This window comes from Catenulispora sp. EB89 (assembly GCF_041261445.1).
GTDB lineage: Bacteria > Actinomycetota > Actinomycetes > Streptomycetales > Catenulisporaceae > Catenulispora.
In genome coordinates, this window is record NZ_JBGCCU010000002.1 from 401,579 (window position 1) to 459,249 (window position 57,671).

General features: G+C 71.3%; 46 protein-coding genes (2 of these 46 running past the window's edge). 13 read left to right on the forward strand and 33 right to left on the reverse strand.

Going from position 1 to position 57,671, the window contains the following annotated elements; genetic code table 11:
• The 4 genes from dapC to ABH920_RS05340 form a co-directional block, all read right to left on the reverse strand.
• A protein-coding gene (gene dapC, locus ABH920_RS05325) for a succinyldiaminopimelate transaminase (protein ID WP_370347385.1) crosses the window boundary here: on the reverse strand, window positions 1-35 show its start. Its footprint begins 1,063 nt before the window's first position; 35 of the gene's 1,098 nt are visible here — the first part of the coding sequence; it begins with the start codon at window positions 33-35; its stop codon lies off the left edge, out of view.
• A gap of 52 nt (window positions 36-87) precedes the next feature.
• Complete coding sequence (gene fdxA / locus ABH920_RS05330; protein WP_194913919.1) at window positions 88-417, reverse strand: ferredoxin; 330 nt, start codon at window positions 415-417, stop codon at window positions 88-90.
• 111 nt (window positions 418-528) lie between these two features.
• Window positions 529-1,233: a phosphatase PAP2 family protein gene (locus ABH920_RS05335; protein ID WP_370347388.1), complete on the reverse strand. Its 705-nt coding sequence runs from the start codon at window positions 1,231-1,233 to the stop codon at window positions 529-531.
• Window positions 1,234-1,346: 113 nt separating this feature from the next.
• On the reverse strand, window positions 1,347-1,925 hold the full coding sequence (locus tag ABH920_RS05340) for a TetR/AcrR family transcriptional regulator (protein ID WP_370347390.1): 579 nt from the start codon (window positions 1,923-1,925) through the stop codon (window positions 1,347-1,349).
• Between the two features lie 228 nt (window positions 1,926-2,153).
• Between ABH920_RS05340 and ABH920_RS05345 the strand changes: the two genes are divergently transcribed.
• Window positions 2,154-3,527 (forward strand): MFS transporter, encoded by a 1,374-nt coding sequence (locus tag ABH920_RS05345; protein ID WP_370347392.1) that lies wholly within the window; start codon window positions 2,154-2,156, stop codon window positions 3,525-3,527.
• 89 nt (window positions 3,528-3,616) lie between these two features.
• Here the strand turns inward: ABH920_RS05345 and ABH920_RS05350 are convergent, their stop codons facing one another.
• The 3 genes from ABH920_RS05350 to ABH920_RS05360 are packed head-to-tail and all read right to left on the reverse strand — an operon-like array spanning window position 3,617 to window position 6,877.
• Window positions 3,617-4,207 carry a 2'-5' RNA ligase family protein gene (locus tag ABH920_RS05350; RefSeq protein WP_370347394.1) on the reverse strand — a complete coding sequence of 197 codons (591 nt, stop codon included), beginning with the start codon at window positions 4,205-4,207 and terminating at the stop codon, window positions 3,617-3,619.
• Between the two features lie 2 nt (window positions 4,208-4,209).
• Complete coding sequence (gene trpS / locus ABH920_RS05355; protein ID WP_370347396.1) at window positions 4,210-5,250, reverse strand: tryptophan--tRNA ligase; 1,041 nt, start codon at window positions 5,248-5,250, stop codon at window positions 4,210-4,212.
• A 4-nt stretch (window positions 5,251-5,254) separates the two neighbouring features.
• Entirely contained in the window at window positions 5,255-6,877 is a 1,623-nt protein-coding gene (locus ABH920_RS05360) for a hemolysin family protein (protein WP_370347398.1), read from the reverse strand.
• 153 nt (window positions 6,878-7,030) lie between these two features.
• Between ABH920_RS05360 and ddaH the strand changes: the two genes are divergently transcribed.
• The 4 genes from ddaH to ABH920_RS05380 all read left to right on the forward strand — a co-directional run bounded on the left by ddaH (window position 7,031) and on the right by ABH920_RS05380 (window position 11,108).
• Complete coding sequence (gene ddaH, locus ABH920_RS05365; protein WP_370347400.1) at window positions 7,031-7,873, forward strand: dimethylargininase; 843 nt, start codon at window positions 7,031-7,033, stop codon at window positions 7,871-7,873.
• Window positions 7,874-7,995: 122 nt separating this feature from the next.
• On the forward strand, window positions 7,996-9,177 hold the full coding sequence (gene rocD, locus ABH920_RS05370) for an ornithine--oxo-acid transaminase (RefSeq protein WP_370348000.1): 1,182 nt from the start codon (window positions 7,996-7,998) through the stop codon (window positions 9,175-9,177).
• 206 nt (window positions 9,178-9,383) lie between these two features.
• On the forward strand, window positions 9,384-10,658 hold the full coding sequence (locus tag ABH920_RS05375) for an MFS transporter (protein WP_370347402.1): 1,275 nt from the start codon (window positions 9,384-9,386) through the stop codon (window positions 10,656-10,658).
• Window positions 10,659-10,667: 9 nt separating this feature from the next.
• A complete protein-coding gene (locus ABH920_RS05380) occupies window positions 10,668-11,108 on the forward strand; it encodes an Lrp/AsnC family transcriptional regulator (protein WP_370347404.1) in 441 nt (146 codons plus the stop codon).
• 119 nt (window positions 11,109-11,227) lie between these two features.
• Here ABH920_RS05380 and ABH920_RS05385 read toward each other — a convergent pair whose 3' ends face one another.
• Window positions 11,228-12,217 carry a malate dehydrogenase gene (locus tag ABH920_RS05385; RefSeq protein ID WP_370347406.1) on the reverse strand — a complete coding sequence of 330 codons (990 nt, stop codon included), beginning with the start codon at window positions 12,215-12,217 and terminating at the stop codon, window positions 11,228-11,230.
• Between the two features lie 278 nt (window positions 12,218-12,495).
• On the opposite strand from ABH920_RS05385, the gene ABH920_RS05390 reads away from it, so the two are divergent.
• Together ABH920_RS05390 and ABH920_RS05395 are read left to right on the forward strand one after the other, a co-directional pair.
• On the forward strand, window positions 12,496-13,293 hold the full coding sequence (locus tag ABH920_RS05390; RefSeq protein WP_370347409.1) for a VOC family protein: 798 nt from the start codon (window positions 12,496-12,498) through the stop codon (window positions 13,291-13,293).
• An 83-nt stretch (window positions 13,294-13,376) separates the two neighbouring features.
• Window positions 13,377-14,600: a M20 family metallopeptidase gene (locus tag ABH920_RS05395; RefSeq protein WP_370347411.1), complete on the forward strand. Its 1,224-nt coding sequence runs from the start codon at window positions 13,377-13,379 to the stop codon at window positions 14,598-14,600.
• A gap of 85 nt (window positions 14,601-14,685) precedes the next feature.
• Here the strand turns inward: ABH920_RS05395 and ABH920_RS05400 are convergent, their stop codons facing one another.
• Window positions 14,686-16,689 (reverse strand): hypothetical protein, encoded by a 2,004-nt coding sequence (locus tag ABH920_RS05400; protein ID WP_370347413.1) that lies wholly within the window; start codon window positions 16,687-16,689, stop codon window positions 14,686-14,688.
• 136 nt (window positions 16,690-16,825) lie between these two features.
• Here ABH920_RS05400 and ABH920_RS05405 point away from each other — a divergent pair, with 136 nt between their 5' ends.
• Complete coding sequence (locus tag ABH920_RS05405; protein ID WP_370347415.1) at window positions 16,826-17,872, forward strand: hypothetical protein; 1,047 nt, start codon at window positions 16,826-16,828, stop codon at window positions 17,870-17,872.
• Between the two features lie 117 nt (window positions 17,873-17,989).
• Here ABH920_RS05405 and ABH920_RS05410 read toward each other — a convergent pair whose 3' ends face one another.
• From ABH920_RS05410 to purN, 6 genes are all read right to left on the reverse strand, one after another.
• On the reverse strand, window positions 17,990-19,222 hold the full coding sequence (locus tag ABH920_RS05410) for an NADP-dependent isocitrate dehydrogenase (protein WP_370347417.1): 1,233 nt from the start codon (window positions 19,220-19,222) through the stop codon (window positions 17,990-17,992).
• Window positions 19,223-19,344: 122 nt separating this feature from the next.
• Window positions 19,345-19,653 (reverse strand): DUF3017 domain-containing protein, encoded by a 309-nt coding sequence (locus tag ABH920_RS05415; RefSeq protein WP_370347419.1) that lies wholly within the window; start codon window positions 19,651-19,653, stop codon window positions 19,345-19,347.
• Between the two features lie 56 nt (window positions 19,654-19,709).
• Entirely contained in the window at window positions 19,710-20,840 is a 1,131-nt protein-coding gene (locus ABH920_RS05420) for a hypothetical protein (RefSeq protein WP_370347421.1), read from the reverse strand.
• A gap of 68 nt (window positions 20,841-20,908) precedes the next feature.
• The gene (locus tag ABH920_RS05425) at window positions 20,909-21,775 is read right to left on the reverse strand and encodes a bifunctional methylenetetrahydrofolate dehydrogenase/methenyltetrahydrofolate cyclohydrolase (protein WP_370347423.1); all 867 of its coding nucleotides are present in this window, start codon (window positions 21,773-21,775) and stop codon (window positions 20,909-20,911) included.
• Window positions 21,776-21,792: 17 nt separating this feature from the next.
• Window positions 21,793-23,364, reverse strand: a complete 1,572-nt coding sequence (purH, locus tag ABH920_RS05430; RefSeq protein ID WP_370347425.1) for a bifunctional phosphoribosylaminoimidazolecarboxamide formyltransferase/IMP cyclohydrolase — start codon at window positions 23,362-23,364, stop codon at window positions 21,793-21,795.
• Window positions 23,361-24,089 (reverse strand): phosphoribosylglycinamide formyltransferase, encoded by a 729-nt coding sequence (gene purN, locus ABH920_RS05435; RefSeq protein WP_370347427.1) that lies wholly within the window; start codon window positions 24,087-24,089, stop codon window positions 23,361-23,363. The genes purH and purN overlap by 4 nt, the downstream gene beginning before the upstream one ends.
• Before the next feature lie 135 nt (window positions 24,090-24,224).
• Between purN and ABH920_RS05440 the strand changes: the two genes are divergently transcribed.
• A complete protein-coding gene (locus ABH920_RS05440; RefSeq protein ID WP_370347429.1) occupies window positions 24,225-25,031 on the forward strand; it encodes a hypothetical protein in 807 nt (268 codons plus the stop codon).
• Between the two features lie 305 nt (window positions 25,032-25,336).
• Here the strand turns inward: ABH920_RS05440 and ABH920_RS05445 are convergent, their stop codons facing one another.
• The 11 genes from ABH920_RS05445 to ABH920_RS05495 form a co-directional block, all read right to left on the reverse strand.
• The gene (locus tag ABH920_RS05445) at window positions 25,337-27,130 is read right to left on the reverse strand and encodes a DUF6350 family protein (RefSeq protein ID WP_370347431.1); all 1,794 of its coding nucleotides are present in this window, start codon (window positions 27,128-27,130) and stop codon (window positions 25,337-25,339) included.
• Window positions 27,131-27,370: 240 nt separating this feature from the next.
• Window positions 27,371-28,258, reverse strand: coding sequence for a succinate--CoA ligase subunit alpha (gene sucD, locus ABH920_RS05450; RefSeq protein WP_370347433.1), 888 nt, complete (start codon window positions 28,256-28,258; stop codon window positions 27,371-27,373).
• A gap of 16 nt (window positions 28,259-28,274) precedes the next feature.
• Complete coding sequence (gene sucC / locus ABH920_RS05455) at window positions 28,275-29,453, reverse strand: ADP-forming succinate--CoA ligase subunit beta (RefSeq protein WP_370347435.1); 1,179 nt, start codon at window positions 29,451-29,453, stop codon at window positions 28,275-28,277.
• Between the two features lie 216 nt (window positions 29,454-29,669).
• Window positions 29,670-32,246, reverse strand: coding sequence for an aminopeptidase N (gene pepN / locus ABH920_RS05460; protein WP_370347437.1), 2,577 nt, complete (start codon window positions 32,244-32,246; stop codon window positions 29,670-29,672).
• Window positions 32,243-34,393 carry a protein kinase gene (locus ABH920_RS05465; RefSeq protein ID WP_370347439.1) on the reverse strand — a complete coding sequence of 717 codons (2,151 nt, stop codon included), beginning with the start codon at window positions 34,391-34,393 and terminating at the stop codon, window positions 32,243-32,245. The genes pepN and ABH920_RS05465 overlap by 4 nt, the downstream gene beginning before the upstream one ends.
• A gap of 154 nt (window positions 34,394-34,547) precedes the next feature.
• A complete protein-coding gene (locus tag ABH920_RS05470) occupies window positions 34,548-35,813 on the reverse strand; it encodes a VWA domain-containing protein (RefSeq protein ID WP_370347441.1) in 1,266 nt (421 codons plus the stop codon).
• Complete coding sequence (locus tag ABH920_RS05475) at window positions 35,806-38,157, reverse strand: DUF5682 family protein (protein WP_370347443.1); 2,352 nt, start codon at window positions 38,155-38,157, stop codon at window positions 35,806-35,808. Before ABH920_RS05475 ends, ABH920_RS05470 begins: the two co-directional genes overlap by 8 nt.
• Window positions 38,157-39,281, reverse strand: a complete 1,125-nt coding sequence (locus ABH920_RS05480) for an AAA family ATPase (protein ID WP_370347445.1) — start codon at window positions 39,279-39,281, stop codon at window positions 38,157-38,159. The genes ABH920_RS05475 and ABH920_RS05480 overlap by 1 nt, the downstream gene beginning before the upstream one ends.
• Window positions 39,282-39,384: 103 nt before the next feature.
• Complete coding sequence (locus ABH920_RS05485; protein ID WP_370347447.1) at window positions 39,385-41,001, reverse strand: DUF5691 domain-containing protein; 1,617 nt, start codon at window positions 40,999-41,001, stop codon at window positions 39,385-39,387.
• A gap of 169 nt (window positions 41,002-41,170) precedes the next feature.
• On the reverse strand, window positions 41,171-42,502 hold the full coding sequence (locus ABH920_RS05490) for an SWIM zinc finger family protein (protein WP_370347449.1): 1,332 nt from the start codon (window positions 42,500-42,502) through the stop codon (window positions 41,171-41,173).
• A 106-nt stretch (window positions 42,503-42,608) separates the two neighbouring features.
• Window positions 42,609-43,016 carry a cobalamin B12-binding domain-containing protein gene (locus ABH920_RS05495; protein WP_370347451.1) on the reverse strand — a complete coding sequence of 136 codons (408 nt, stop codon included), beginning with the start codon at window positions 43,014-43,016 and terminating at the stop codon, window positions 42,609-42,611.
• 304 nt (window positions 43,017-43,320) lie between these two features.
• On the opposite strand from ABH920_RS05495, the gene ABH920_RS05500 reads away from it, so the two are divergent.
• Window positions 43,321-44,946: a peptidoglycan DD-metalloendopeptidase family protein gene (locus tag ABH920_RS05500; protein WP_370347453.1), complete on the forward strand. Its 1,626-nt coding sequence runs from the start codon at window positions 43,321-43,323 to the stop codon at window positions 44,944-44,946.
• Window positions 44,947-45,017: 71 nt separating this feature from the next.
• Here ABH920_RS05500 and pcrA read toward each other — a convergent pair whose 3' ends face one another.
• Window positions 45,018-47,456, reverse strand: a complete 2,439-nt coding sequence (gene pcrA / locus ABH920_RS05505) for a DNA helicase PcrA (RefSeq protein ID WP_370348001.1) — start codon at window positions 47,454-47,456, stop codon at window positions 45,018-45,020.
• A 303-nt stretch (window positions 47,457-47,759) separates the two neighbouring features.
• Between pcrA and ABH920_RS05510 the strand changes: the two genes are divergently transcribed.
• Entirely contained in the window at window positions 47,760-48,482 is a 723-nt protein-coding gene (locus tag ABH920_RS05510; protein WP_370347455.1) for a PIG-L deacetylase family protein, read from the forward strand.
• Window positions 48,483-48,564: 82 nt separating this feature from the next.
• Here ABH920_RS05510 and ABH920_RS05515 read toward each other — a convergent pair whose 3' ends face one another.
• From ABH920_RS05515 to ABH920_RS05530, 4 genes are all read right to left on the reverse strand, one after another.
• Complete coding sequence (locus tag ABH920_RS05515; protein ID WP_370347457.1) at window positions 48,565-51,036, reverse strand: ACT domain-containing protein; 2,472 nt, start codon at window positions 51,034-51,036, stop codon at window positions 48,565-48,567.
• 11 nt (window positions 51,037-51,047) lie between these two features.
• Window positions 51,048-51,386 (reverse strand): P-II family nitrogen regulator, encoded by a 339-nt coding sequence (locus ABH920_RS05520; protein WP_194913131.1) that lies wholly within the window; start codon window positions 51,384-51,386, stop codon window positions 51,048-51,050.
• A complete protein-coding gene (locus ABH920_RS05525) occupies window positions 51,383-52,816 on the reverse strand; it encodes an ammonium transporter (RefSeq protein WP_370347460.1) in 1,434 nt (477 codons plus the stop codon). Before ABH920_RS05525 ends, ABH920_RS05520 begins: the two co-directional genes overlap by 4 nt.
• A gap of 201 nt (window positions 52,817-53,017) precedes the next feature.
• On the reverse strand, window positions 53,018-54,514 hold the full coding sequence (locus ABH920_RS05530; RefSeq protein ID WP_370347462.1) for a hypothetical protein: 1,497 nt from the start codon (window positions 54,512-54,514) through the stop codon (window positions 53,018-53,020).
• Between the two features lie 256 nt (window positions 54,515-54,770).
• Between ABH920_RS05530 and ABH920_RS05535 the strand changes: the two genes are divergently transcribed.
• Window positions 54,771-55,241, forward strand: coding sequence for a hypothetical protein (locus ABH920_RS05535; protein WP_370347463.1), 471 nt, complete (start codon window positions 54,771-54,773; stop codon window positions 55,239-55,241).
• A 51-nt stretch (window positions 55,242-55,292) separates the two neighbouring features.
• The gene (gene ftsY, locus ABH920_RS05540; RefSeq protein ID WP_370347465.1) at window positions 55,293-56,477 is read left to right on the forward strand and encodes a signal recognition particle-docking protein FtsY; all 1,185 of its coding nucleotides are present in this window, start codon (window positions 55,293-55,295) and stop codon (window positions 56,475-56,477) included.
• 88 nt (window positions 56,478-56,565) lie between these two features.
• Here ftsY and ABH920_RS05545 read toward each other — a convergent pair whose 3' ends face one another.
• The gene (locus tag ABH920_RS05545) at window positions 56,566-57,504 is read right to left on the reverse strand and encodes a WXG100 family type VII secretion target (protein WP_370348002.1); all 939 of its coding nucleotides are present in this window, start codon (window positions 57,502-57,504) and stop codon (window positions 56,566-56,568) included.
• Between the two features lie 5 nt (window positions 57,505-57,509).
• Window positions 57,510-57,671, reverse strand: partial view of a hypothetical protein gene (locus ABH920_RS05550; protein ID WP_370347467.1) — the final stretch only. Its footprint extends 207 nt past the window's final position; only the last 162 of its 369 coding nucleotides appear in the window; its start codon lies off the right edge, out of view; its stop codon occupies window positions 57,510-57,512.

Here is a 57,671-nt window from a genome sequence, read left to right on the forward strand (position 1 = left end):
AGCCGGTCCCACGGGAAGTCAGGGAGCTTCCGCATCGTGAAGGATTTCCTCTGGTGGAGCGGGATGTCGCCGGCGGGAGAGCTGGTCTCAGCTCTCGCCCTCGGCCTGCGGCGGCAGGGCGGACACCAGAGGGTGGTCCTTCTCGATCAGACCCATCTTGGAGGCGCCACCGGGGGAGCCGAGGTCGTCGAAGAACTCCACGTTGGCCTTGTAGTAGTCCTTCCACTGCTCCGGGGTGTCGTCCTCGTAGAAGATCGCCTCGACGGGGCACACCGGCTCGCAGGCGCCGCAGTCGACGCACTCGTCCGGGTGGATGTAGAGCATGCGCTCGCCCTCGTAGATGCAATCGACAGGGCACTCCTCGATGCAGGCCTTGTCCTTCACGTCCACGCAGGGCAGGGCGATGACGTAAGTCACTTTCTCCGGTCCTCCTGTTGATGCGGTGGGCGACGCAGCGGTGCGGGCTGCAAAACCCTATGCTCGTCCGCCCTTAGTATCACGCGTGAACGGCTTGTTCTCCTAAGCGGGTCAGCCAGCGGACGGCCGGTCCCTCCAAGGCCGCAGCACGGAGGCGCACAAGAGCGTCCAGCCGGCGCCCAGCGCGGCCCCCGCCAGGACGTCGGTCGGGAAGTGGACGCCGAGGACCGGACGCGACACGGCGATGACCATCACGTACAGCACCAGCACGGCCGCGACGGCCCGGCGGGCAGCCAGGCCGGCCAGCAGCGGAACCGCCGCCAGGATCAGCACCGCGGCCAGGGCCGAGGTGCCGGTGGCGTGCCCGGAGGGGAACGAGGCGCCGGATTCTGTGGAGATCGTGTGCGCGGCGTCCCAGACCGGGCGGTGGCGGTCGACGCCCTTCTTGGCGACGTAGGCGATCGCGTAGGCGCCGACCACCGAGGCGGCGGCGAAATATGCCGAGGTCCGCATCCGCATCGCATAGAACGCGACCGCGACGAGGATCCCGAGGCCCAGCGTCACGGTCGGCGAGCCGGCGTTGGTGACCGCCTTGAAGAAGTCGGCAACCCCGGAGTCGCGCAGCGCGAACCGGTTCAGCGAGTCGTCGATCGACTGGTCCGTGCCCCGGGACGCCTTGGTCGCGACGATGATAGCCAGCAGGACGAAGACGCCCAGGGACACCACTCCCGACCAGCGCAGGACGGACACTCGGGGGCGGTCGTCGGCGGCCTGCGCACGGTGCTGGACGACGGCGTGCCGGGGTTCGGTGAGCATGCCTCACCGTAACTTAGTCACCTGAAGTTCGTCTGGCGTTCACCGCTCATTCACTTGCTTCGGGCACGGCAGGCCTTCCGGGACGTTCCGAGGGCGACTGTCGGGATTAACCCCTAAGCGTCCTGCTTGCGCAGCCCCCGCAGCACCACATCGAGCAGCAGGTACGGGTTCACCGGCGGCACGCCGGAGTCGACCGGCTTCTCGGCGCGCCGCTCCACGGCCGTGACGATGCCGGAGCACAGCGACATCACGTCCCAGAAGGTGACGTCCGAGCGGAACGCGTCGGCCTGCTGCCCGCGCTCCAGCAGCCGGGTCCCGGCGTCCATCATTTCTTTACATGTCTGCCCGAGCGCGGTGCTCTGGTCGTGGATGGCCTCTTTCACCGCCAGCGACAGGCCGCGGTAGATCGCCATGTGCTCGATCAGCAGCGTCAGCCACTCGGTGACCGCCGCGTCGGCGTCCTCGCGGCGCTCGGCGAGGGTCTGGGCGCATTCGGCGAGCTTCAGGTAGCGCTCGGCCAGAACGGCGGCGATGAGATCCTCGCGCCGGGGGAACCGGCGGTAGAGTGTCCCGATTCCCACACCCGCCTGGCGCGCGATCTCCTCCAGGGACGTCTCGATCCCGTGGGTCGCGAACGCCGACTGGGCGACCTCGACGAGGCGCTCGCGGTTGCGGAGCGCGTCAGCCCTCACCGTGTCATCAACCTTTCACCTAGTTGAGCAGGGCGTCCCCGAGCCCCGCGGAATTCCAGTTGCCGCCACGCGTACCGGCACTCTACGCTAAACGGAGTTAGCCTCCGCTTAAATGCTCGCCGTCAGGTGAAGGACACCATGTCTACTGCGTCCATATCCACAACACCTTCCACCGGGAAAGTTGTTCCAAAGCGCGAGCCCAAGCCGGGACTCATCCTCGCGACCATCGTGACCTGCCAGCTGATGCTGGTCCTCGACGCCACCATCGTCAACATAGCCCTGCCGAAGATCCAGACCTCGCTCAAGTTCTCCGACGCGAACCTGTCGTGGGTGCTGAACGCCTACACGCTCGCCTTCGGCGGCCTGCTGCTGCTCGGCGGCCGCGCCGGCGACATCTTCGGGCGGCGGCGGATGTTCGTGTCCGGAGTCATCCTGTTCACCGCGGCCTCCTTCATCGGCGGGCTCGCGGTCGACTCCACCATGCTGCTGGCCTCCCGGGCGTTGCAGGGCGTGGGTGCGGCGATGGCCGGACCGAGCATGCTGGCCCTGATCATCACCACCTTCCCCGAGGGCGCGCCGCGCGTGAAGGCGATGAGCCTGTTCACCGCGGTCTCCAGCGCCGGCGGCTCGGTCGGCCTGCTGCTCGGCGGCATGCTGACCACCTGGGGCTCGTGGCGGCTGGTCATGTACATCAACGTGCCGATCGGCGCGGTCGCCGCGATCGCTGCGGCCCGGTTGCTGAACGAGTCCCAACGGGTGCAGGGCAAGATCGACTACCTCGGCGCGATCACCTCGGTCACCGGCATGGGCAGCCTGGTCTACGGGTTCATCAACGCCTCCGAGCACGGCTGGAGCAACGCAACCACCATCGGGGTGTTCGCCGCCGCGGTGGTGCTGCTGACCGCGTTCGTGTTCATCGAGTCCCGCGTCGAGTTCCCGGTGTTCCCGCTGCGCCTGCTGCGGAACTCCACCAGGGCCCGGAGCTACGGCTCCTATGTGCTGCTGGTCGGCGCGATGTTCTCGATGTTCTTCTTCATGCCGCAGTTCATGCAGGAGGTGCTGGCGTACTCGCCGATGCGCGCGGGCCTGGCATTCCTGCCGCTGACCGCGACCCTGTTCGCGGTCTCCCGCTTCATCCCCAGGCTGCTCCCCCGCTTCGGCCCGCGTCCGCTGATCGTCCTCGGTACCGCGCTGATCTCCGGCGCGCTGCTCTGGCTGTCGCAGGTCTCGATCCACACCGGCTTCGTCAGCGGCCTGCTGGTGCCGTTCCTGATGTTCGGCCTCGGCGGCGGCATCGCGTTCAGCCCGATCGCGCTGAACATCATGAACGGGCTGTCGCCGCGCGACTCCGGCGCCGGCTCCGGGCTGATGCAGGCCTGCCAGCAGATCGGCGGCGCGCTGGGCATCGCGGTGCTGGTCACCATCTTCACCTCGTCGATGAAGGGCAGCCACGACCCGAACCCGAAGGTCAACTTCACGCACGGTCTGGGCACCGGCCTGACGGTCGGCGCGGGGATCGCGCTGGCGGTGTGCCTGATCTCGATGACGCTGCGGCCGAAGCCGGCGGCGGCGCCTTCGGGGCCGGCGCCTGTTCTGGAGTAGGTCGCCACTCGGCGAGGCTTTATCGCGGCGGCTTCCGGTGCCTGGTGCTCCTGGGGGCCGCCTTCGCGTCGCGGGCGGCAGCCGAGGACTCAGCCCCCGTAGGGGAACAACCGCCGGACCCGCCACACGCCGTCGTCGCCGTGCAGGTAGAGCGCGAACCCGGTGATCGGGAAGCGGGCCTCGTAGCCCGCGAGCGTGTCCTGGGCGCGGCTGAGCGCGTCCTCGGGGAGTTCGTGGGCCACCGTCACGTGCGGGTGGTACGGGAAGCGCGCCTCGCCCGCGAGTATGCCGGAGCGGACCAGGGCCTCGGTGGCGGCGCACTCCTCGGCGCCCTGGGCCACCCGGACGAAGGTCACCGGGGAGATCGGGCGGAAGGTGCCGGTGCCCTGCAGCAGCATCGAGAACGGCCGGCCGGAGGACGCCGCCTTGGCCAGGTGGTCCTCGATGCCCGGCAGGTCCTCGCGGTCGACCTCGCTCGGCGGCAGGAGGGTCACGTGCGTCGGGATCGCCAGGGCCATCGGGTCGTGGAACGACGCGCGCCACTTCTGCAGTTCGGTGCCGTACGGCTCGGGGATCGGGACCGCGACGCCGATGGTCACGGTGTCCGCCCCCCGGGCCCCGGACGCGAAGGGATTGGCCCCGGCGAAGGTCGCCGCGAGCGGATCCGACACGCCGCCCACCGTCAGTTCCCCGCCGCGGGCAGGAACCCGACTCGGTCGTAGACCTCGGACAGGGTCCGGGTCGCGATGGTGCGGGCCTTGGCGGCGCCCTCGGCCAGGACCGCGTCGAGCTTGTCCGGCTCGGCCAGGATGGCCTGCGTACGCTCCCGGAACGGGGTCACGAAGTCGACGAAGACCTCGGCCAGGTCCTTCTTCAGGTCGCCGTAGCCCTTGCCCTCGTAGGCGGTCTCCAGTTCGGGGATGCTCCGGCCGTCCAGCGCCGCGTAGATCGACAGCAGGTTGGAGACGCCCGCCTTGTTCTCCTCGTCGTAGCGGATCTCGCGCTCGGTGTCGGTGACCGCGGAGCGGATCTTCTTGGCCGAGACCTTCGGATCGTCCAGCAGCTCGATGATGCCGGCCGGCGAGGAGGCCGACTTCGACATCTTCGCGCCCGGGTCCTGCAGGTCGGTGATCTTGCCGGTGGCCTTGATGATGTACGGGTCCGGGACCGTGAAGTAGTCGCCGTAGCGGCCGTTGAAGCGCTGCGCCAGGTCCCGGGTGAGCTCCAGGTGCTGGCGCTGGTCCTCGCCGACCGGGACCTCGTCGGCGTTGTACAGCAGCACGTCGGCGGCCATCAGCATCGGGTAGGTGAACAGGCCCACGTTGGTGTTGGTGGTGCCCTGCTTGCCCGATTTGTCCTTGAACTGGGTCATCCGGCTGGCCTCGCCGAAGCCGGTCATGCAGGTCAGGACCCAGGCCAGCTGCGCGTGCTCGGGCACGTGGCTCTGCACGAACAAGGTGCTGCGCCCGGGGTCGATCCCGGCCGCCATCAGCTGCGCCGCGGCCACCCGGGTGCGCTGGCGCAGCAGCTTCGGGTCCTGCTCGACCGTGATCGCGTGCAGGTCCACGACGCAGTAGATGGTCTCGTGGGTCTCCTGCAGGGGCACCCACTGCCGGATCGCGCCGAGGTAGTTCCCGACGTGGAACGAGTCGGCGGTCGGCTGGATGCCGGAGAAGACGCGCTTGCGACCGGAGGACTGGGGAGCGGCTGCCATGGGCCCCATTCTCTCAGATCCGCGGCTCGCTTTGATCGGGTTCTCCCGGGATCTCCTCACCCGCACCGGCCTGGCCGACCTGGCCGCCACCATCAGTGTTCGAATGATCACCGGAGGTGATATCTGTGGCGGATTCCGGGCTGCCCGCGGGTGCCTCGGCGGCGGGGGCTTCGGCGGCGGGCGTCTGCGCGACCGGCGCTTCGGCGACCGACACTTCGGCGGCCGGGGCGTCGGCACCCTCGGCATCGGCGGGAGCATCGGCGCCGGCCGCCTCCGCCGCGCCGCCCTCGGGCATCCGCGTGATCCGGATCCGCGCGATGCGCCGGCCGTCCATCTCGGCCACCCGCAGCTGGGAGCGGTGGATCTCGCGCTCGACGTCCTCGTCGGCGTCCTCCGAACCCGCGCCGTGCGCGCCGGGGACGGCGTCAAAGGCGACCACCACCTCGTCGCCGAGCGCCGGGAGCCGCCCGAGCTGGGCCACGATGAACCCGGCCGCGGTCTCGTACGGGCCGTCGGGCAGCTCGATCCCGGTCTCGTCCATGAAGTCGTCCAGGTTCAGCAGGCCGTCGACCTCCATCACCCCGCCGACCAGCCGGGTGGTGCCGGCCTGGCCGACGTCGTACTCGTCCTGGATGTCGCCGATCAGCTCCTCGATCAGGTCCTCCAGGGTGACGATGCCGGCGGTGCCGCCGTACTCGTCGACGACGATCGCCAGGTGTGTGGACTCCGCGCGCATCTCCGAAAGCGCCGAGAGCACCTGCTTGGAGGTCGGCAGCATCTTCACCGGCCGGGCGATCTCCTCCAGCCGGATCGAGCGCCCGGCCAGCTCCGGGTTCAGGAAGTCGCGCACGTGCACGAACCCGATGACGTTGTCCGCCGAGCCCTCGATCACCGGGTAGCGCGAGTGCGGCTCGGAGGCGGCGATCCGGGCCGCCTGCCGGATCGGCAGCTGGCCGTCCAGGAACGTGACCTCGGTTCGCGGCACCAGCACCTCGCGCAGCTGCCGGTCGCCGGCGTCGAAGATCTCGTCGATCAGCTCGCGCTCGTCGCTGTTCAGCGTCTCGTTCCCGGCCACCATCAGGCGCAGCTCCTCGGAGGACACCGCCTCCCGGCCCACGTCGGGGTCACCGCCGAACAGCCGCACCACGCCGTTGGTGCACACCGAGAGCAGGAAGATGAACGGCCGCACCACCGCGGCCATCCGGTTCAGGAACGGCGCGACCGCGCGCGCCGTGGGCTCGGGCCGCTGCAGCGCCAGCCGCTTGGGCGCGAGCTCGCCGATCACCAGGGTCACGAAGGTGATGACCAGGGTGACGCCGACGACGCCGACGAACCCGGCCAGGCCCTTGCCGAGGCCGGCGCTGATCAGGCCGCGCTTGGCGCTCTCGGACAGGGTGATCGCGCCGTAGGCGGAGGACAGCAGCGCGGTCAGCGTGACGCCGATCTGCACCGTGGCCAGCCAGCGGTTCTGGTCGCGCACCAGTTTGGCCACCGCCTGGCCGCGGCGGCCCTGCTGGACCATGGCCTCCAGCTGGCTCTCACGCAACGAAACGAGCGCGATCTCGGACGCGACGAACAGCGCCTCGATGAGGATCAGCGCCAGGACGACCAGGATGGACACGAGAATCGGGCTCACCCCGTTGATTGTAGGGAGCGCGGGACTCCGGCAGTCGGGACGCCAGTGGCGCAATGAAACGCCTGTGACCGCCGGATCTTCGCAACGATCGTGCGACGACACGCAATGAAGGCTGCTTGAGCAGGGAAAACACCGTACTTATGCTCAGGTTGCATGATCCCCGAGACACTCCTCGCGCCTTCGGCGGCACAGCGCGTGGCGATCCCGCGCCGGTATCTCATGTGCCCGCCGGACCACTTCGCGGTCACCTACTCGATCAACCCCTGGATGCACCCGGACGAACCGGTCGACGCCTCGCTGGCCGCGCGCCAGTGGGAGGCCCTGCGTGACGCCTACATGGACCTCGGCCACCAGGTGGAGACCATCAAGCCGATCGAGGGCCTGCCGGACATGGTGTTCGCGGCCAACGGCGCGACCGTCGTGGGCGGCAAGGTGCTCGGCGCCTCCTTCCGCAACGAGGAACGCCAGGCCGAGGGCCCGGCCTACATGGAGTGGTTCCGCAAGAACGGCTTCGCCGAGATCCACGACCCGCAGTTCATCAACGAGGGCGAGGGCGACTTCCTCTACGCCGGCGACTGGATCCTGGCCGGCCACGGCTTCCGGTCCGACCCGAACGCGCACCTGGAGGCGCAGGAGTTCTTCGGGATGCCGGTGATCGGGCTGCGCCTGGTCGACCCGCGCTACTACCACCTGGACACGGCGATCGCGGTGCTCGACAAGGAGACCATCGCCTACTACCCCGAGGCCTTCTCGCCGGGTTCGCAGGCCGTCCTGCGCACGCTGTACCCGGACGCGGTCGTGGCCACCGCCGAGGACGCCGCCGTCTTCGGGCTGAACGCGGTCTCCGACGGCCTGCACGTCCTGCTGCCGCAGGCCGCCACGGGCCTGGCGGCCCGGCTCGCCGAGCGCGGCTACCAGCCGATCGGCGTGGACCTGTCCGAACTGCTCAAGGCGGGCGGCTCGGTCAAGTGCTGCACGCTGGAGCTCAGAAGCTGAAAGGGGTCCGTACCGTGACCACGATCTCTGACACCGGCCGCGACACCGAGCCGGGCTCGGGCACCTTCAAGGCGCAGGCCGGCGCGAGGCCGCGGAATCCGCCCTCGGCCCGGGCCCAGGAGCTGATCGCGCAGTCCGACGCGCACACCGCGCACAACTACCACCCGCTGCCGGTGGTGATCGCCGAGGCCGACGGAGCCTGGGTGACCGACGTCGACGGCAACCGCTACCTGGACATGCTCGCCGGGTACTCGGCGCTGAACTTCGGGCACCGCAACCCGGTGCTGCTGGCCGCGACCCGCGAGCAGCTGGGCCGGGTGACGCTGACCTCGCGGGCGTTCCACCACGACCAGTTCGGGCCGTTCGTCGCCGAGCTGTCCGCGTTGTGCGGCAAGGAGGCGGCGCTGCCGATGAACTCCGGGGCCGAGGCCGTGGAGACCGCGCTGAAGACCGCCCGCAAGTGGGGGTACCAGGTCAAGGGCGTCCCGGAGGACCGCGCGCAGATCATCACCTGCGAGGGCAACTTCCACGGCCGGACGCTGTCCATCGTGTCGTTCTCCACCGACCCCGACGCGCGCAACGAGTTCGGGCCGTTCACCCCGGGCTTCGTCTCCGTGCCGTACGGCGACGCCTCGGCGATCGAGGCGGCCATCACCGATGACACCGTCGCGATCCTCCTGGAGCCGATCCAGGGCGAGGCCGGCGTCCTGGTGCCGCCGGACGGCTACCTGGCGGCGGTCCGCGAGATCTGCACGCGCCGCGGCATCCTGATGATGGCCGACGAGATCCAGTCCGGGCTGGGGCGGACCGGATACACCTTCGCCTGCGACCACGAGGACGTCGTCCCGGACGTCTACATCCTGGGCAAGGCGCTCGGCGGCGGCATCCTGCCGGTGTCGGCGGTGGTCGCCGACCGCGACGTGCTCGGCGTGTTCCACCCCGGCGAGCACGGCTCCACCTTCGGCGGCAACCCGCTGGCCTGCGCGGTCGGCCGCGCGGTGGTCGGGCTGCTGGCCACCGGCGAGTACCAGGAGCGGGCCCGCACGCTGGGCGCGCACCTGCACCAGGCGCTGGCGAAGCTGCCGACGGAGATGGTGCGCGAGGTCCGCGGGCGCGGGCTGTGGGCGGGCGTCGACATCGACCCCTCGTTCGGCACCGGCCGCGAGATCTCCGAACGCCTGATGGCGCGCGGGGTCCTGGCCAAGGACACCCACGGCTCGACCATCCGCATGGCGCCGCCGCTCGTGGTGACCGCCGAGGACCTGGACTGGGCGGTGCTTCAACTACAGAGCGCTCTGGGTTGATACTGTCTGTCGGTCGCGACGGACCCGGCCTCGGCGGCCGGGTCCGCGCGGCGTGATCGGCCGCGCTCGCGGCGGGGGTACGGCCCGCTGCGGGCGCGGCTTCGTTTCCTTAGACGCTCGCTGCGACGTTTTAGTCGCACTGGAAGCCGGATTTCTCAGGAAGCGCGGTCCGCGCACAGTCGGCCCGGGTCGTCTTCAATGAACTGATGACGTCACCCCTTCGCCGCAATCGCTCGTTCCTCGTGCTGTGCGCGGACCAGGTGGCCGGGTCGGTGGGGCGGCAGATAACCGCGGTCGCGCTGCCGCTGACCGCGGTGGTGCGGCTGCACGCCGGGCCGTTCGGAGCCTCGGCACTCATGGCTTTGACATTCCTGCCGGGCGCGGTGCTCAGTCCGTTCGTCGGCTTGCTGGTGGACCGGTCGCGGTTGCGGCGGCTGCTGATCGCGCTGACGGTCGCGCAGGGGCTGTTGCTGGCGGTGGTGCCGGTCGCGGACGCATCCGGGTGGCTCTCGTGGGCTGTGCTGTACGCGGTGGCCCTGGGATCGGGGACGTTCGCGACGACGCTGACCGTCGCCTTGCAGGCCGCGTTGCCGCGCGCGGTCGCAGCGGATCAGTTGCTCGACGCGAATGTCGGCTTGTCGGGGGCGCGGACCGCGGGGCAGATCGGCGGGCCGGCGATCGGCGGGCTGTTCGTGGCCTGGTTCGGGACGTCCGACGCGCTGTTGGGCGACAGCGTGGCCTTCGCGGTGGAGGCGGTCCTGCTGTGCCTGCTGCCGGCGGCGTTGAACGTCGCGGGGGCGCGGAAAACGGAGCGGGAGCCGTGGTTGCAGGGTGTGCGCGAGGGATTCCGCGTCATCGCCGACGACCACGTGTTGCGGCGCCAAGTCACCGCGGCCGGGGCGCTGAACTTCGGCGGTGCGGTGACCGGAGGCTTCTTCGTGTTCTACGCCACCGACAAGCTGCATCTGCGGAGCTGGCAGCTGGGTGTCACGTTCGCGGTGTTCGCGACCGCGTCAGCGTTGGGGGTGCTGGTGACCAAACGGGTGGCGAAGGGCTTCGGGCTGGCTGAGTCGGTGAAGTACTGCGCGGTCGGTGCGGCCGCGGCGCTGTTCCTGATGCCGGCCGCGGCGTTGGGGCTGCCGTTCGAGACGTTGATCGCGTACCAGTTCGCGTTCGGGCTGCTCGCCACGGTGTGGGCCATCGCGATGACCACGGCGCGGCAGCTCGCGGCGCCGCCGGAGATGCAGGGCCGGGTCGCGGCCTTCCAGCAGGCCGCGGTGTTCGGGGCGATCCCGGCCGGCGCGTTGCTCGGCGGGTTCGCCGCGGGGCGGGTCGGGGTCGCGCCGGTCCAGGTGGCCGGAGCCGTTGTAGCGCTGGCCGGTGCCGGGACCTTGTGGCTGCCGAGCGGCAGTCTGAGTGCGCGTGCCGGGTGGCGGCATCCGGAATCAGGGATCCGGGGCTACGAAGCCGCGGACCGCTAATCTCAGGGCATGGACAGCCTCGACCGCTCGATCATCGACGTTCTGCGGCGCGATGCGCGCGCGTCGTTCGCCGAGGTCGGAGCGGAGGTGGGGTTGTCGGCGTCGGCGGTGAAGCGGCGCGTCGACCGGCTGCGCGCGGACGGCGCGATCCGCGGGTTCTCGGTGATCGTCGACCGGACCGCCCTGGGCTGGACCACTGAGGCCTTCGTCGAGGTCTACTGCGGGGACCGGACCTCGCCGGACGTGATCAGGGAGTGCGTGGCCCGGCATCCCGAGGTGGTCGCCGCGTACACGATCACCGGGGACGCCGACGCGCTGTTGCACCTCGTGGCCGAGAACATGCGGCACCTGGAGGAGGCGCTGGAGCGGATCCGGCGGGAGCCGGAGATCCAGCGGACGCGGTCGGCGCTGGTGCTGACGCGGTTGCTGGCGCGCGATCCGACGGTCTGAGCTACAGAGAACGGCCCAGTGTCCACAACAGGACACCGGGCCGTCGAGTGCTCAAATCAGACCACGCAGGTCAGAACGCAGATCAAGCCGCGCAGATCAGACCGCGCTGATCAGAACGCTCAGATCAGGCCGAGCTGCTTCACCGCGTCGCGCTCCTCGGCGAGCTCGTTGACCGAGGCGTCGATGCGGGACCGCGAGAAGGCGTCGATGTCCAGGCCCTGGACGATGCTCCACTCGCCGTTCTTCGTGGTCACCGGGAAGGAGGAGACCAGGCCCTCCGGCACGCCGTAGCTGCCGTCGGAGACGACGCCCATGGAGGTCCAGTCGCCCTCGGCGGTGCCGTTGACCCAGGTGTGGACGTGGTCCAGGGCCGCGTTGGCGGCGGAGGCGGCGCTGGAGAAGCCGCGCGCCTCGATGATCGCCGCGCCGCGCTTGGCGACGGTCGGGATGAAGTCCTTCTCGATCCAGTCCTGGTCGTTGATGACCTCGGCGGCGTTCTTGCCGGCGATCCTGGCGTGGAACACGTCCGGGTACTGGGTCGCGGAGTGGTTGCCCCAGATGGTCATGTTCGTGATCTCGCTGACCGGGGCGCCGGTCTTCAGCGCGAGCTGGCCCAGGGCGCGGTTGTGGTCCAGGCGGGTCATCGCGGTGAAGCGGGACTTCGGGACGTCCGGCGCGTGCGCGGCGGCGATCAGGGCGTTGGTGTTGGCCGGGTTGCCGACCACCAGGACCTTGATGTCGTCGGCGGCGTGCGCGTTGATCGCCTCGCCCTGCGGCTTGAAGATGCCGCCGTTGGCCTCCAGCAGGTCGCCGCGCTCCATGCCGGCGGTGCGGGGGCGGGCGCCGACCAGCAGCGCCACGTTGGCGCCGGTGAAGCCGTCCTTGGGGTTGTCGTGGATGTCGATGCCGGCCAGCAGCGGGAACGCGGAGTCGACCAGCTCCATCGCCGTGCCCTCGGCGGCCTTGACCGCCTGCGGGATCTCCAGCAGGTTCAGCTTCACCGGCACGTCCGGGCCCAGCAGGTGGCCGGAGGCGATGCGGAACAGCAGGGCGTAGCCGATCTGGCCGGCCGCGCCGGTCACGGTGACGTTGACGGGGGTGCGGGACATCGCTTGTGGCTCCTGCGTTTATGTGAAGGTTCCGTATGGATGTGTTGCCAGCCCACAGGCTACTCCTGGAGTACCTGCGTGGTTTCTCTCCGGTAGCTCCGACGCCTGTGAGAAAGCAGACATACGCCGGAAGCGGATGATTCCGCTCCGTGCACGGTTCGTGGCTGTCGGTGGCGAGTGGAAGACTCGGGCATAACGACGTGATGCACCTCACAACGGTTCGCGCGGTGCGTGCGTCGCCGCCCCGCCGCACGCCCGAGAACGAGGAAGGCCCGCTCATGATCACCTCTGACGACACCCCGAACCTGCCCGGCTGGATCGATCTCGGCTCCCCCGATCCCGGCGCCTCGGCCGAGTTCTACGGCCGGGTCTTCGGCTGGACCTCCGAGCAGCTGATGCCGGACTCCCCGGACGGCCCCGGCTACTGGTCGCTGCGCAAGGACGGCAAGTCCGTCGCCGGGCTCGGCGGCCTGAGCGATCCGGCCGCGAAGCCGGACTGGACGACGTACGTCCGGGTCGCCGACGCCGCCGCGTCCGTGGCCGCCGCCGAGGCCGGAGGCGCCAAGGTGCGCGTCCCGGTCATGGAAGTCCCCGGCGAGGGCTCCTTCGCCCAGCTCACCGATCCCAGCGGCGCCGAGTTCGCGCTCTGGCAGCCCGGCGGGACCACCGGCTTCGAGACCTGCTGCGTCGACGACACGATGCTGTGGGCCGAGCTGTGGACCCGCGACCCGGCCGCGGCGAAGGCGTTCTATCCGGCGCTGTTCGGGTGGAACGTCGAGCCGTACATGGAGGGCGCGCCGGAGGGCGGCGGCTACGACATGTGGACGACCCGGCCCGGCGATCCGCTGGCCGCGTTCGGCGGGATCATGACGATCACCGACCAGGTGCCGATCCAGGACGAGAAGTGGATCCCCTACTTCATGGTGGCCGACGCCGACCGGACCGTCGAGCGCGTGACGGGCTCCGGCGGCACGGTCCTGATCCCGGCCGCCGACGCCCCGCCCGGACGGCTGGCGGCGCTCACCGACCAGTTCGGCGCCCGGTTCAACATCCTGCAGCCGGTGCCGATGGGGTAGCGGTCAGCAGGAGCCAGTAGGGGTCGCCTACCAGCCCCGGCCCTCACCCGCCCAGGTCTGGACAGGCGGTGCAGGATGGCAGCATGACCTACACCGATGACGCCGAGGGCCTGCAGGAGGACCTGGTCCGGCTGCGCCGCGACCTGCACCGCATACCCGAGATCGGCCTGAACCTGCCCCGCACCCAGGAGCGGGTCCTGGCCGCGCTCGAGGGCCTGCCGCTGGAGATCACCCTGGGCACCGAGCTGAACTCGGTGACGGCCGTGCTGCGCGGGACGAAGCCGGCGGCCGAGGGCGCCGCGGGTTCCGGGACGGCCGCCAGGCAGGCCGTGCTGCTGCGCGGCGACATGGACGCGCTGCCGGTGGTGGAGAAGACCGGCCGGGACTTCGCCGCCGCCGGCCCGACCATGCACGCCTGCGGCCACGACCTGCACACCGCCATGCTGGTCGGCGCGGCGAAACTGCTGAGCGCGCACCGCGACCGGCTGGCCGGCGACGTGGTGTTCATGTTCCAGCCCGGCGAGGAGGGCGACGACGGCGCCGGGCACATGATCCGCGAGGGCGTGCTGGACGCCGCCGGTCCGCGCGTGGTCGCCGCCTACGGCATGCACGTGATGTCCGACCGCCTGCCGCGCGGCCACTTCGTCTCCCGCGCCGGCACCTTCATGGCCGGGGCCGACGAGATCGCGGTGACGGTGCGCGGAGCCGGCGCCCACGGCTCGCGGCCGCACACCGGCAAGGACCCGGTCCCGGTGGCGTGCGAGATGGTGGTGGCGCTGCAGTCGCTGGTGACCCGCAAGTTCGACATCTTCGACCCGGTGGTGATCACCGTCGGCGAGTTCCACGCCGGCACCGCGGCGAACATCATCCCGGACGACGCCACCTTCCACGTGACGATGCGCTCGTTCTCCCGCGAGTCCCGGTCCCGGCTGCTGGAGACGGTGCCGGAGCTGTTCCAGGGCCTGGCCGCGGCCTACGGCTGCGCCGTGGAGATCACCTACAAGGAGCAGTACCCGCCGACCGTGAACCACGCGCCCGAGGTCGACTTCCTGGAGGAGGTCGTGCGCGAGGTGCACGGCGAGGAGCGGTTCTCCCGGATCGCCAACCCGAACCCCGGCGCCGAGGACTTCTCCCGGGTGCTGGAGGAGGTGCCGGGGACCTACGCGTTCCTCGGCGCGTGCACCAAGGACGACTACACGAGCGCGGCGTCGAACCACAGCCCGCTGGCCGACTTCGACGACTCGGTGCTCGGCGACGGGGCCGCGCTGCTGGCCGAGCTGGCCGATCGGCGGCTCGCGCGCGGCTGAAGCCGAACGCGACAGTGCTGAGCTGAATACGACGTGAAGCGGCCCCGGACAGACCGTCCGGGGCCGCTTCACGAGGACCGCGGAATCAGTTCCCTGCCAGCTCCCACGCCCCGTACGGGCTTCCCGCGCCGGGCGCCGTCTGCCGCGCCGTGTGCAGCGCGCCGTCCCGCTCGAAGGCCAGCACCGCCTGCCGGCCCCGGCCGTCCAGCACCACCACCGGCGCGCCGATCACCACGTTGCCCAGGTCCGGAAAGGTGCTGAAGCCGACGTTGGGCGCGCCCTGGACCATCAGGCTCACCCCGCCGCCGCCGTTGCGGGTGGCCGCCGTCATGCGGCCGTCGCCGCCGGCGTTCGCCGAGACGGCTTCCAGCCCGACCGGGCCGATGACGCCGGGCGTGGTCGTCCAGAACCCGGTGGGCCGCTGCCACTGCGTGGCGACCTTGCCGGTGCCGCCGCCCTCGACGTAGAAGATCTCCATGCGGCCGTCGGCGTTGCGGCTGATGCCGACCGGTCCCGCGGTCGGCGGGCCGACCGGCACCCGGTCGATCGGATAGGCGCCGTTCGGGGTCTCGCTCCAGTGCAGCAGGCCGCCGATGGCCGGTGCGAACAGCTCGACGTGCCCGTCCGGGGCCAGGCCCGCGGTCACGTCGTCCCGCACCTGGTAGCCCTTGATGTCGGTCCAGTCCCGCGGCCAGGTCCCGTTCGGGTTCTGCTTCAGGGCGCTGACGCCGCTGCCCCAGTTCCGCACGAACACGGTCAGCCGGCCGTCGCGCTCGGCCACCACGGCCGGGTTGCCGGTCAGCGCCTCATGCTCCGGGTCCGGGTTGGGGTTCCCCAGCACGGTCCACGGCCCCCAGCCGCCCGAGGAGGTCTGCGCGGTGCTGACGATCTGCTCGTCCGACAGCCGGACGCCGACGATGTGCAGGGTGCCGGATCCGTCCTTGACCAGCCTCAGGGCCGGGGCCAGCGGGACGCTGCCGGGCACCGCGGTCGGACCGGTCCAGGAACCGCCCGAGCTGTTCTCCCGCCAGACCTGCACCTTGTTGTCCAGCATCGCGACCGCGTTCAGCCGGCCGGCGGAGTCCAGGGCCGCCCAGTCCACGCCGTTGGTCCAGCGCGGGTACTGGCGGTGCGTGAACCCCGAGTAGAAGTCGTTGTAGGGATCGGGCTCCGGGTCGTTCTTGCCGCTGTAGCGGCCGCCGTTCGGATTGCGGTTGGGTCCGACGTAGGCGAGGAACTCCTGCTGCTTGTCGTCGGCGGTGCCGGGGTCCAGATCCGCCGGGTCGACGTTGACCGTGTAGTCCCGGTAGTCGCGCAGCAGCAGGTGGCCCCGGCCGCCGGGACCGTGCCAGCTCTGCGACGTGACGCCGACGAACCGGGTCACACCGATGTGGTCGATGTTCCGCTCGTAGTTGTAGCCGACGTTGGGGTCCAGGGACAGGACCGTGCTGGCCTGGTAGCGGGCCATCAGCGCGCCGAGCGTGTTGAGCATGTCGTCGTGGCTGTAGTACTGGTGCGCCCACTGCTGGTCGCAGTCGTTGCCGTCCTGCGGGTCGCTGCCCTCTGACATCTCCCGCAGCCCCTCCTTGGGGTAGGAGAAGAGGTCGTAGACGTTCTGGAAGCCGTTCTCGCCGGACTTGAAGTTCCCGTCGCCGGCCTCGTGCAGGCGCAGGAACACGAGCTTGGTGGAGGGCCGCTGGTCGAGGGTGTCCTCCTCGATGACGTGGCCGTCGACCGTGATGGCGTTCCTGCTCCAGGTGGGGTTCTGCACCCCGCGCGAGTGCGCGGCCCGCAGCCCGTTGAACCGGCTCTCCGAATAGGCGCAGGTGCTCGGGAACTCCTTGTTCGGGCCGGCGTGGTTGGTGGCGTCGCCGCCGGTCACGTACACGCTGGTGCTGGGGAGGTTGTAGTCCTCCTTCATGTCCGGCTCGAAGAACAACAGGTCGTCGTCGGGATGCGCGATGATCGCGAGCACCGACGGCGCCACCGCGGGGCTGTCCGCGAACGCCGGCGGCCCCCAGACCGCCGCCATCGCGGCCGCGCTGGCGAAGGTCGCCAGGCCGGCCATGGCCTTTGTTCGAACACGCATGGCAGCTCCGGTCCGTTCGGGGCATGGGGCCATTCGACCCAATTGTCACTTTCATGGCGAAATGTACATCAATCTGCGTATATTCCGCCGTATCGTGACGTCCGACATCAGAACTCAGGGATCGGGAGGCACGCCCGTGGAGCGGTTCACGCCCCGCCGTCACACCCGCCGGGGGGTCGCGGCCGTCGCCGTGGCGGCCCTGGCCGGACTCGTCCTGCTGCCCGCGGCTTCGGCCCGCGCGGCGTCCGGGCCGCAGACCAACTTTTTCACCGAGAACGGCGTGTTCACCGTCCCGGTCGGGGTCACCCAGATCGAGGTGACCGTGTCCGGCGGCGGAGGCGGAGGCGGCGGCGACAGCACCGCGCCGGGCCTGCAGGCCTGGGGCGGCGGAGGCGGAGGCGAGGGCGGGCTGGTGACCTGCCGGTTCACCGTGACGCCCGGCACCAAGTACGACATCGTGGTCGGCGGCGCCGGCGGCAGCGGGGGCAGCCAGGGCGACCCCGACACCGCCCCGACCGCGGGCGCCGGGGTGGACGGCGGCACGCCGGGCGCGGACCGGTCGCCGACCGACGCGGCCGGCGCCGCCGGCGGCTCGAAGGGCGGCGGCGGCGGAGGCGGCGGGACCGGCGCGTCCACGCCGGACCGGATCTCCAGCGGCACCGGCGGCCGGGGCGGCGGCGTGGTCCGCGGCTCCGGCGGCGTCGGCGGTCCGGGCACCACCGACCAGACCCCGGGCGGCGGCGGAGGCGGGGGCGGCGGCGCGAGCAGCTTCGGCTCCGGCGCCACCATGGCCTACGCCTTCGGCGGCGGCGGAGGCGGCGCCGGGCAGCTGGACCAGCACGAGGGCGGCTACGGCGGGGACCCCGGCATCGGGGGCGCGGGCGGCGTCTGCAAGCAGGACGGCACGCAGATCGCGGCGGTGCAGAACGTCACCGGCGACAACGGCGGCCGGGGCGCCTCCAACGACGGCGTCTTCACGGTGTTCGGCGGCGACGGCGGCGGCACGCTCGCCGCCCTCGGCGACGGTGAGGGCGGCACCGCCCCGAACGGCGGGAACGGCGGCACCGGCGGCGGCTCGCAGCCGCCGAGCGCGACGTTCGGCGCGGGACCCGGGCCGGTTCTGGCCTCGCCGGGGTTCGGCAACAACGGCGCGGTGATCGTGACGTACACGCCGGCGAGCTGAGGGGCGGCTTCCGCGAAGCCGGGAAAACGAACGCGAAGCGCGGAACGCGAAGCCCGGAAAACCAAGAGGTGCGCGACCATCAGGTCGCGCACCTCTTACGTGCGGTGCGGGCTGGACTTACGCCGAGGCCATCGCCTTCTGCAGGTTCTCGTCGATCGCGGCGAGGAACTCCTGCGTGGTCAGGTACGGCTGGTCCGGCGAGATCAGCAGCGCCAGGTCCTTGGTCATCTTGCCCTCCTCGACCGTCTCGACGCAGACGCGCTCGAGGGTCTCGGCGAACTTCACGACCTCGGGGGTGTTGTCGAACTTGCCCCGGTAGGCCAGGCCCTGGGTCCACGCGTAGATCGAGGCGATCGGGTTGGTGGAGGTGGGCTTGCCCTGCTGGTGCTGGCGGTAGTGGCGGGTCACGGTGCCGTGCGCCGCCTCGGCCTCGACGGTCTTGCCGTCGGGGGCCATCAGGACCGAGGTCATCAGGCCCAGGGAGCCGAAGCCCTGCGCGACGGTGTCGGACTGGACGTCGCCGTCGTAGTTCTTGCACGCCCAGACGTAGCCGCCCTCCCACTTCAGCGCGGAGGCCACCATGTCGTCGATCAGGCGGTGCTCGTAGGTCAGGCCCGCCTTGTCGAACTCGGCCTTGAACTCGGTGTCGAAGACCTCCTGGAAGATGTCCTTGAACCGGCCGTCGTAGCCCTTGAGGATCGTGTTCTTCGTGGAGAGGTACACCGGGTAGCCGCGGTTGAGGCCGTAGCGCATCGAGGCGCGGGCGAAGCCGCGGATCGACTCGTCCAGGTTGTACATGGCCAGCGCGACGCCGGAGCCCGGGAAGTCGAAGACGTTGAGCTCGATCGGCTCGCCGCCGTCCTTCGGGGTGAAGGTCAGGGTCAGGGTGCCCTCGCCGGGGACCTTCAGGTCGGTGGCGCGGTACTGGTCGCCGAAGGCGTGGCGGCCCACGACGATCGGCTTGGTCCAGCCCGGGACCAGGCGCGGGATGTTGCTGATGACGATCGGCTCGCGGAAGATCACGCCGTCGAGGATGTTGCGGATGGTGCCGTTCGGCGACTTCCACATCTTCTTCAGGCCGAACTCCTCGACCCGTGCCTCGTCCGGGGTGATGGTGGCGCACTTGACGCCCACGCCGTACTGCTTGATCGCGTTCGCGGCGTCCACGGTGACCTGGTCGTCCGTGGCGTCGCGGTGCTCGATGCCCAGGTCGAAGTACTTCAGGTCGACGTCCAGGTAGGGCAGGATCAGCGAGTCCTTGATGAACTGCCAGATGATCCGGGTCATCTCGTCGCCGTCGAGCTCGACGACGGGGTTCGCGACCTTGATCTTGGGACCGGAGTAGGCCATGGCGGATCGTCCTTACGGATCGGGAAGAATTATCTCGACCTCAAGATACATGGCCGCGCCCGCGGATCGCCAAGCGGTGTCGGACCGATGGTGGCCGATGGTGACCAAGGCGACACACGGGCTCAGTTCGAGAAGATCCCCTGCACCAGCAGCCCCAGCACCACCAGCGTGGTGCCGACGACCGTGTAGGTGCCGACGTCGATCGCACGGCGGCGGACGGCCAGCGTCCCGGCCACCCGGGTGGGCAGGAACAGCCGCAGCCCGGCGGCCAGCAGCAGCGACATCCCCATCACCGCGGCACCCTGGAAGACCTCGTTGTGCAGTATCACCGTCATGCCGAAGCCGAAGCCGGCCAGCACCGCCAGGATCGGCCACTCGGCGACGACTTGACGGCCGAAGGAGACCCCGGGGGGACGGTTGTTCGCGGGCATGGCGCAACTCTACTTGCGCCGGATGACCACCACGTCCGCTATCTGTAACGAGCGCGCTACGGCGCCACGGCCAGCCAGTCGGCGAACCCGCTGGGCCGGTGCGCGCCGATGAACAGCGTCTCGAACAGGCCGAACCCGGTGCGCACGCCCTCGGGCCCGTCGTACTCGAAGCGCGAGAGCCGCTCGGTGATGCCGAACATCCCGGACTTCGCCGCCGCCTCCTCGGCCGGCATCCGTACCTGCTGCACGACCAGGTCCGGGCCCTGATACATCCCGTGCCGCCAGTCGGCGTCCAGGCCGTAGCCGCTGCCGACCGCCATATGCAACGGGATCAGCTGGGTCACCCGGACCCGCTCGGCGCGGCCGGCGAAGGTCACCGCCGCCGTCCGCACGTCGCGGGTGCCGGACGTGTAGTGCAGCTCCAGCTCCGGACGGCCCAGCGCCTCGGCGGGACGGCCGTCGGCGAAGACCTTCACGGCTTCCTCCAGGACCCGGCCGCCGTCCTCGTCCTCCTGCGCGATCACCAGGATCGAGAAGTCGTCGAACTGCATCGGCGCGTAGACCCAGTGGAACGTCGGCGGCACCCCGTCCTTGCCCTGGATCCCGGCCGGCTCGGCCTCGCCGACCGGCCGGATGCCCCAGGACCTGTCACGCGAGCCCCACCAGGTGTCGGGGGTGACGGCGAGTTCGTCATCGCCGACGCGCAGCGTGCCCGCCCAGAATCCGGTCTGGGCCAGCCGCACCGAGTCCATCCACACCCGGCCGCTGCGCCGCACGAACTGCCGCGGCTCCCGCGTCGCCGGGATCGCGCCGGTCCAGAGCAGGTCGAAGGAGAGCTCGTACTCCCCCGGCTCCAGCACCACCCGCAGCCGGTTCAGCGGCTCCAGCACCTCGATGCGGAACGGGCCCACGGACAGGTCGCCGCGGTCGGTCCCGAGCTCGCGCGAGGCCCGGACGACTCGGTGGACGCCCCGGTGAACGATCGCCGCGAAGGCGTCGGTCACCCCGAGGTTCGGGTACTGCCCCACTCCCAGCGCCATGAACAGGTCGTCGGTGCGGTGGTGGAGGTTGAAGTAGTAGCGGTCGTAGAAGTTCCGGTCGGAGGTGGCCACGTGCGCCATCGACTCCGAGGTCTGATGGAACGGGAAATCATCAAGGGGGGACAGGTCCCGATGGTCACCGGACATGTCCCCCCTTGTAGGGGTGATCTGATCAACCGTCAATAGCGACGCGTCAGAACTGTGTGAGAGCTACCTCAGAGCTGCCGCTCCGCGATCTCCACCACGTTGTTCAGCAGCATCGCGCGGGTCATCGGCCCGACGCCGCCGGGGTTCGGCGACACCCAGCCCGCGACGTCGCGCACGTCGTCCGCGACGTCGCCGGCCAATCCGCCCTCGCCGCGCGACACACCGACGTCGAGTACCGCCGCGCCCGGCTTCACCAGGTCGGCGGTGATCAGGTTCGGCACCCCGGCGGCGGCCACCACGATGTCCGCCTTCAGGGTGTGGAAGGCCAGGTCGCGGGTGCCGGTGTGGCACAGCGTCACGGTCGCGTTCTCGCTGCGCCGGGTCAGCAGCAGGCCCAGCGGCCGGCCCACGGTGATGCCGCGGCCGACGATCACCACCTCGGCCCCGGCGATCGCCACGTCGTGCCGGCGCAGCAGCTCGACGATGCCCAGCGGGGTGCACGGCAGCGGCGCCGGGGCGCCGAGCACCAGCCGGCCGAGGTTGGTCGGGTGCAGGCCGTCGGCGTCCTTGTCCGGGTCGACGAGCTCCAGGATGGCGTTCTCGTCGATGCCCTTGGGCAGCGGCAGCTGCACGATGTAGCCGGTGCAGGCCGGGTCCTCGTTCAGCTCGGCCACGGCCTCGGCGACCTGCGCCTGGGACGCGGTCGCGGGCAGCTGGCGCTGGATCGAGGCGATGCCGACCTGCGCGCAGTCGCGGTGCTTGCTGCGCACGTAGGACGCCGACGCCGGGTCGTCGCCGACCAGCAGCGTGGCCAGGCCGGGCACGATGCCGCGCAGCTTGAGCGCTTCCACGCGCACCGACAGCTCGCTCTTGATGGTGGCGGCGGTGGCCTTGCCGTCCAGAATCTGTGCCGTATGAGAAGCGTGTGCGGTCATAAGGGTTCTCGCCTCCTTTAGTGGGTGAAGTGCCGGGTGCCGGTCATGTACATGGTGACGCCGGCCTTGCGCGCCGCCTCGATCACCAGCTCGTCGCGGACCGAGCCGCCGGGCTGCACCACGGCCTTGACCCCGGCCTCGGCCAGGACCTCGAAACCGTCGGGGAACGGGAAGTAGGCGTCGGAGGCCGCGACCGAGCCGCGCGCCTTGCCGCCGGCCCGCTGGACCGCGAGCTTGGCCGAGTCGACCCGGTTGACCTGGCCCATGCCGACGCCGACGGAGGCGCCGCCGGAGGCCAGCAGGATCGCGTTGGACTTCACCGAGCGGATCGCGCGCCAGGCGAAGACCAGGTCGGCGAAGGTCTGCTCGTCGGCCGGCGCGCCGCTGGCCAGCGTCCAGGTCGCCGGGTCGTCGCCCTCGGCCTGGTACAGGTCGCCGTCCTGGAGCAGCAGGCCGCCGCAGATCTGGCGGAACTCCAGCTTGCGGCGGTTGCGGCTGCCGGTCTTCAGGATCCGGATGTTCTTCTTGGTCTTCAGCGTCTCCAGCGCCTCCGGCTCGTAGTCCGGAGCGCAGATGACCTCGGTGAAGACCTCGTTGACCTGGAGCGCCATCGCGTTGGTGACGGTGCGGTTGGCGGCGATGATGCCGCCGAAGGCCGAGACCGGGTCGCACTCGTTGGCCAGCCGGTGCGCCTCCGCGATGTCCCCGGCGGAGCTGACGGCGATACCGCAGGGGTTGGCGTGCTTGATGATCGCGACGCAGGCTTCTTCGAAGTCGTGGGCCGAGCGGATGGCCGCGTCGGTGTCCACGTAGTTGTTGTACGACATCTCCTTGCCGTGCAGCTGCTCGGCGGTGGCCAGGGTGTCCTGCTCGCCCTCGCTGACGTAGAGCGCGGCGCCCTGGTGCGGGTTCTCGCCGTAGCGCAGGACGGCCTTGCGCTCGTAGGTGCTGGCCAGGAAGTCGGGGAAGCGGGACTCGCCGTCGGGCGCGTACGCCGAGGCGAACCAGCTGGCGACCGCGGTGTCGTACTCGGCGGTGTGCGCGAAGGCCTCGGCGGCCAGGCGCTTGCGCTGGGCGAAGGTGAAGCCGCCGCCGTCCACCGCGGTCAGCACCGCGCCGTAGTGGGCCGGGTTGACCACGACGGCCACGCTCGGGTGGTTCTTCGCCGCGGCGCGGACCATCGAGGGGCCGCCGATGTCGATCTGCTCGACGCACTCGTCGGGGGCGGCGCCGGAGCCGACGGTCTGGGTGAACGGGTAGAGGTTCACCACGACCAGGTCGAAGGGCTCCACGCCGAGTTCGGCAAGCTGCTTGCGGTGGTCGTCCAGCCGCAGGTCGGCCAGGATGCCGGCGTGCACCTTCGGGTGCAGGGTCTTGACCCGGCCGTCCAGGCACTCCGGGAAGCCGGTGAGCTCGGCCACCTCGGTGACCGGGATCCCCAGGTCGCGGATCAGCTTCGCCGAGCCACCGGTGGAGACCAGGGCGACCCCGGCGGCGTGCAGGCCGCGCGCCAGCTCCTCAAGCCCGGTCTTGTCATACACGCTGACCAGCGCGCGCTTGATCGGGCGGATGTCCTCAGTGCTGCTCACTGGAAAGTGACCTTTCGGTTGTCGATGGTCCAGCCTTGGCGGGCCAGCCGGCCCACGACGTCCACGAGCAGCGCCCGTTCCGCCGTCTTGATGCGCTCGTGCAGGCTCGCCACGTCGTCGTCGGACTCGACCGGCACGGCGGCCTGCGCCACCACCGGGCCGTCGTCGACGCCGCCGGCGACGAAGAAGACCGTGCAGCCGGTGACCTTCACGCCGTAGGCCAGCGCGTCGGCCGGGCCGTGCATGCCGGGGAAGCTCGGCGAGAGCGCGGGGTGGGTGTTGATGACGCGGCCGTCGAAGGCGGCCAGGAAGTCCGGGCCGAGCAGTTTCATGAAGCCGGCCGAGACCACCAGGTCCGGCTCGTACTCGGCGACCTTGTCGCGCAGCGCGCGGTCCCAGTCCTCGCGGGTGGCGAAGTCCTTGACGCGAAGCGCGAAGGTGGGGATGCCGGCCTGTTCGGCGCGTTCCAGGCCCTGGATGCCGGTGCGGTCCGCGCCGACGGCCACGATGGTGGCGCCGAACGCGGGGGCGGCGGGCTGGGCCCGCTCGGCGTTTTCCGCCTGCTGGACCGTCTCGGCCCGCTGCGCTTTCCCGGCGTTCTCCGCGTCGATCAACGCCTGCAGATTCGTGCCCGAACCGGAGACGAGGACCACGATCCTCGCCGGCGCGCCCGGGCGGTGGTGCACGAGCCCCGGTGGGCTCTTCGTTCCTTCGGGGTGGACCACGACCGCGGCCTCCTCATAGGTGTTTGCTGTTGTCTGCCGGTCGGACCCATCCCACTTGGACGGGCGGGGTCGCCATAGGCAACGATAGTGGGCGGACGGGGCGTAGCCCGCCAGCCGACCAGCGATGAACCGATCATGTCCACGATAACCCGGAGGACTTCCGTGACCGATGCCGAGCAGCGGCCCACGCCGACGGACAGCGGGCTCGGCGCAGGTGGCGTCGGGGCTGCTGAGCCGGATGAGCAGGGTGGGACGTCCGGATCGGCTCCGGTCGAGGACAACCCGTTCGCGCCGCCGCCGGAGGACGCGCACGACCGGCAGCCCGTGCCGCCGGCCCCGTGGGGCGCGCCGCCGCGGCAGCCGTACGGCCAGGTGCGTCCGGGACCGGTGCAGCCCTGGGGCACGGAGCGTCCGCGCGAACCGGAGCAGCCGCACGCCCCGTGGGGCGACCCGAACCGGTACGGCCCGGTGGACCGGCGTCCGGACCCGCGCGAGGACCCGGACCGGCGCTACCGCGACCAGCGCGAGACCCCGGCTCCGCAGCGTCCGCAGCGGGACATGAAGACCCGCTGGGCCCTGGGGCTGTCGCTGGGCTCGACGGCGTGCACGATGCTGGCGATCTACCAGGGCCTGGCGACGTTCCCGGCGTGGATGGTCGGCTCGGCGGCGGGACTGGCGTTCGCGGTGGCGGCGTTCGTGCTGTCGATCTCGGCGCAGCGGACCGCGGCGCTGAAGCACCAGCGCGCCTCGGAGGCCACCGCCAGCATGGTGTCGGCCTCGGTGTCCGGGGTGCTGGCCGGGTTGCTGCTGGTGGCCTCGATCGTGTGGTGGACGCCGTTCAAGGACTACGCCAAGTGCATGGAGGGTGCGAACACCCAGGTCGCCGAGAAGATGTGCCTGACGCAGCTGGAGAACAGCACCGGGATGTCGACGTCGCGCTGACCGCCACCTAGTCAAGCCCTGTACATAAAGACCTGCCGATCATCGCAGATCACGGGGAGGTTGCGGCGACCCTATATAGGGTTTCCGCGCTTCTGGCCGAGCCCTACTGTGTGGATGTCCGACGCACACATCCACACAGACAGCAAAGGCCTCTCGTCGTGTCCCAGGATCCCTGGCAGAACCCGAACGCCCCCCAGCAGGGCGGCTCTGCTACTCCCCCGCCGGCCTATCCGGCGTACCCGTCGTACCCCGGCGGCGCGTACGGCTACGCCGCGCCGGCGCCGGTGAAGCCTCCGATGCCGAACTCAGTCCGGATCGCCGTCAACCTGATGTTCGTCGGCCTGGGCATCGGCCTGATCAACATGGTCATCGGACTCACCCAGATCAACACCGTCAACGACCACCTGCGGTCGCTCGGGTACTCCGACACCACCATCAACAGCGACAAGGGCGTCTTCATCGGCAGCGCCGTCGTCGGCGGCCTCATCGGCGCCGGGCTCTGGCTCTGGATGGCCCTGGCCACCCGCGGCGGGCACAACTACGCCCGCATCGTCTCCACCGTCTTCTTCGGCATCGGCGTCCTGGGCAGCATCAGCAACCTGGCCAACAGCTGGATCCCGGTCATCGACAAGATCAGCTCGGTCGCCACCCTGCTGGTCGGCCTGCTGGCGATCATATTCGTCTGGAAGGGCGAGTCCGGGCCCTACTTCCGCCCGGCGCCGGGGCCGGAGTACGGCTACGGCGTGCAGCAGCCGCCCTACCCCCCGCAGCCCGGGCAGCAGCCGCCCTACGGGCAGTCCGGACAGCCCCCGTACGGCCAGCAGTAACGGCGGAGCCAGCACCACCGCGGCGGCGGTCACCCCCAGGAGGAGGAGGGTGGCCGCCGCCGTGCGCCAGCCGGAGGGGCCCAGCGTGGCCATGCGGCCGCCGGCCAGCGGGCCGCCGGAGAGCGTCGCGGCCAGCCCGGCGAGCAGCGCCACGACGACGGCCGCCGCGCTCAGCGCCCGGACCCGGTCGCCGAGCGCGTGGTGCCCGGCGCGCGTCACGACCAGCGCCAGCGCCACCCCGGCCAGCACCGGCAGCACGAGGAACGCCAGGTCGTACGGGAAGATCCGGCTGCCGTTCCGCGGCAGGGCGCCGAGCAGCGGGAACACCGGCAGCGCACCGACCTTCGCACTCAGGACGCTGACACCGGTCCCGGTGCCGACCGCGAAGCCGGGACCGAGCACGAACGAGGCCGACCAGGCGACGGCGTTCGGCAGGACCGCGAGGCTGAGCAGGAACATCCCGACGACGTCGGCGATGCCGCGCGGCCAGCCGGCTTCGGGGAGGTGCGCGATCAGCGTCCCGGCCAGCGCCAGCGCTCCGCCGCCGATGAGCACGGCGCCCGCGGTCGCGGCCGCCCGGGCCGCGGTGGACACCCAGCGCGGCGCGTCGCAGAACCCGGCGATCCGCCGCCAGCGCGCGGCCGTCGGCACCAACGCGCCGAACAGGACCGCGAAGAGCACGGCCTGCGCGGTGTCCGGATGCACGTCGCCGGTCGCGGCCCCGGAAGCGACGAGCGCGGCGACCAGGCAGTAGCCGGTCGCGGCGCCGAACGCGGTGTAGGCGAGGTGCACGGGCCGGTCCACCGGCGCGACGGCGGTCTGCCAGAGCGCGAACACCACCAGCGCGGTGAAGCCCAGCGGGGCCAGCGCGATCCGGCCGGCCGGCACGTCGAGCGCCGCGTGGTGCCCGAGCAGCCACAGCTGGCCGCCGACCCGCAGCGGCCCGGTGATGCCCGCGGTGTTCGGCGCCGAGACCAGCCAGACGGCCACGCACATCGTGACGGCGGCGAGCCACGTGGCGATCGCGGCCAGCGCCGCGTGCGCCCCGGCCCGCGCGGCCAGCCGCAGGTCGCGGCCGTAGGGCCCGTTCCACGCCACGAGCAGCGTCTCGCCCCAGTCGGCAGCCAGCTCGCGCAACGCCGCCCCGAGCGCCGGAACCTCCGGCTCCCCCTCCGGCTCCTGCCGCGCCCGCGCCGCCGCGAGCTGCTCGGCCACCCAGCTGCGGTCCGGCCCGGCGTCGACGGCGCTGCGGGGATCGGGTTCATCGCGCATGTCCCCACTCTGGCCAGCGGGTCCGCGCCGGGCCGGGCGGTGCTGCGCGCCTCACCGGGGGCGGGGCTGTGATTCACCCCGGCGGCCTAAACCGGGGAAAGCCGCGGACCGCGACCGCCTTCATGAGGCGCAGCGCCGCACCGGCTCGGCTGCCGTGCTCCCGCTACCCGCCGCCGAAAAAGCCGCGGGCCCCGACCGCGCCGAAGCGCGGCCGGGGCCCGCGGCCCGGAACCAGAACCCTTACAGCCCCTGCATGATCTCCCGCATGAGCTGCGCGGTGGCCGAAGGCGTCTTGCCGACCTTCACGCCCACGGCCTCCAGCGCCTCCTGCTTGGCGGCGGCGGTGCCGGCCGAGCCGGAGACGATGGCGCCGGCGTGGCCCATGGTCTTGCCCTCGGGCGCGGTGAAGCCCGCGACGTAGCCCACCACCGGCTTGGTGATGTGCTCCTTGATGTAGGCCGCCGCGCGCTCCTCGGCGTCGCCGCCGATCTCGCCGATCATCACGATCGCCGCGGTGTCCGGGTCGTCCTGGAACGCCTGCAGGCAGTCGATGTGCGTGGTGCCGATGACCGGGTCGCCGCCGATGCCGACGGCGGTGGAGAAGCCGAAGTCGCGCAGCTCGTACATCATCTGGTAGGTCAGGGTGCCGGACTTGGACACCAGGCCGATCTTGCCGGCCTTGGTGATGGTGGCCGGGATGATGCCCGCGTTGGAGGCGCCGGGGGTGATCAGGCCCGGGCAGTTCGGGCCGATGATGCGGGTCTTGGCGCCCTTGGCGAGGTTGTACGCCCACACCTCGGCGGTGTCGTGGACCGGCACGCCCTCGGTGATGATCACGCACAGCGGGATCTCGGCGTCGACCGCTTCCAGCGCCGCGGCCTTGGTGAACGCCGGCGGGACGAAGACCACGGAGACGTCCGCGCCGGTCTTCTCCATCGCCTCGGCCACGGTGCCGAACACCGGGACCTCGACGCCGTCCACGTCCACGGTGGTGCCGGCCTTGCGCGGGTTCACGCCGCCGACGATCTTGGTGCCCGAGGCCAGCATGCGCTTGGTGTGCTTCATGCCCTCGGAGCCGGTCATGCCCTGGACGATGACCTTGCTGTTCTCAGTGAGGAAGATAGCCATTTCTTTTGCAATCCCCTTAGCGCGCGTTCGCCAGCTCGGCCGCGCGGTCCGCGGCGCCGTCCATGGTGTCGACCTGCTCCACGCCCGGCAGCTTGGCGTCCACCAGGATCTGGCGGCCCAGCTCGGCGTTGTTGCCGTCCAGGCGGACGACCAGCGGCTTGCTGCCGGCCGACTCGCCCAGCAGCTCGAAGGCCTGCACGATGCCGTTGGCCACCGCGTCGCAGGCGGTGATGCCGCCGAAGACGTTGACGAACACCGACTTCACGGCCGGGTCGTTCAGGATGATGTCCAGGCCGTTGGCCATCACCTCGGCCGAGGCGCCGCCGCCGATGTCCAGGAAGTTGGCCGGCTTGACGTTGCCGTGCTTCTCGCCGGCGTAGGCGACCACGTCCAGGGTGGACATGACCAGGCCCGCGCCGTTGCCGATGATGCCGACCTCGCCGTCGAGCTTGACGTAGTTCAGGTGCTTGGCCTTGGCCTTGGCCTCCAGCGGGTCCGCCGAGGCCTTGTCCTCCAGCGCCTCGTGGTCCTCGTGGCGGAAGGCCGCGTTCTCGTCCAGCGACACCTTGCCGTCCAGCGCGACGATCTGCCCCGAGGCGGTCTTCACCAGCGGGTTGACCTCGACCAGGGTGGCGTCCTCCTGGACGAAGACCTGCCACAGCTGCACCAGCGCGGCGGCGACCTGGTCGGCGACGTGGTGCGGGAAGTTGGCGGCCTTGACGATCTCGTCGGCCTTCTCCTGCGAGAGCCCCTCGTGGTAGGCCGCGGCGTCCACCGGGACCTTGGCCAGCGCCTCGGGCTTGGTGACCGCGATCTCCTCGATCTCCATGCCGCCCTCGACGCTGGCCATCGCCAGGAAGGTGCGGTTGGAGCGGTCCAGCAGGAACGAGACGTAGTACTCCGCCTCGATCTCGGCGGTCTGGGCCAGCATCACCTTGTGGACCGTGTGGCCCTTGATGTCCATGCCCAGGATCGCGGCGGCCTTCTCCTTGGCGTCCGCCGGGCCCTCGGCCAGCTTCACACCGCCGGCCTTGCCGCGGCCTCCGACCTTCACCTGGGCCTTGACGACCACCCGGCCGCCCAGCTTCTCGGCAGCGGCTTCCGCCTGCTCCGGGGTCTCGGCCACTTCGCCGCCCAGCACCGGCACACCGTGCTTAGCGAAGATGTCCCTCGCCTGGTACTCGAAAAGATCCACGCGCGTCCGTCCCTCATCAAAGGAAGATTCCGGTACGGCTACCGCTACGGAAAACGCGGATGCCGTCCACCTCATCGCAGGGTAGTCCGGTGCGCTGCCAGATCACGAACCGGGAGCCGGACACCGGGGGTGTGAATTCGGGCACACGGGGGACCCGCCACTGGTCCCGACATCCGAGACGGGACCAGTGGAGTTGAGCAGAAACCGAAGGTTTTGCTATGCGTTCCGGTCGCATTCCCGCGCGCGCAACGCGCGGGCCGCGTCGTCCCGGGCCTCCAGCACCAGCCGCCGCAGCGCCGGCGCCTTGGCCGCGTCGGAGGCCAGCCACGCGTCGGTGCGCGCGAGCAGGTCCGGCGAGGTCAGCGGCCACGGGAAGCCGCCGCTGACGATCCGCTCGGCGTTCTGGATGCTGCGCTCGGCCCAGATCGTCGCCAGCTGCGCGAAATACCGCTCGACATAAGGCTCGGCCAGCTCGCCGCCGTCGACCTGGTAGAACTCCGACAGCACCGCGCCGATCAGGTCGTTGGGCTGATCGGGTGTCTCCACGACCAGCCGCCAGGCCTCCGCCTTGGCCTCGGCCAGCGGACGCGCCGCGCGGGCGGCGGCCCGGTGCCGGCGGCCGTCGGCGGTGTCGTCGGCGGCGGCCTCGCGCTCGGCCAGCACCCCGTCGTCGTCCAGGCCCTCGGCGGCCAGCGTCTCGATGATCGCCCAGCGCAGGTCCTGGTCGACGGCCAGCCCGCCGAAGGACAGCTCGCCGGACAGCAGAGCCTTGAGCTTGGCGAAGTCCGAGTCCTGACTCGCCGCGCGCACCGCGCCGTAGACGAAGGCCACCTGGTGGTCGCCGCCGGCCGGCGCCGCCGCCAGCAGCTCCCACAGCCGGGTGGAGATCGCGGCGTCGGCGGCCGGGCGGTGGGCCGGGTCGAGGTACTCCCCGCGCACCACACGCACCTGGCGCAGCAGGTTCTGCACGACGCTGATGTCGGTCTCGGCCTCGATGTTGCGCAGCACGATCGCGATGAAGCGGCGCCCGGACATCACCGCGTCCCGGGTCATGTGCCACACGCCGGACCAGACCAGCGCGCGGGCCATGGAATCCGGCAGGGCCGCGATGCCGCCGCGCTCGAACGCGTCGAGCTCGGCCGGGGTGAAGCGGATCTTGGCGTAGGTCAGGTCCAGGTCGTTGAGCAGCACCAGGCCCGGGCGCGGCTTGCCGGCCAGCTGCGGCAGCTCGGTGCGCGCGCCGTCGATGTCCAGCTCGAACCGCTCCACCAGCTCCACCGCGCCGGTCGCCGGGTTCGGGGAGTAGCAGCCCACGGCGATGCGGTGCGGGCGCAGGGTCGGGAACTCCGGCACCGCGCTCTGCGCGATGGCCGCAGCGGTGACCACGCCGTTCGCGTCGGTCTCCAGCTCGGCGGTCAGGGTGTTGACACCTGCGGTCTCCAGCCAGGCCTTCGACCAGGTCTTCAGGTCGCGGCCGGAGGTCTCCTCCAGCGCCGCCAGCAGGTCGTCCAGGGTGGTGTTGCCGAAGGCGTGGCGCTTGAAGTAGCGGCGGGCGCCCTCCAGGAACGCGTCCTCGCCGACGTAGGCGGCCAGCTGCTTGAGGACCGAGGCGCCCTTGGCGTAGGTGATCCCGTCGAAGTTGAGGCGGGCGTCCTCCAGGTCGCGGATGTCGGCGACGATCGGGTGCGTGGTCGGCAGCTGGTCCTGGCGGTAGGCCCAGGCCTTGCGGCCGTTGGCGAAGGAGACCCAGGCGTGCTCCCAGCGGGTGGCGTGGGTCAGGGCGTAGGCGCCCATGAAGTCGGCGAAGGATTCCTTCAGCCACAGGTCGTCCCACCACTTCATGGTGACCAGGTCGCCGAACCACATGTGCGCCATCTCGTGCATGATCGTGTTGGCGCGGCCCTGGTAGGAGGCATCGGTGGTCTTGGAGCGGAAGACCATGCGCTCGTTGAAGGTGACCAGGCCCGGGTTCTCCATGGCGCCGAGGTTGTACTCGGGCACGAAGGCGGAGTCGTACTTCCCGAAGGGGTAGGGGTAGTCGAAGATCTCGTGGTAGAAGTCCAGGCCGGCCTTGGTGACGTCGAGGATCGCCGCGGCGTCGAAGTAGGGCGCCAGCGACTTGCGGACCATGGCGCTGACCGGGATCAGCAGCTCCGAGCCGTCCTTGAGCGAGACGGTGTGCTCGTCCTCGACCACGTGGTAGTCGCCGGCCACGATCGCGGTGATGTAGGTGGAGATCGGCTCGGTGGCGTTGAAGCGCCAGACGTCGCCGCCGTCCGCACCCTGCGTCAGCTCCTCCAGGGTCTCGTTGGACCAGACGCGCCACCCCTGCGGGGCGGTGACGGTGAACTGGAAGCGGGCCTTGAGGTCCGGCTGCTCGAAGTTGGCGAACAGCCGCCGCGAGTCAGCGGGCTCGAACTGGGTGTAGAGGTACACCTCGCCATCCACCGGGTCGACGAAGCGGTGCAGGCCCTCACCGGTGTGGCTGTAGGCGGCGTCGGCGTCGATGACGACGACGTTCTCGGCCCGCAGCCCGCGCAGGTGCACGCGCGCGCCGTCGAACACCTCGGCCGGGTCCAGCGCCTCGCCGTTGAGCGTCACACTGCGCACCGCCGGCGCCAGCAGATCGACGAAGGAGGCGGCGCCGGGCTCGGAACAGCCGAAGGTGATGGTGCTCCTCGACCCGAACGTGGTGTCCCCGCGCGTCAGATCGAGCTCGACCGCGTAGTGCTCGGCCGTCAAAAGCCGGGCACGCTCCGCCGCCTCGTCGCGGGTCAGATTGCCGCCAGTCATCGGTTTACTCCTGTCGCGCGGTAAGGGCCGTCCGCGTCGACGACCGCCTTCGACGATCCTAAGAGCGCCAGGAAGCCGACGGCAGCGCCGCACCCCGCGGCGATCGCGGCGTCCCGGTAGATCAACCATCCGTCGGTGTCCGCCCGCCAGACCGTGACGAACCCGCCACCGCCCTGGTGCGCGGCCATCGAGACGATCACGGCCTGCCCCGCGAGGTACGCCGCGCCACCCACGACGAAGCCCAACGGCGGCCATGCCAGACCACCCACCCGAGCGATACCACCGGCGGCCAGAACGAGCACGAGGACTTCGAGACTGACACCGGCGGCGGGTTCCCGGAGCTCGGCGGCCAGGCCGCTGGGAAGGACGGCCGCCGGACTGAGCACAGCCGTCGCGTTGTAGACGGACATCGCCACGGCGCTGCGCCGCACACCGAGCAGGAAGCCGAGCGCGAGAGCGGTCGCGGCGAAGGCGACGCCGACGGCGGTGCCGGCGGGCAGGAGGCCGAAGAGCATCAGGAGCCCGGCGCCCGCGAGGCCGAGGAGAACGTCACGGAGGCCGCCGACGGGAAGGCGGTCGGCGGCGACGGGATGGCGCCACCAGCGCGGGCGCGGCGCGGGCGGGGGCGGCAAGGTGGGCCGGTTCGGGTCGTGGGGCAGGGGCGAGTGCCAGGGTTCTGCGGTGGGGAGCTGGAAGGTGATGGATGTGGGGGTGCGCTCGGGCGGGTGGGTGCCGGGCGGCGGGAGTTGATTCGGCTGGCCGCCATGCGCTGCGGCACCGGGAGAGCCCGATGGGCTGGCGGGCTCGGGCGACTGGATGGCTGGCGAATAGCGGGTCGGCAGGCCGGCGGTCTCTGAACCGGCGGACGAGCCGGATGCGGCAGCGGGCTCGGGCGGCTGGCTACCCAGCGGATAGTGGACCGGCGAGCCCGATGCGGTGGCGGACCCGGGCTGCTGGATGCCTGGCGAATAGCGGGTCGGCAGGCCGGCGACCTCTGAACCGGCGGACGAGCCGGATGCGGTGGCGGACCCGGGCGGCTGGCTGCCGAGCGGATAGTTAACCGGCGGACCGGATGCGGCGGCGGAGCCGGGCGGCTGGATGCCCGGCGCGGAGGTTCCGCTGTCGAGGCCGGCGGTCGCGAGACCGCCGGGCGGCACCGATGTGCCCCGCTGAAGTGGAAGAGCCTCGGTCGGCGAGGCCGCGTCCGTGCCGGGCACAGCTTTGCCGGGCACAGCTTTGGCGGGCGCCGCTTCAGTGGGTGCGCCGTAGAGCCGATCGCCGGCCGGCTGCTCGGCTGCGTGGTGGCTGCGGCCGACCTGGATCAGGGTCGCGAGTTCGTCGGGGCGGACCGACCAGAGGGCGATGAGGTCGCGGGGTGTGGGTCGGTCGGCTGGTTCCTTGGCCAGGCAGCGCGACAGCAGGTCGCGGAATTCGTCGGGTACTCCTGCCAGCTGTGGCTCGCCGAATCTGGTGCGGTACATGCGGGCTTCCGAGGGTCCGGCGCCGAAGGGGCCGTGGCCCTGCACCGCGTAGACGAGGACTGCTCCCAGGGCGAACACGTCCGACGCGGTCGTGGCGCCGCGGCCTGCGATCTGTTCCGGGGACATGTAGCCCGGCGAGCCCAGGACCGAGCCGGCGCGGGTCAGGATGCTGTCGGTTTCGCGGCGGGCCAGGCCGAAGTCGATGAGTTTCGGTCCGTCGGGTGCGAGCAGGATGTTGTCCGGCTTCACGTCGCGATGGACCAGGCCCGCGGTTTCGAGTGCGGCGAGGGCGTCCGCGAGTCCTGCGGCCAGGGCCCGTAACGCGCGCGGGGGTATGGGTCCGGAGCTGCGGACCACCTCGCCGAGGGTGGGGCCGTCGATGAACTCGGCCGCGTACCAGGGTTGGGGTGCGTCGGGGTCGGCGTCGAGGACGGCTGCCGTGAAGCGGCCGGTCACGGCCTTCGCGGCGCGGACCTCGCGGGCGAAGCGGCGGCGGTAGTCGGGGTCGGCGGCGATCTCCTGGTGGACCAGCTTCACCGCGACCAGGCGGCCGTCGGCCGCGCGCGCCAGGCACACCAGGCCCATGCCGCCGGAGCCGAGGCGGCCCAGGAACTGGTACGGCCCCACGCCGCGCGGGTCGCGCGCCCGCAACCGCTGCACGTTCACGGCCGGCCACCGCCCCGGCGACGGCGGCCCGGCACCGCACTCATGTTCCCCCGCATAGCGCACACCGTATAAGCAGCGTGCGGCCGCGTCACCAGCGAGAGCTCACCTCGTTTGGCGACGCTCGCGACCGCCCCCTACTTCTCCAGGAACTTGCTCACTTCTCCATGAACTTGCTCAGATCCTGCCGCTGGATCGCCGCCGCCATCAGGTCCCCGAACCTGTCCGGCGTGCACGCGAACGCCGGCACCCCCAGCGCCGCCAGCGCCGTGGCGTTCTCGCGGTCGTACGCCGGCGCCCCCTCGTCCGACAGCGCCAGCAACACGATCACCTGCGTGCCGGCCGCCGTCATCTCCGCGACGCGGCGCAGCATCTCGCGGCGGACGCCGCCTTCGTAGAGGTCGGAGATCAGGATGAAGATGGACTCCGTCGGCCGGCTGATCAGCGACTGGCTGTACGCGATCGCGCGGTTGATGTCCGTGCCGCCGCCGAGCTGCGTCCCGAACAGCACGTCCACCGGGTCCGTCAGCTGCGGCGTGAGGTCCACGACCGCCGTGTCGAACACCACCAGCGAGGTCTTCAGCGACTTCAGCGACGCCAGCACCGCGCCGAACACCGACGCGTACACCACCGAGGCGTACATCGAGCCCGACTGGTCGATGGCGAGCACCACGTCGCGCTTCACCGCACGCTCCTTGCGCGCGTAGCCGACCAGCCGCTCGGGCACCACCGTCCGGTACTCCGGCAGGTAGTTCTTCAGGTTCGCCTGGATGGTGCGGCCCCAGTCGATGTCGCTGTGCCGGGGACGGCTGGTGCGCGTGCTCTTGTCCAGCGCGCCGCTGACCGTGGCGCGCAGCTTGGCGCCGAGCCGCTTCTCCAGGTCCTCGACCAGTTTGCGCACCACCTGGCGCGCGGTCTCCTTGGTCTCGGCGGGCATCAGGTGGTTCAGCGACAGCAGCGTGCCGACCAGGTGCACGTCGGGCTCGACCGACTCCATCATCTCCGGCTCCAGCAGCAGCTGGCGCAGGTTCAGGCGGTCGATGGCGTCGCGCTGCATGACCTGCACGACGGTCTGCGGGAAGTAGCCGCGGATGTCGCCGAGCCAGCGCGCGACCTGCGGCGAGGACGCCCCCAGGCCCGCGCTGCGCTGCGCCTGCTGCCCGCCGCGGCCCCGGCTGCGGCCGGTGACGGCGCCGCCGCCGGTCTCGTAGCCGCCCTTGTTGTAGAGGGCCGCCAGTGCCTTGTCCATCTCCAGGTCCACACCGGAGAGCTTGCAGCCGGTGCCGTCGTCGTCCCCGCCGAGGACCAGGCGCCAGCGCCGCATGCGCTCGTCGTCGGCGCTCCCGGCGCTCCCGGTGCTCCCGGTGCTCCCCGCACCGCCCGCGATACCCGCCGCACCTGCGGCTTCGAGCATGTCAGCCATCCGACTCCCCCATCATCCCGAGCAGCATCCGCACGACCGGCAGCGCACGGTCCGCGCGCTCCCGGTCGAAGCCGGGCGGTTCGGCGCCGGCCGCGACCCCGGCCACCGGGGCCGAGCCGACGGTCCGCGCCAGCTCACCGATCTTGCGGCGCTCGGGGCCTTCGAAGTTCGAGAACGTGCGGCGCAGCAACGGCAACACGTCGGTGAAGGTGTCCGCGGGGATGCCCGCGATCCACCGGTCCAGCAGGCCCAGCAGCACCGGGTCGTGGATCAGCAGCATCGCGCCGCCGGACAGCACGCCGTCCAGCCAGGCCGCGGCCTCGGCCGGCGGCACGCCGGGGGTCAGCGCCAGGCCCATGCGGCAGTTCAGCTCGTCGCCGTCGATCTTGGCGGCGTCGTAGAGCAGCCGCAGCGCGCGCCCGGCGAGCAGCCCCGTCATCCCCTCGCGGTCGCCGACCATGCGCAGCGCACGGTGCCATTCCTCGGTCGCGGCCGGGTCGGCGAGCAGGCCGACGGCCTGGTGCGTGTTGTCCATCCGGACCCGCATCTTCTGCGCGCCGTCCTCGTCCAGGCCGGAGCAGGCCTGCGGGAAGCCGAGCGCGATGCGGACCACCAGTGTGTCGGCGACCTTGCGCAGCGCCGCGGTGTCGGTGCCGCGCACATCCGTGTAGCGCAGGGTCCTGGCCAGCGCTGGCAGCGCGTCGGCGAGGTGCGCCACGTCGGTGTCCACCGCCGCGCGGTCGGCCAGCAGGGTCATGATCGGGTCCAGCGCGTCCGGCAGGTCGGCGAGCAGACAGGCCTCGACGACGTCGGTGATCCCGGCCAGCTGCTCGGCGTTCGCCGCGCGGTCCGCGGACTTCGCCGAGGCCGCGGTGACCACGGTGGTGCCCCAGATCGCGGCCTCGACCAGCTTCACCGCGAACTCCGGCTGCCAGTCCAGCGACCAGGTCTCCCAGAAGGTGCCGCTGCCCTGCGAGCGGCCCAGCGTGCCCCAGCCGATGCCGAGGATGTTCAGCCGGTGCAGCAGGCGCGACTTCTCGCCCGGCGCGGTCTCGCGCAGGTCCAGCTTGACCTCGGTCTGGCCCGGCCTGGGCGCGAAGCGCAGCCGCTTCTGCTCGCGGGCCAGGTCCGCGGCCAGCGGCACCACCGGCACGTCCGGCGGCACCTCGCCGAGGTCCTCGCCGATCACCAGCTTGTCCCGGACCAGCGCCATCTGCGTGTCGTAGCCGCCGCACAGCACCGACTGCACGGCCTCGGTGACCTCGGTCAGCCCGGCCAGGGTGCGGCCGCGCAGCGTGGCCAGGGTCTCGGCCAGGCGGGTGGCCTCGATCAGGTGCGCGGAGGAGACCGGCAGGTCCTCGGCGCGGAAGAGTTCCGCGACGCGAACGAGCCAGCGTTCGACGACTTGGTCCGGCGCGGTGAACAGATGGTGGTACCAGCCCGGCGACTCGATGCCGGCGCCGTAGCCGGAACGGAAGGACAGGCGGCCGTGGGTCCACGGGACCCAGGTGGCAGTGGTCTTCGCCTTCTTCGGCAGCTCCTTGAGGATCTTGGCGTCCGGGGCGGCCGGGCCGATCTCGGCCAGCGCCGGGACGTGGAAGGCGCCGCAGATCACCGCGATGCGCCGGCGCCCGGCCTTGATCTCCTCGCGAATGCACTGGCGCATGTACGCCTCGCGCTGCTCGTCCTCGGGACGCGCCTGGTCGCGGACCACGGTCATGGCGTCGGCGATCGCCGCGAAGGAGTCGAGGGCCGAGAAAGTGCCGTCGGCACGCTGCTCGACGACGTCTTCCCACCAGCGTTCCGGGTCGTCGTAGCCGGCGGCGGTGGCCAGGGCGGCGATCGGGTCGGTGCGCTGGATGTGAATAAGCTCGTCGACGTGCCGGGACTCTTCTTCCTCTTCGTGTTGATGATCGCCGCTGGCAGCCTCGGCATCCTCGGGCTGATCCTCAGTTGCTTCATCCTTCGGGAGTACCGCGAATCGATGGCCCGAAGGAAGGTCGATGAACCGAATCGGAACCGCCGCCTCGATGCCCCAACGCATCGCGACCCATTCCGGTGAGAACTCGGCGAAGGGCCAGAACCCGGCGCGCGAGGGATCGGCGTCGGCATAGACCAGCAGCGCGACCGGCGGGCGCATCGCGGGATGCGCGGCGAGCGGGATCAGCGCGTCGGCCTCCGGCGGACCCTCGATGAGGATCGCGTCCGGCTTCAGCTCCGCCAGCGCCGCCGCGACCGCGCGCGCCGAGCCCGGGCCGTGGTGCCGGATGCCCAGCAGCGTCACCGGCCCTGCCGCCGCCGCGCCGCCGGCGGCCGGCGCCGCCTTGGTGGCAGTGTCCGGCATCAGGCGCTGACCTCGCGGCAGCTGCGGTAGAAGTCGCTCCAGCCCTCGCGGCCGCGCGCGACCGTCTCCAGGTACTCCTGCCACACCAGCTTGTCGGTCGAGGAGTCCTTCACCACCGCGCCGAGGATGCCGGCGGCCACGTCAGCGGGACGCAGCGTGCCGTCGCCGAAGTGCGCGGCCAGCGCGATGCCGCCGGCCACCACCGAGATCGCCTCGGCCGGGGACAGAGTGCCCGAGGGGGTCTTGAGCTTCGTCTTGCCGTCCTCGGTCAGGCCGCTGCGGAGCTCGCGGAAGACCGTGACCACGCGGCGGATCTCCTCGTGGGCCGCCGGGACCTCGGGCAGCTCCAGCGCCTTGCCGAGGGACTTCACGCGCTGGGAGACGATCTCGATCTCCTCCTCGGCGGTCCCCGGCAGCGGCAGCACGACCGTGTTGAACCGGCGGCGCAGCGCGGAGGACAGGTCGTTGACGCCCTTGTCGCGGTCGTTGGCAGTGGCGATGACGCTGAAGCCCTTCTCCGCCTGCGTCTCCTCGCCGAGCTCGGGGATCGGCAGCGTCTTCTCCGACAGGATCGTGATCAGCGTGTCCTGCACGTCGGCCGGGATCCGGGTCAGCTCCTCGATGCGGGCGATCGCGCCGGTGGCCATCGCGCGCATCAGGGGGCTGGGGACCAGCGCGTCGCGCGAGGGGCCGTGCGCCAGCAGCTGCGCGTAGTTCCAGCCGTAGCGCATCGCCTCCTCCGGCGTGCCGGCGGTGCCCTGGACCAGCAGCGTCGAGTCGCCCGAGATCGCGGCGGCCAGGTGCTCGGAGACCCAGGTCTTGGCCGTGCCGGGGACGCCGACCAGCAGCAGCGCGCGGTCCGTGGCCAAGGTGGCGATGGCGATCTCGACGATGCGCCGCGGCCCGATGTACTTCGGCGTGATGACCGTGCCGTCCGGCAGCGTCCCGCCGAGCAGATAGGTCGCGACCGCCCACGGCGAGAGCTTCCAGCGCGGCGGCTTCGGACGGCCGGAATCGGCGTCGGCCTTGCGCAGGGCCTCCAGCTCGCCGGCGAAGGCGTGCTCGGCGTGCAGGCGGAGAACGGTCGGCTGTGTCGCCTCGGCGGCAGCGGCGGTGTCAGACATGGAAGGCAACTTTCGGATTTCGGCAAGGTGGCACCCACTCAAGAGTCCACCTTGGGGGAAGGGTTCGGACAGAGTCCAGATCGTTGGACAGGGTCCGCCAGGGTTAAACGGAGTCCAGTTCGGCCAGCATCAGAGCCCGGTCCCGCAGCATCGCCGCGAGGTCGTCCAAGTCGTCGGCCCACAGCGGGAGCTCGGCGCGGATCTCCTCGGCCTTGGCCGCGACCGCGTCGCCGAACGACGGCGGCATCCAGCGGCCGGCCAGGTTGTCCATGCCGAAGAAGCGGGCCACGTCGTTGCGCGTGGCGTTCGGCAGGTAGGCCGGGATCGCGTCGAGCAGGGCCTGGCACACGGCGTCCGGCCAGGGCCGGCCCAGCCGGCTCAGGATGCTCGGGGCGCTGTGGATCGAGTACTGCGACCGGTGGCTCGCCACCACGCTCAGACACCAGCGCTCGGCGGCTTCGTCGGAGAGCAGTTCCAGCATGTCGTTGGAGGCGTTGACGGCGCAGAACGCCTCGGCCCAGCGGGTGTCCTTCTGGCGCAGCGTCGCCGAGCGCCAGCCGCGGTGGCAGGCGTTGGCCTCCCAGCGGTTGGCGGCCGTGGCGCGCATCAGTTCGGCGGGCGTCAGCTCGCAGTACTGCTCCCACGCGGACAGCGGGGTCGAGGCTATGAGGTCCTCCAGCCAGTACGAGGGCTGCATGCGGGCCAGCCGCCGCTCGTCCTCGGTCTGGACCCAGCCCTCGCCGATGCCGTCGCGGGTCTCGTCCTCGGTGGCCTCGTCCGGCTTGTCCTTCAGCGTGACCAGCACTTCGGCGTTCTTGGTGACCACCGTGACCCGCGCGTGCAGGCGGGCGACCATGCGCTCGGCGAACCGGGACGACGGCAGGGTGGCCAGCAGCCGGACCGCCTCGGCGCGCACCTGGCGCGATTTGTCGTCGAGGGCTGCTTCCAGGAACGGTTCGTCCTCCGGCCCGAGGCCCACGCCGAGCGCCTCGACAAAGGCCGCGCGGGTCTCGGCCGACAGGCCCCCCGCGCTCGACCCGATCTGCGTCCAGGCCTCTTCCACCAGCTCGCGGGCCGAGGCCGGGTCCTTGCCGCGGAACCACGTCAGGTAGCCGATGCGCTCGTGCGGCTTGTCGGACTGCCAGGCCTCCGGGTCCGGGGCCGCGGCGTAGCGGGTGAAGGTCGACCACTGCTGGTTCTGCTTGGCCAGCCAGGTACCGCGCGGGCCGGCCAGCTTCATCAGGTCGGCGCGGACCGCGATGCTGCCCCGGGCGTAGTCGAACAGCGGCGGCAGGAGCTCGGCGGGGGCGCGACAGCCGGTCCTGGCGGCCGCCCCCAGGTACTCCGGGAGCGCTTCGGAGCGGGACGCGACCAGCGCCGTCAGCCGGGCCGAGGTCGCGCTGGACAGCAGGGGACGCGCGTCCACCGCCGCCGACTTCGCGGCCGGCGCGGCGTCGTGGCCCGCTGCACCCTCGGTGACCTCTGCACCCTCGGCGTCCTGCTCGCCGACCAGCTCCGCGGAGTACGCCGAGCCGGCGTTCCCGGCCCGCCGCCACGCGCTCATGAGCGCGGCCGAGCTCAGCAGGGCGGCCGCGGGGCTGTCACCGGGCGCGGTGAAGTCTCCGGCGGCCGGCGGGGTGCGACGGTCGGTGCCGACCAGGGCCGTCGAGACAAGGTCCTGCCAGACCTCGGAGCCGGTCTGATTGGAGGCTTCGTTCATGGTGCTCACCGCGCTTCCGCCGAGTAGGAGATCCCCACAGCCTTCGCACTGATGTCCACAGATTGTGCACCACGCCACTGACAACTTAGGGGGTCGGTGGCAATACCCTGAAATTCCCTAATCACCGGGCCTCTACCGAGGCCCTTCGCAGGGCTCTTCGCTGATCCGTTCACAGCGCGACCGCCGCACCCTCGGCCCACACGGTGAGCGGTTCCAGCCCCGCGTCGGTGTACTCGCCGAACACCGTCACCGGATGGCCGCCGGAGACCGCGAGCAGCCGCCACAGGGCGCTCTCCTCACAGATCAGCGGGACGCGGCGGCCCTCGGCGTCGGCGAGTTCGCCGTCCCGGTCCGGGACCGCGTCCGCGATCACCACCGGCCAGCCCTCCTGCCACGGATCGGTGGCCAGGGCGCCGGCGAACGCGTCGGCGGCGGCCTGCAGGGTGCCTCCGGCCGGCGACGCCGGTGCGTCCCCGGGGTCGAGCTCCCCGGACTCCATCTGCGCCCGCAGCGGAAGCACTTCGGAGTGGAACACCATCTCGGCCCGGTAGACCGCGCCGACCGGCAGCGCGAGCGTCGGCGCCTGCTGCATGGCGCCGAACGCCAGCAGCATCGATATCCGGCCGCTGTCCGCGCCGCGCAGCCAGATCCGGCGCTCGGTGAGCTTGTCGGCCGCACGGTCCCGGGAGCCCAGGACGTGCCAGCGGTCGGCGACGCGCTCGCCGTCGCGGCGCACGGCGTCGGCGTCCACCGAGATCCCGATCCGCCGCCGCACGGTGTCCTGCATCGCCGGCGGCAGGTCGGGCAGCCGGGTCCAGGCCTGGCACAGCAGGTGCAGCCGGGCGAACTCGGCCAGGACGGCGTCCGGCCAGGCGTCGCCGGAGGAGGAGCGCGCGGAGGTCAGGGTCCGTACCCGGCCCGCGACACCCGGCGCCTGCGCGTCCACCAGCCGCTTGGCGACCGGGTCGACGGCGCCGTAGGACAGCGTCCCGGAGTCGCTGATGCCGGCCGCGATCTGGTCGGTGAGCCAGCGGTCGAGGTCGGCCAGGCCGTTGCCGATCCGCTCGGCCCGCTGCGCGGCGCGCTTGGCCGCCCCCTCGGGATCGGCGGCGGCCTTCTCGGCCTTGGCGGCACTGCGGGCCGCGGACTTCTCGGCACGGTCCCGCCGGGAGTCGGCCCACGCCTCGACCCGCTCCGGCGGCGCCTCGGCGGCGGCGATCGTGTCGGCCGCCCACAACAGCAGCAGGCCCAGGGCGTGCTTGCACGGGAACTTCCGACTGGGGCACGTGCACTGGTAGGCGGTGTCCGAGTCGGCCACGGAGACCGTGACCTGGTACGGCTTGCTCCCGCTGCCCTTGCAGTCCCCCCACAACAGCCGCTCGGCTTCCAGGTACCCGGTGCCCGACCACGGGCCCGGAACCCCGAGCTTCGCACCCGCCTTCTGCGAGGCGGCGTCCGGGGCCAGAGAGTTGACCTGGGCGGCGGTCCAACGTTCTGCCATGCCCCGCACACTATTTCAGGGCACCGACAGGCGGGTGGGGCTTTGTGACGGCGGCGCGGTTCGGTGGGGCGGAACAGCCCGCGCTGCGCGTCAGACAGCGCCCGCCTCAGGCCGCGTGCGCGAGGTTCGCGTCCACCCAGTCGATGATGTCCTGCGTCGGCGTCCCCGGCGTGAAGATGGCCACGACCCCCATCTCCTTCAGCGGCTCGAAGTCGGCCTCGGGGATGATGCCGCCGACGAACACCTTGATGTCGGAGGCGTCCTTCTCCTTCAGGATCTCGATCACCTTCGCGCACTGCGTCATGTGCGCTCCGGACAGGATCGACAGGCCGATGGCGTCGGCGTCCTCCTGGATCGCGGTGGCGACGATCTGGTCGGGCATCTGGTGCAGCCCGGTGTAGATGACCTCGACGCCGGCGTCGCGCAGGGCGCGCGCCACCACCTTCGCCCCGCGGTCGTGCCCGTCGAGGCCGGGCTTCGCGATGACGACGCGGACCGGGGCTGACTGGCTCATGGCGGCTGCCTCCATTGGGTGTCCACGGGAAGATCTTCTTTGATCGCCCATAACCGGTTCACACAGTAGCCGACCTGGGATGGCGGCCTGGACCGTCCCGCGTTGTGACGGTCCGCACAATCTCCGTGAGGATCATCGGACTTCCTGCGAGAACGCCAGTGAACCATGTGCAAAGGGCGCGCAAAGTCCACCGAACCGTTGTCCGTCCAGCCCTCGAGGCGCTAAAGTCGCGACTCGATAACGGCGCTGTCCCCGCTCCGTTTGATGATCGGCTGTCCCACGTTCCCAGGAGGTATTGGCCGTCATGGGAAAACATGGTTCGTCCCATTGGGATACCGACTGGGAGTCGGCCATAACGCCTAACGGCGAGGACAGCCTCTACGGTTCGACGGACGGCTACCAGGCCGTCAACGACTGGTCCGGGGTTTACGAGGTCCCGTCGCAGACCGGCTTCTATGAACAGGCCACGGTCTACGACTACGAGGACGCCACGACACGGCAGCCGGTCATGGACCAGAGTTATTACGAATCGGTGTACGCGGCGTACTCGGCGCCGCAGCAGGCCCACCAGGCCGAACCCGCCCACCACACGCCGCACATGCCCGCCCAGCCCCTGGTCCCCGCGCAGCCGACGGCGCCGGAATCGAGTCCCACGTGGGACGGCCCGGGGTGGCAGGATCCGTACGCGCAATACGCGCAGCCGCACTACGAGCAGCAGCTCCACGAGCAGCACCACGCGTCGCAGCAGCAGTACGAGCAGCAGCACTACGGTCAGCAGGCGTACGAAGTCCCGCAGGCCCCCCAAGCCCCGCAGTACGGCGGGCCGGGCGCGCACGGCGCGCAGCCGCAGTACGAGGACCACAACTTCCACCACCCGGACTTCGACACCGGCACGTTCGAGGCCATCTACGAAGCCCCGGGGTCCACAGAGGCCGCCTACGACCTCCTGCCGGACGGTGAAGGCGCTTACGACGCCTACGAGGGCGAATACGACGACGCGGACTACGCCGCGGACTACGCCGTCGCGAACGAATACGAGGACGACGCCGAGGACTACGCCGGCTACGGCTACGACGACCCCGACGGCTACGTCGACCCGAGCACCTACGACGACCCCGACGGCGGCGAGGAAGCCCCCCTGCGGAGCCGCAGCCGCTCCGGCGGCACTCCCCCGGCCCGCCCCTTCGGCAGCCGCCCCTCGCGGCCCTCTGTGGCCCTCCCCGGCCGCCGCACCCTGCACGCGTTCACCTCGACCCCGGCCGCCGTCGTCGGCGTGGCCGCCGTCGCGGTCGCCGCGGTCGGCGGGCTCCGCCTCCCCTCGACGCACACCGAGCCCGCCGCCGACGCGGCGAGCCCGGCCACGCCGACCAACGGCCTGGAGCAGAACCTGCTCCAGATGCGCGCCGCCAGCGCCAACCTCGCCGACCGCGCGACGCGCAGCGAGCAGCGCAGCGAACTGGTGCAGCAGCAGGCGCTGGAGAAGCAGCGGCTCGCCGAGATGGCGCAGAAGTTCTTCCTGCCGGTCCAGGACTACGTGCTGACCGCCGGCTTCGGTCAGGCCGGCGACCGCTGGGTCAACCTGCACACCGGCCAGGACTTCGCGATACCGACCGGCACCAAGGTGGTCGCGGTCACCGACGGCACGGTCACCGAGTCCGGCTGGGCTGGCGCGTACGGCTACCGGGTGGTGATACAGCACCCAGACGGCAGCCAGACCTGGTACTGCCACCTGAGTGTGATAAAGGTCCGCAGCGGCAAGGTCTCAGCCGGCCAGATCATCGCCCTGTCCGGCGACACCGGGAACACCACCGGGCCGCACCTGCACTTCGAGTACCACCCGCCGGGCCCCGCCGACCCCGCCAACGGGGTGCCGGGCGCGTCCACGGCGGTGGACCCGATGCCGTTCCTGCGGGCGCACGGGTTGATTTAGCGGAACACGACGACGCGTCGAAGGGCCCGGGTTTCCCCGGGCCCTTTCGTCACGCCTCGATGCGGCCCCGCTCAGAGCTTCTGCACCGGAGCCATCGTCAGCAACAGCGTCCGCACCCCCGACGACCCGAAGTCGATCGTCGCCTCGTCCCGCTCGCGGCCGCTGACCGCGACCACCGTGCCCATGCCGAACGAGTCGTGGATGACGCGGTCGCCCGGGTCCAGCGAGATCACCTTCACCGGCCCCTTGCGCTGCTGGAAACCACGCGTCGTGCCGCGGCGGTCACCGAACGGCGAGCGCTCGGCGGTCTTGGGCTCCGGCGCCGTGCGCTCCCACTCGACCAGGTTCTCCGGGATCTCGCCGAGGAACTTCGACGGCGGGTTGTACTGCGGGGCGCCCCAGGCCGAGCGGTAGACGGAGCGGGAGACGTACAGCTGCTCACGGGCGCGGGTGATGCCCACGTACGCCAGGCGGCGCTCCTCCTCCATCTCCTTCTTGTCACCCATGGAGCGCATGTGCGGGAAGACGCCGTCCTCCATGCCGGTGAGGAACACCACCGGGAACTCCAGGCCCTTGGCGCTGTGCAGGGTCATCAGCGTGACCATGCCCTCGTGGTCCTCGCCGTCCGGGATCTGGTCGGAGTCGGCGACCAGGGCCACGCGCTCCAGGAACTCCGGGAGCCGGCCCTCAGGCTGGGCCTGCTCGAATTCCAGGGCCACGGCCAGGAGTTCGCGGAGGTTCTCGATGCGGGTCTCGTCCTGCGGGTCGTCGGAGTCCTGGAGCTCCTGCAGCAGACCGGTGCGTTCCAGTATGGCTTCCAGGACGTGTGCGGGCCCGTACTCGGCGGCCAGCTCGCGCAGCTCGTCCATCATCTGCGTGAAGCCCTGGACGGCCTTCACCGAGCGCGCGGCCAGCGCCGGCGCCTCGTCGGCGCGGCGCAGGGCGTCGGCGAAGGAGATGCGGTCGCGCGCGGCCAGCCGCTCCAGCGACTCCTCGGCCTTCTCGCCGATGCCGCGCTTCGGCGTGTTCAGGATGCGCCGGACCGAGACGATGTCGTCCTCGTTCGCCAGCGCGCGCAGGTAGGCCAGCGCGTCGCGGACTTCCTTGCGCTCGTAGAAGCGGACGCCCCCGACCACGCGGTAGGGCAGGCCGACGCGGACGAAGATTTCCTCGAAGACCCGGGACTGCGCGTTGGTGCGGTAGAACACCGCGACGCCGCCGTACGTGGTCTCCTTGGCGTCGGAGAGACGGTCGATCTCCTCGGCCACGAACTGCGCCTCGGAGTGCTCGTCGTCGGCGACGTAGCCGGTGATCAGCTTGCCGTCGCCGGAGTCCGTCCACAGGTTCTTCGCGCGGCGGCCCTTGTTGTTCTCGATGACGGCGTTCGCCGCGGACAGGATCGTCTGCGTGGAGCGGTAGTTCTGCTCCAACTTGATGACCTTGGCGTCCGGGTAGTCGCGCTCGAACTCGATGATGTTGCGGATCGTCGCGCCGCGGAAGGCGTAGATCGACTGGTCCGCGTCGCCGACCACGCACAGCTCGGCCGGGGGCAGCTCCTCGGCCGCCGCGCCCGCGTCCTCGGCCGGGCCGCCGCCGACCAGGTCGCCGTCCGCGGTGCGCTTCTTGTGCTGCCCGACCAGCTCCTTCACCAGCTGGTACTGCGCGGTGTTGGTGTCCTGGTACTCGTCCACCAGGATGTTGCGGAAGCGGCGGCGGTAGTGCTCGGCGACCATCGGGAACGCCTGGAGCAGGTGCACCGTGGTCATGATGATGTCGTCGAAGTCCATCGCCTTGGCGGCGGTGAGCCGGTCGGAGTACATCCGGTAGACCTGCGCGAGCTGGCGCTCGGCCTCGGTCTGCGCACGGCTGGAGAAGGTGTCGTGGTCGACCAGCTCGTTCTTGAGCTTGGAGATCTGGCCGAGCATCGAGCGCGGCGTGGTCTTCTTCGGGTCGATCTCCAGATCGCGCAGGACCATGGTCATCAGGCGCTGGGAGTCGGCGGTGTCGTAGATCGAGAAGTTGCTCGGCAGGCCGGCGGTCTTGGCCTGGGCGCGCAGGATCCGGACGCAGGCCGAGTGGAAGGTCGAGACCCACATCAGCCGGGCCCGCGGGCCGACCAGTTCCTCCACCCGCTGGCGCATCTCGGCGGCGGCCTTGTTGGTGAAGGTGATCGCCAGGATCGAGCCGGGGTGCGCGTGCCGCTCGCCGACCAGGTAGGCGATGCGGTGCGCGAGCACGCGGGTCTTGCCCGAGCCGGCGCCGGCGATGATCAGCAGCGGTCCGCCGGCGTGTAGGACGGCCTCGCGCTGCGGCTCGTTCAGGCCGTCGAGGAGCTTGCGCGCGGCGGCCGACTCCTCCGGCGGGACCCACGCGTCCTCGGGCTCCTCCCAGCCGTCCCAGCCCGCGCGCTCGGCGTCGGCCTCGTCGGCCCACGCCGGTGGTTCGGGCAGCGTGCGGTCGGTGTGCCGCTCCTCGCCCGACCCTCGCTGCTCCCGGATCTCGTCGAGCATCGGAAACAACGGCAGGGCACCTGGGGCGAAGAGGGAAGAACTCACTCCAGAATTTTCGCAGACCGCACCGACAACGCGGGACCGGTCGCCGAGATGGGGCGGTCACCTGGGATGATGCGCGTGCCGTCGGCCGCGGGCGGCCGGTGCGGCCGGTGCCGACCCCGCGAGCGGCGCCCGAGCGATGGCCGAGCGACAGCACGAGCGATGCTTCGGAACCCGGAACACCTGCGGCACCCTCGGCGTTGCGCCTGGTGGTGAGCACCCCGCTCCCGCCCGCAGCCACGCCCGGTACCAGGAGCCCTCATGCCCGACGCCAGCGCCGACCCGTCCCGCGTCCTCGTCGTGACCGCGCATCCCGACGACGTCGACTTCGGCGCCGCCGGCACCGTCGCGACCTGGACCGACGCCGGGATCGAGGTCACCTACGCGATCGTGACCAGCGGCGAGGCCGGGGAGGCGTTCCCGGACACGCCGCGCTCGGAGGTGGCGGCGCTGCGCGAGGCGGAGCAGCTCGCGGCGGCCAAGTGCGTCGGCGTGACCGACGTCCGCTTCCTGCACTGGCCCGACGGCCGCCTGACGCCCTCGCTGGAGCTGCGCCGCGACATCTCCCGGGTGATCCGGCAGGTCCGCCCCGACCGGATCCTCATCCCGTCGGCCGAGCTGGACCTGGAGCGCATCTACGCCTCGCACCCCGACCACCGCGCCGTCGGCGAGGCGGCCATCGCGGCGGTCTACCCCGACGCGCGCAACCCGTGGGCGCACACCGAACTGCTGGAGGTCGAGGGCCTGGAGCCCTGGACCGTCCCGGAGACCTGGGTGATGTCGACGAAGAACGCGGCGCGGGCGGTGGACATCACCGACGTCTTCGAGCGCAAGGTGGCGGCGCTGCAGGCGCACGCCTCGCAGACCGGCGGGCGCCAGGACCTGGAGGGCATGCTGCGCTCCTGGGGCGAGGGCATCGCGCTGCGGCTCGGGGTGGGCGAGAACCGGATCGCCGAGGCGTTCCAGGTGGTCGACACCCGCTGAGCCCGCGGTCGTTCACAGAGTTCTGAATCGCCGTTCTGAATCGCCGCGCCGCTGATTCACAGCAAGCCGTCGGTGCAAGCCTTCACAGCACGTCGGCCACGGCTGCCGCCACCCGCTCCGCCGCGTCGTCGGACAGCTGCGCACCGGTCGCGGTGACGACGTAGAACACGTCGACCGCCTCGGCGCCCAGCGTCGAGACGCGCGCCGAGCGCACCGAAACACCGGTCCCGGCCAGCGCCGAAGCGACGCGGTACAGCAGCCCCGGCGCGTCGCGCGCCTTGACCTCCAGCACGGTCGCCGAGGCCGAGGCGCCGGGCAGCACGGCCACGCTCGGCGCGGCGACCAGGCGGTTGCGGCGCTCCCCGGCGTCCCGGCTGGCCAGCCGCGCGGCGACGTCCAGGGTGCCGGCGAGCGCCGCCCGGACGTCCTCGCGCAGCCGGTCCTGCAGCGCGGTGCTCCAGTCGGCGGCGACCACCCAGCGCTGGACGTTGACGCCGTCGACGGTCTCGGTGGTGGCGGCGCGGATGGTCAGGCGGTGCAGCGCCAGCACGCCGGCGACCGCGGCGAGCAGGCCGATGCGGTCGGGCGCGGCGACGGAGACGGTCTGCTCGTCCTCGAGGGCGACGACGAGGCCGTCGGCCGCGGCGCGGCTCCGGACGGCCAGCTCCGCCGAGCGCGCCGGATCGGAGGGCTCGGCGACCGGCGGGTCGAAGCCGAGCAGCGCGGCCTCGGCACGGACCGTGAGGCTGCGGTAGAGGCCGGCACGCCAGGGGTTCCAGGCCGCCGGGCCGGTCGCCTTGCTGTCGGCCTCGGAGAGCGCGCGCAGCAGGCGCAGCGCTTCCAGCCGCGGACAGGGCAGCTCGGCCAGCGCGGACAGCAGCGTGTCCAGGGTGGCCGGGTCGTCGGGATCGCGCGCGGTGGCCAGGTCGGGCAGCAGCAGGTGGTGCCGGACCAGACCGCTCAGGGTGCTGACATCGGTGGCGTTGAACCCGAGCGCCGGCGCCAGCTCCCGGGTCAGCTCGGCGCCGACCTCGGAGTGGTCGCCGGGCAGTCCCTTGCCGATGTCGTGCAGCAGCGCGGCGACCAGGAGCAGGTCGGGCCGGTCGACGCGGCGCGCGAGGTCGGAGGCCGCGACCACGGTCTGGAGAGTGTGCCGGTCGACGGTGTGGATGTGCAGGCTGTTGCGCTGTGGCAGGGACCTGATACGGCGCCATTCCGGCAGCAGCGCGTGCAGGATGCCGGAGCGGTCCAGGGCCTCCCAGACCGGGATCAGGCCGGACCCGGAGCCCAGCAGCGTCACGAACGCCTCGCGGGCCGGCCGGGGCCAGGGACGCGGCAGCGGCGCGGACTCCTCGGCGAGGCGGCGCAAGGTGTTCGGCGCGAAGGAGAGTCCTGATTCGGCCGTCGCGGCGGCGGCGCGGAGCACCAGGGCCGGGTCCCGCGCGGGGGCGGCGGCGCGGGCGAGGTAGGCCTCGCCGTCCTGCTCGACGACACCGTCGGCGACCGGGCGCCGGACCGGGCGGCTGGCCGGGTTGCGGGCCGCGAGGGCCGCGTCGACCTGGCGCCAGGCGGCCTCGGCGGCGTAGGAGATGGTGCCGGCGGCTTCGGCGACGCGGCGCATCAGGAGGTCGGCGTCGGTGGTGTAGAGCTCTGCGAAACCCGCCCGCGGGCTGTTCGTCTTCGCCGCACGCGAATCGGCGGCCTGATCCTCGAACGAGGCGATCACCGTCGCGTCCCCCGCGGAACCGAGGTCCGCGGCGAACAACTCGTTGTCCTCCAGCGGCTGGGTCAGGGCCCTGTCATCGTCGTCGCCCAGCACCCCGGCCGCCCGCAGCACGGCCGCGACCCCGTCCTGCTCCTGCAGCAGCAGCCGGTCCAGCGCGCGCCCCGACACCCCGTGCAGCGCGTCCCGCACGTCCAGCAGGAACTCCCGGGCCCGCTCCGGCGCCCCGTGCGGCACGTCCACCAGCCATGTCGCCGAGATGAAGCGCAGCATCGTGGAGTCGCGCAGGCCGCCGCGTGCCTCCTTCAGATCGCCCTCCAGCCGGTACGCCAGCTCGCCGTGCCGGGCCAGCCGCGCCGCGTACTCCTCGCGCAGGTCCCCCAGGCGGCGCGGGGCGTCGCGGCGCCAGTCGGCGAACACTCCCGCGCGGACCGCCGCGACCAGGTCCGCGTCCCCGGCGACCAGCCGGGCGTCGAGCAGTCCGGCGGCCACCGCGAGGTCGGTGCGGGCCAGGTCCAGCGCCTCCTCGACGGTGCGGACCGAGTGGTCCAGCTTCGCGCCGGAATCCCAGACCGGGTACCAGATCTTGTCGGCGACGCGCGCGACGTCCTGCGGGGTCAGCGACGCCACGTGCAGGAGCACCACGTCCAGGTCCGAGCCCGGGGAGAGCTCCTGGCGGCCGTAGCCGCCGACGGCGACCAGGGCGACGCCCGGCTCGCCGGGCAGCAGCGAGGCCAGGAACGCGTCCGCCGCGTCCGAGCGCGCACGCCGGACGGCCGGCCCGATCTGTTGATCGGGCCGGCCATCGACTCCCTCACCGTGCTGGTCCACGTGGTTCTCCACTACAGCGCCGGGCCTCCGCGCTCACCGGTCCGGACCCGGACCACCTCGTCGACCGGGGTGACCCAGACCTTGCCGTCGCCGATCTTTCCGGTGACCGCGGCCTTGACGATGACGTCCACCAGGTCGGCGGCGTCCTCGTCCTCGCACAGCACCTCCACCCGCAGCTTCGGCACCAGGTCGACGGTGTACTCCGCACCGCGGTAGACCTCGGTGTGGCCGCGCTGCCGGCCGTAGCCGCTGGCCTCGGAGACGGTGATCCCGTGGACGCCGAACCGCTGCAGCGCGTCCTTGACCTCCTCCAGCTTGAACGGCTTGAGGATCGCCGTGATCAGCTTCATGCCTTCACACCCTCCGTGACGTCGATGTCGGCCTTGCCTGCCTTGTCGGCCTTCCCGGCCTTCTCGGGCTTGGCGGTCGCGGACTCGGCCGCGGCTGCGTCACCCGCCGCGCCCAGTGCGGTGCGCAGCGAGCCGGCCAGCCGGCCCCAGTCGTACGCGGTCTCCGAGTGCTCGGTGCTGTCGATGCCCTCGACCTCGGCGTCCGCGCTGATCCGCATCCCGATGGTCTTGTTCAGGATCCAGCCCAGGATGAAGGAGACCACGAAGGAGTACCCCAGCACGATCCCGGCACCCTCGCACTGCGCGAGCAGCTGGTCGATGCCGCCGCCGTAGAACAGGCCGGCCTTGGCACCGTTGGTGTAGCCGGAGACCATCTCCTTGGTGGCGAAGAAGCCGATCAGCACGGTGCCCAGGATGCCGCCGACCAGGTGGACGCCGACCACGTCCAACGAGTCGTCGTAGCCCAGCTTGTTCTTCAGGTTGATCGCGTAGCAGCAGACGAAGCCGGGGATCAGACCGACGAACATGGCGCCCAGCGGCGAGACCGAGGCACAGGCCGGGGTGATCGCGACCAGGCCGGCGACCGCGCCGGAGGCCGCGCCCAGCGAGGTGAACGTGCCGTGTTGGATCTTCTCGGCGATCAGCCAGCCGATCATCGCGGTACAGGTGGCGACCTGGGTGTTGATGAAGACCATCGACGCCTGGCCGTTGGCGCCCAGCGCGGAGCCGGCGTTGAAGCCGAACCAGCCGAACCACAGCAGTCCGACGCCGAGCATCACGAACGGGACGTTGTGCGGCCGCATCGGGTCCCGCCCGAAACCGACGCGCTTGCCGAGCACCAGCGCCATCGCCAGACCCGCGGCGCCGGCGTTGATGTGGACCGCGGTACCGCCGGCGAAGTCCATGACGTGCAGCTTGTAGTTGATGAAGCCGTTCGGCGAGAACACCCAGTGCGCGACCGGGAAGTAGACCAGGGTCACCCAGCCCGCCACGTAGACGGTCCAGCCGACGAACTTGGTGCGGTCGGCCAGCGAGCCGGAGATCAGCGCCGGCGTGATGATCGCGAACATCAGCTGGAAGCAGACGACCGCGATGGTCGGCACTCCGGTGGCCCCGTAGAGCGACCCGCCGTTGCTGGAGCCGAAGCCCTGGCCGATGTCGTGCAGGGCCCACTGGTGCAGACCGCCCCAGAAGCCGTTTCCGCTGCCGTCCCCCGAACCGACGTTGCCGAAGGACACGGACCAGCCGTACAGAACCCACAGCACGGTCACCACGGCGATCGCGATGAAGTTCATCATGAGCATGTTCAGGACGCTCTTCGCGCGGACCATGCCGCCATAGAAGAACGCCAGCCCCGGTGTCATGAGCAGCACGAGTGCTGAACTCGCGAGCACCCAAGCGGTGTCACCATTGCTGAACGCGGATGGCATCGCTTCTCCCTCACCTGATTCGACGGACGATGGGAAGGAGCTTGGCGACGCACCGTTACCGGTGGCGCCGCCGAGTGTTTCGGAGTCGTGACAGATACGGCGCCCGTGTTACATCCGGGTGAACTTGTCCCGTCAGGTGGGATGAGTCTGTTACAAACCGGACATGTATCAGCTTCCTGTTACTAGCACGATATCGGCTGATCACGCCGCTGCCGGGAGGACCGCCAAGGTGCGCTCGTGGGCCTCGCGGACCGATCGGACGTCGGGGTAGCGCGCGAACAGGTTGCCCGCGGTGGTGCGCAGGCGGTCCTCGACGCGCTTGGAACGCAGCCGCTGGACCAGCTCGGCGCCGGTCTGCAGGTAGGCCACCGCGGCCTCCGGCTCGCGCTGCTGGAGCCGGACGGTCGCCATGCCGACCACGTTGAGCGCGCGGCTGCGCAGGTAGGACTCGTCGACGGAGAGCAGTTCGACGGCGCGGTCGATGTTCTTCGCCGCCTGCTCGGTGAGCTGCGGGTAGCGGTAGGCCAGGTCGCGGAAGGAGTGGCCGTTCTCGCCGTGGAGCTCGGCCTCGGTGAAGAACGCTATCCAGGAGGGTTCTCCGGTGCGGGTTCGGTCAGCGCCGTTGCTGCCGTTGCTGCCGTGGCTGCCGACGCTTCCGTTGCCGTTGCTTACGTTGCCGTTGGCGCCGTCAGCGGGGTAGTCGCCGGGGAACAGGTCCTCGGCGGCGGCGACCGCGCGGCGGCAGTTGTCGCTGTCGCCGAGGTTGGCGTAGGCGCGCGCCTCCATCGCGGCCAGCAGCGACTGCACGCGCGGGGTGGTGGTGCCGTGGCTGCCGTACTGCGCCAGGTGCACCAGCTCCAGGGCGTCCTGGGCGCGGTTTATGTGGATCATCTGGCGGGCCATGGTGGCCAGGACGTGCGCGCCGAGCGGGGTGTCGCCGGCCTCGCGGGCGGCGTGCAGGGCGAGCACGAAGTAGCGCTGGGCCGAGGGCTGCATGCCGATGTCGTAGGCCATCCAACCGGCGAGGAGCGCCAGTTCCGAGGCGGTCCGGAACAGGCGCTCCGACAGTGCCGGGGCGTAGTTGTCCCGTAACAGCTCGGTGACTTCGTGCAACTGCCCGACCACGGCCATCCGGCGCAGCCCGCCGCCGCACTGCGCGTCCCAGCTCCGGAACAGGCGCGTGGTCTCCTCCAGGCGGTCCATCTCCTCGGCGGTGACCCGGCCGGGCAGCCGGCCGTTCGGCGAGTGCTGCTCGGGGACCGGGCTGAGCCAGCGCTTCATCGGCTCGATCAGCGACGGGCCCGCGGACAGCGACAGCGAGGTGCCGAGGAAGCCGCGGCGGTTGAGCATCAGGTCGCTGCGGGCGAAGTCGCCCAGCAGCTCGATCGACCGCCGGCCCGCCCACGGCAGGTCCACCCCGGAGGTGGCGGGCGGCGCCGCGGGCTCGCGCAACCCGAGCTCGGCGTGTGTGATGACGGTGCCGAAGCGCTCGGAGAACAGCTCGACGAGGATGCGCGGGGCGGGGTCGCGGGGGTGTTCGCCGTCCAGCCAACGGCGCACCCGCGAGGTGTCGGTGGAGACGTGAGCCGCCCCCAACTGTCTCGCCCGTTTGTTGACCAGTCTCGCCAGTTCCCCCTTCGACCACCCGGAACGCTGGAACCAAGAATTGAGGAGTTCGTTGGGCGGCTTGCCGGTCATTCTTTGTTGCCCCCTGGAGATTCACGCCGGTCCGGCCGGAATGCGAAACCCTGTGTTGCAGAACGTAACCGCACCGCGACGATGCCCGCAGCCGAACGTTTTCGAACACCGGGATTCGCCAGAGTTCGCCACCTTGTCGAACCAGAAGTTGTCGGACAACACAGGTCTAACGACCATCCCGGGCGGGCAGCGTGACCCCGAGGCGTCCGTCGGCGTTGGAGGAAGCATGCGAGTGCGCCTGGGGGGCAGGAGGCCGGTGCCGACACCGTGCGCCGGATCACGGCTGCCCGCAGCCTACGACCTGCTCGACGTCCCGGGCGGCGCGGGCCACCGGGTGCTGCTGCAGTTGGAGCGGCTGGGGACGCCGCTGGGGCCGGTGCTGACGGTGCAAGGAGCGGGCCGAGGACTTCTGCACGGCCGGGAGGCCGGCGACGGCACCGGAAGCCGGCTCCAGTTTTTCGTGGAGGCCGGAACGACGGCATCGTTCCTCGCGGACCTGAAGGACCTCGGCTGGGACCCGGCGGACACGGACATCCGCACCATCGGCGTGGTCCTCGCCTCCGAGACGCCGCTGCCCGCGGCCGGGAGCCCGCGCTGGGTGCGCCCGCCGGAGACGGAGCGGACGGCGGTGCTGCCGCCGGCGCGGCTGCTGTTGGGGGCGCTGGCGTACGCGTGCCGGCGGGCCGAGATGCGCCGGTTCCTGCCCGTGGGGAGCCGCGCGGACTAGCGCAGTTCGACGCCGACCGAACCGCCACCACCCCGTGCGAGGATGTCTCCCATGGAGTTCCTCGTCATCGGCATCATCATCGCGGCCATAGCCATTGTCGGCGCGGCCGCCCTGTTCTACCGTGCGCGGGGGCGGCGGCCGGTGGCGGCGCCGCCTGCGGCTCCGTCTGTGACGGGTGCGGCGCCTGAGGCGGGGAGCGGGGGTTCGGCTACTGCCGTCGCCGAGCGGGCGCCGCCTGTCGTCGAGGCCGCGCCGGTGCCCGCCGAGGCCGAGGTGGCGCCCGAGCTCGAGGTGCCCGAGCCCACCGCCGGGCGCATGGTGCGGCTGCGGTCGCGGCTCTCGCGGTCGCAGGGGACGTTGGGGCAGGGCCTGCTCAAGCTGCTGAGCCGGGACAAGCTCGACGAGGCGACGTGGGAGGAGATCGAGGACACCCTGATCGCCGCCGATCTCGGGGTCGGGCCGGCGACCGAGCTCGTGGAGCGGTTGCGGACCAGTACCCGGGTGCAGGGGGCGCGGACCGTCGACGAGGCCCGGGCGCTGCTGCGCGGGGAGCTGATCGCGCTGATCGACCCGACGCTGGACCGGTCGCTGAAGGTGGCCAGGCACGCCGCGGCCGACGGGGCGCCGGAGCGGCCCGCCGTGGCGATGGTCGTCGGGGTGAACGGGACCGGCAAGACCACCACCACCGGGAAGCTCGCGCGCGTGCTCGTCGCCGACGGCTACACCGTCGTGCTCGGTGCCGCGGACACCTTCCGGGCGGCCGCCGCCGACCAGCTCCAGACGTGGGGGCAGCGCGTCGGCGCCTACACCGTGCGCGGAGCCGAGGGCGCGGATCCGGCTTCGGTGGCGTTCGAGGCCGTCAAGGAGGGCACCGCGATGGGCGTCGACACCGTGCTCATCGACACCGCCGGCCGCCTGCACACCAAGACCGGGCTGATGGACGAGCTGGGCAAGGTCAAGCGGGTCGCCGAGAAGCAGGGCACGGTCGACGAGGTCCTGCTCGTCCTGGACGCCACCACCGGCCAGAACGGCCTGGTCCAGGCCCGGGTGTTCGCCGAGGTGGTGGACGTCACCGGCATCGTGCTCACCAAGCTCGACGGCACCGCCAAGGGCGGCATCGTGGTCGCCGTGCAGAAGGAGCTCGGCGTCCCGGTCAAGCTCGTGGGCCTCGGCGAGGGGCCGGACGACCTGGCGCCCTTCGACCCCGAGGCGTTCGTGGACGCGCTGCTGCAATAGAAGGCGGCAGTAAAAAGGCAGTAGTAGATAGGCAAAGCGTGGAAAGGGCGGCCGGAGATCCGGCCGCCCTTTCCACGCGATCAAGGCGCTACTCGGTGTCGACCAAGCGCTCGATCCGCTGCACCACATCCGTCTGGAAGCAGCTGTGCATGTGCGTCATCCCCTTGAACCCGCTGACGCTGTCCAGCACGTGCCGCGTGTTCGCGTAGATCCCCTGCAGCCGCCCCGCCGCCATCGCGATCTGCTTCAGCACCCACGTGATCTCCACCTGGGCCTGCGCCGCGACCGCCGGCGTCATCGTCCCCACGGACATCACCTCCTCGACCAGGAAGCCGCCGAGGGAGCCGATCAGCAGGTTGATCAGCCCGACGATGGTCCCCTCGGTGAGCGCCGCCTCGCCGCGCAGGCCGCGCAGCGTCTCGGCGCTCGTGGCGAGGTTGCCCGCCAGGGTGTCGAGCTCGGCCAGGAAGTCGGCCAGCAGCGGGTAGAAGCGCTCGGCGGTCTCGTCGTCCCAGGTACTGTGCAGGGCCGCGGCCGCGAAGCACAGATCGGCGATCGTCTGCTGCACGTGCGCGTGCGCCTCGTCCCAGGCCTTGGCCGCGCGCTCCAGTTCGTCGGGGTCGCCGGTCAGCTTGTCCAGGAACTCGAACGGGCTGGGCAGCCCGGTGTGGTGCGAGACCCACGCCAGCAGCCGCTTCTCCAGGCCGGTGATGCCGACGAGGTGGATGTGCGGGTGCGGCACGTCCAGGTGCGGGAAGTGGTGCTTGGCCAGCACCTCCAACCGTTCCTGGTCCCGCTCCTGCGCGTGCTCGGGGCGCGGCTCGGGCTTCTGCCCCTCCGGCAGCGCCTCGGCCCGGGCGATGAACTCCTCGATGCTGTGGACCTCGGCGGCGGTCTCCTCGATCTGTTCGGTCAGCTCCGCGCCGGGCTCGTCCTGCATCTTGCGGCGCTGGTTGCGCACCACCAGGACGCCCAGGCCCCACATGCCGAAGATCAGGACCGCGAAGCTCAGACCCGTGATGAGCATGATGTTCACGCGTCCGCGCCCCCCGCCTGCTGCTGCGGGATCGTGCGGCGCCAGGGGAAGCCGTCGGGGGTCCACTCCGTGGCCTGCGACAGTGCCGGGTCCGGCCCCGCCGGATTCGCCGCGATCGGGTGCCCGGCCCGCAGCCCGGCGATGAAGTGGTCGATGAC

What these genes read in the sequence shown, in the direction of transcription:
- ddaH (WP_370347400.1), top strand. Translation starts at nt 7,031, where the DNA reads ATGATCCCCGAGACACTCCTCGCGCCTTCGGCGGCACAGCGCGTGGCG.
- ABH920_RS05425 (WP_370347423.1), bottom strand. Translation starts at nt 21,775, where the DNA reads ATGACCGCACACGCTTCTCATACGGCACAGATTCTGGACGGCAAGGCC.
- ABH920_RS05490 (WP_370347449.1), bottom strand. Translation starts at nt 42,502, where the DNA reads ATGGCAGAACGTTGGACCGCCGCCCAGGTCAACTCTCTGGCCCCGGAC.
- ABH920_RS05470 (WP_370347441.1), bottom strand. Translation starts at nt 35,813, where the DNA reads ATGGCTGACATGCTCGAAGCCGCAGGTGCGGCGGGTATCGCGGGCGGT.
- ABH920_RS05520 (WP_194913131.1), bottom strand. Translation starts at nt 51,386, where the DNA reads ATGAAGCTGATCACGGCGATCCTCAAGCCGTTCAAGCTGGAGGAGGTC.
- ABH920_RS05545 (WP_370348002.1), bottom strand. Translation starts at nt 57,504, where the DNA reads ATGCTCATCACGGGTCTGAGCTTCGCGGTCCTGATCTTCGGCATGTGG.
- ABH920_RS05500 (WP_370347453.1), top strand. Translation starts at nt 43,321, where the DNA reads ATGGGAAAACATGGTTCGTCCCATTGGGATACCGACTGGGAGTCGGCC.
- sucD (WP_370347433.1), bottom strand. Translation starts at nt 28,258, where the DNA reads ATGGCTATCTTCCTCACTGAGAACAGCAAGGTCATCGTCCAGGGCATG.
- trpS (WP_370347396.1), bottom strand. Translation starts at nt 5,250, where the DNA reads ATGGGGCCCATGGCAGCCGCTCCCCAGTCCTCCGGTCGCAAGCGCGTC.
- ftsY (WP_370347465.1), top strand. Translation starts at nt 55,293, where the DNA reads ATGGAGTTCCTCGTCATCGGCATCATCATCGCGGCCATAGCCATTGTC.
- ABH920_RS05440 (WP_370347429.1), top strand. Translation starts at nt 24,225, where the DNA reads ATGTCCACGATAACCCGGAGGACTTCCGTGACCGATGCCGAGCAGCGG.
- ABH920_RS05385 (WP_370347406.1), bottom strand. Translation starts at nt 12,217, where the DNA reads ATGTCCCGCACCCCCGTCAACGTCACCGTGACCGGCGCGGCCGGCCAG.
- ABH920_RS05445 (WP_370347431.1), bottom strand. Translation starts at nt 27,130, where the DNA reads ATGCGCGATGAACCCGATCCCCGCAGCGCCGTCGACGCCGGGCCGGAC.
- ABH920_RS05420 (WP_370347421.1), bottom strand. Translation starts at nt 20,840, where the DNA reads ATGTCCGGTGACCATCGGGACCTGTCCCCCCTTGATGATTTCCCGTTC.
- ABH920_RS05525 (WP_370347460.1), bottom strand. Translation starts at nt 52,816, where the DNA reads ATGCCATCCGCGTTCAGCAATGGTGACACCGCTTGGGTGCTCGCGAGT.
- pepN (WP_370347437.1), bottom strand. Translation starts at nt 32,246, where the DNA reads ATGACTGGCGGCAATCTGACCCGCGACGAGGCGGCGGAGCGTGCCCGG.
- ABH920_RS05335 (WP_370347388.1), bottom strand. Translation starts at nt 1,233, where the DNA reads ATGCTCACCGAACCCCGGCACGCCGTCGTCCAGCACCGTGCGCAGGCC.
- ABH920_RS05390 (WP_370347409.1), top strand. Translation starts at nt 12,496, where the DNA reads ATGATCACCTCTGACGACACCCCGAACCTGCCCGGCTGGATCGATCTC.
- ABH920_RS05485 (WP_370347447.1), bottom strand. Translation starts at nt 41,001, where the DNA reads ATGAACGAAGCCTCCAATCAGACCGGCTCCGAGGTCTGGCAGGACCTT.
- ABH920_RS05530 (WP_370347462.1), bottom strand. Translation starts at nt 54,514, where the DNA reads ATGACCGGCAAGCCGCCCAACGAACTCCTCAATTCTTGGTTCCAGCGT.
- ABH920_RS05395 (WP_370347411.1), top strand. Translation starts at nt 13,377, where the DNA reads ATGACCTACACCGATGACGCCGAGGGCCTGCAGGAGGACCTGGTCCGG.
- ABH920_RS05410 (WP_370347417.1), bottom strand. Translation starts at nt 19,222, where the DNA reads ATGGCCTACTCCGGTCCCAAGATCAAGGTCGCGAACCCCGTCGTCGAG.
- ABH920_RS05480 (WP_370347445.1), bottom strand. Translation starts at nt 39,281, where the DNA reads ATGTCTGACACCGCCGCTGCCGCCGAGGCGACACAGCCGACCGTTCTC.
- ABH920_RS05495 (WP_370347451.1), bottom strand. Translation starts at nt 43,016, where the DNA reads ATGAGCCAGTCAGCCCCGGTCCGCGTCGTCATCGCGAAGCCCGGCCTC.
- ABH920_RS05415 (WP_370347419.1), bottom strand. Translation starts at nt 19,653, where the DNA reads ATGCCCGCGAACAACCGTCCCCCCGGGGTCTCCTTCGGCCGTCAAGTC.
- pcrA (WP_370348001.1), bottom strand. Translation starts at nt 47,456, where the DNA reads ATGCTCGACGAGATCCGGGAGCAGCGAGGGTCGGGCGAGGAGCGGCAC.
- ABH920_RS05380 (WP_370347404.1), top strand. Translation starts at nt 10,668, where the DNA reads ATGGACAGCCTCGACCGCTCGATCATCGACGTTCTGCGGCGCGATGCG.
- ABH920_RS05475 (WP_370347443.1), bottom strand. Translation starts at nt 38,157, where the DNA reads ATGCCGGACACTGCCACCAAGGCGGCGCCGGCCGCCGGCGGCGCGGCG.
- ABH920_RS05510 (WP_370347455.1), top strand. Translation starts at nt 47,760, where the DNA reads ATGCCCGACGCCAGCGCCGACCCGTCCCGCGTCCTCGTCGTGACCGCG.
- ABH920_RS05400 (WP_370347413.1), bottom strand. Translation starts at nt 16,689, where the DNA reads ATGCGTGTTCGAACAAAGGCCATGGCCGGCCTGGCGACCTTCGCCAGC.
- ABH920_RS05375 (WP_370347402.1), top strand. Translation starts at nt 9,384, where the DNA reads ATGACGTCACCCCTTCGCCGCAATCGCTCGTTCCTCGTGCTGTGCGCG.